Origin of the sequence: Burkholderia sp. Se-20373 (assembly GCF_017104705.1) — a bacterium.
Classification (GTDB): domain Bacteria; phylum Pseudomonadota; class Gammaproteobacteria; order Burkholderiales; family Burkholderiaceae; genus Burkholderia.
The window spans coordinates 1-56,822 of sequence record NZ_JAAGPH010000013.1 but is presented as its reverse complement, the minus strand read 5'-3'; the positions used below and the strand labels follow the sequence as shown (position 1 = coordinate 56,822).

Annotated in this window: 51 protein-coding genes and 1 pseudogene (1 of these 52 running past the window's edge); 24 read left to right on the top strand and 28 right to left on the bottom strand. The window is 65.2% G+C overall.

Annotated elements, in window-relative coordinates; all coding sequences use genetic code 11:
• Window positions 1-293, bottom strand: the beginning of a protein-coding gene (locus G3N96_RS07350; protein ID WP_206136799.1) for a chromate resistance protein ChrB domain-containing protein. 685 nt of this gene lie to the left of the window's left edge; only the first 293 of its 978 coding nucleotides appear in the window; its start codon is at window positions 291-293; its stop codon lies off the left edge, out of view.
• A gap of 373 nt (window positions 294-666) precedes the next feature.
• Here G3N96_RS07350 and uvrA point away from each other — a divergent pair, with 373 nt between their 5' ends.
• Complete coding sequence (uvrA, locus tag G3N96_RS07345) at window positions 667-6,549, top strand: excinuclease ABC subunit UvrA (protein ID WP_206136798.1); 5,883 nt, start codon at window positions 667-669, stop codon at window positions 6,547-6,549.
• Window positions 6,550-6,845: 296 nt separating this feature from the next.
• The gene (locus G3N96_RS07340; RefSeq protein WP_089429785.1) at window positions 6,846-7,133 is read left to right on the top strand and encodes a DUF1330 domain-containing protein; all 288 of its coding nucleotides are present in this window, start codon (window positions 6,846-6,848) and stop codon (window positions 7,131-7,133) included.
• A 274-nt stretch (window positions 7,134-7,407) separates the two neighbouring features.
• Here the strand turns inward: G3N96_RS07340 and G3N96_RS07335 are convergent, their stop codons facing one another.
• From G3N96_RS07335 to G3N96_RS07315, 5 genes and pseudogenes are all read right to left on the bottom strand, one after another.
• Window positions 7,408-8,259, bottom strand: a complete 852-nt coding sequence (locus G3N96_RS07335) for a CoA ester lyase (protein WP_206136797.1) — start codon at window positions 8,257-8,259, stop codon at window positions 7,408-7,410.
• A gap of 3 nt (window positions 8,260-8,262) precedes the next feature.
• Window positions 8,263-9,462 carry a CaiB/BaiF CoA-transferase family protein gene (locus G3N96_RS07330; protein ID WP_206136796.1) on the bottom strand — a complete coding sequence of 400 codons (1,200 nt, stop codon included), beginning with the start codon at window positions 9,460-9,462 and terminating at the stop codon, window positions 8,263-8,265.
• A gap of 10 nt (window positions 9,463-9,472) precedes the next feature.
• The gene (locus G3N96_RS07325) at window positions 9,473-10,330 is read right to left on the bottom strand and encodes a MaoC family dehydratase N-terminal domain-containing protein (RefSeq protein ID WP_206136795.1); all 858 of its coding nucleotides are present in this window, start codon (window positions 10,328-10,330) and stop codon (window positions 9,473-9,475) included.
• Between the two features lie 76 nt (window positions 10,331-10,406).
• Window positions 10,407-10,613: pseudogene (locus G3N96_RS07320) on the bottom strand (FAD-binding protein); the annotation flags it as partial.
• A 39-nt stretch (window positions 10,614-10,652) separates the two neighbouring features.
• Window positions 10,653-11,825: an acyl-CoA dehydrogenase family protein gene (locus G3N96_RS07315; RefSeq protein WP_047853245.1), complete on the bottom strand. Its 1,173-nt coding sequence runs from the start codon at window positions 11,823-11,825 to the stop codon at window positions 10,653-10,655.
• Window positions 11,826-11,937: 112 nt separating this feature from the next.
• On the opposite strand from G3N96_RS07315, the gene G3N96_RS07310 reads away from it, so the two are divergent.
• Window positions 11,938-12,867: a LysR substrate-binding domain-containing protein gene (locus G3N96_RS07310; RefSeq protein ID WP_206136794.1), complete on the top strand. Its 930-nt coding sequence runs from the start codon at window positions 11,938-11,940 to the stop codon at window positions 12,865-12,867.
• Window positions 12,868-13,270: 403 nt separating this feature from the next.
• Here the strand turns inward: G3N96_RS07310 and G3N96_RS07305 are convergent, their stop codons facing one another.
• Both G3N96_RS07305 and G3N96_RS07300 read right to left on the bottom strand, forming a co-directional pair.
• Window positions 13,271-14,104: an AraC family transcriptional regulator gene (locus G3N96_RS07305; RefSeq protein ID WP_206136793.1), complete on the bottom strand. Its 834-nt coding sequence runs from the start codon at window positions 14,102-14,104 to the stop codon at window positions 13,271-13,273.
• A 280-nt stretch (window positions 14,105-14,384) separates the two neighbouring features.
• A complete protein-coding gene (locus tag G3N96_RS07300) occupies window positions 14,385-15,176 on the bottom strand; it encodes an MHYT domain-containing protein (protein ID WP_124581043.1) in 792 nt (263 codons plus the stop codon).
• Between the two features lie 364 nt (window positions 15,177-15,540).
• Here G3N96_RS07300 and G3N96_RS07295 point away from each other — a divergent pair, with 364 nt between their 5' ends.
• Entirely contained in the window at window positions 15,541-16,185 is a 645-nt protein-coding gene (locus tag G3N96_RS07295; protein WP_206136792.1) for a carbonic anhydrase, read from the top strand.
• A gap of 227 nt (window positions 16,186-16,412) precedes the next feature.
• Here G3N96_RS07295 and G3N96_RS07290 read toward each other — a convergent pair whose 3' ends face one another.
• Window positions 16,413-17,147, bottom strand: a complete 735-nt coding sequence (locus G3N96_RS07290; RefSeq protein WP_206136791.1) for an ABC transporter substrate-binding protein — start codon at window positions 17,145-17,147, stop codon at window positions 16,413-16,415.
• A 378-nt stretch (window positions 17,148-17,525) separates the two neighbouring features.
• On the opposite strand from G3N96_RS07290, the gene G3N96_RS07285 reads away from it, so the two are divergent.
• The gene (locus G3N96_RS07285; protein WP_206136790.1) at window positions 17,526-18,971 is read left to right on the top strand and encodes a DEAD/DEAH box helicase; all 1,446 of its coding nucleotides are present in this window, start codon (window positions 17,526-17,528) and stop codon (window positions 18,969-18,971) included.
• Between the two features lie 154 nt (window positions 18,972-19,125).
• Here the strand turns inward: G3N96_RS07285 and G3N96_RS07280 are convergent, their stop codons facing one another.
• On the bottom strand, window positions 19,126-19,566 hold the full coding sequence (locus tag G3N96_RS07280) for a hypothetical protein (RefSeq protein WP_241022531.1): 441 nt from the start codon (window positions 19,564-19,566) through the stop codon (window positions 19,126-19,128).
• Between the two features lie 111 nt (window positions 19,567-19,677).
• On the opposite strand from G3N96_RS07280, the gene G3N96_RS07275 reads away from it, so the two are divergent.
• The 3 genes from G3N96_RS07275 (at window position 19,678) to G3N96_RS07265 (ending at window position 21,420) form a co-directional block, all read left to right on the top strand.
• Window positions 19,678-20,061, top strand: a complete 384-nt coding sequence (locus tag G3N96_RS07275; protein ID WP_124581051.1) for an ATP-dependent protease — start codon at window positions 19,678-19,680, stop codon at window positions 20,059-20,061.
• Window positions 20,062-20,189: 128 nt separating this feature from the next.
• A complete protein-coding gene (locus G3N96_RS07270; RefSeq protein ID WP_206136789.1) occupies window positions 20,190-20,603 on the top strand; it encodes a hypothetical protein in 414 nt (137 codons plus the stop codon).
• Between the two features lie 217 nt (window positions 20,604-20,820).
• Complete coding sequence (locus tag G3N96_RS07265; RefSeq protein ID WP_124581055.1) at window positions 20,821-21,420, top strand: DJ-1/PfpI family protein; 600 nt, start codon at window positions 20,821-20,823, stop codon at window positions 21,418-21,420.
• A gap of 564 nt (window positions 21,421-21,984) precedes the next feature.
• On the opposite strand, the gene pstS is transcribed toward G3N96_RS07265, so the two are convergent.
• From pstS to G3N96_RS07240, 5 genes are all read right to left on the bottom strand, one after another.
• Window positions 21,985-22,992: a phosphate ABC transporter substrate-binding protein PstS gene (pstS, locus tag G3N96_RS07260; RefSeq protein ID WP_206136788.1), complete on the bottom strand. Its 1,008-nt coding sequence runs from the start codon at window positions 22,990-22,992 to the stop codon at window positions 21,985-21,987.
• 430 nt (window positions 22,993-23,422) lie between these two features.
• On the bottom strand, window positions 23,423-24,019 hold the full coding sequence (locus G3N96_RS39140; RefSeq protein WP_241022530.1) for a hypothetical protein: 597 nt from the start codon (window positions 24,017-24,019) through the stop codon (window positions 23,423-23,425).
• Window positions 24,020-24,540: 521 nt separating this feature from the next.
• Window positions 24,541-24,945, bottom strand: a complete 405-nt coding sequence (locus G3N96_RS07250; RefSeq protein ID WP_124581067.1) for a hypothetical protein — start codon at window positions 24,943-24,945, stop codon at window positions 24,541-24,543.
• Window positions 24,946-25,119: 174 nt separating this feature from the next.
• Complete coding sequence (locus G3N96_RS07245) at window positions 25,120-26,361, bottom strand: dicarboxylate/amino acid:cation symporter (RefSeq protein ID WP_206136787.1); 1,242 nt, start codon at window positions 26,359-26,361, stop codon at window positions 25,120-25,122.
• The gene (locus tag G3N96_RS07240; RefSeq protein WP_124581071.1) at window positions 26,345-27,007 is read right to left on the bottom strand and encodes a GntR family transcriptional regulator; all 663 of its coding nucleotides are present in this window, start codon (window positions 27,005-27,007) and stop codon (window positions 26,345-26,347) included. The genes G3N96_RS07245 and G3N96_RS07240 overlap by 17 nt, the downstream gene beginning before the upstream one ends.
• A 150-nt stretch (window positions 27,008-27,157) precedes the next feature.
• Between G3N96_RS07240 and G3N96_RS07235 the strand changes: the two genes are divergently transcribed.
• From G3N96_RS07235 to G3N96_RS07215, 5 genes are all read left to right on the top strand, one after another.
• A complete protein-coding gene (locus tag G3N96_RS07235) occupies window positions 27,158-27,622 on the top strand; it encodes a GNAT family N-acetyltransferase (RefSeq protein WP_206136786.1) in 465 nt (154 codons plus the stop codon).
• 186 nt (window positions 27,623-27,808) lie between these two features.
• Window positions 27,809-28,813, top strand: coding sequence for a hypothetical protein (locus G3N96_RS39135; protein ID WP_241022529.1), 1,005 nt, complete (start codon window positions 27,809-27,811; stop codon window positions 28,811-28,813).
• 211 nt (window positions 28,814-29,024) lie between these two features.
• A complete protein-coding gene (locus G3N96_RS07225; RefSeq protein ID WP_206136785.1) occupies window positions 29,025-29,471 on the top strand; it encodes a lysozyme inhibitor LprI family protein in 447 nt (148 codons plus the stop codon).
• A gap of 258 nt (window positions 29,472-29,729) precedes the next feature.
• Window positions 29,730-30,056, top strand: coding sequence for an EthD family reductase (locus tag G3N96_RS07220; protein ID WP_089444557.1), 327 nt, complete (start codon window positions 29,730-29,732; stop codon window positions 30,054-30,056).
• Window positions 30,057-30,361: 305 nt separating this feature from the next.
• Window positions 30,362-30,910, top strand: a complete 549-nt coding sequence (locus G3N96_RS07215; protein WP_206136784.1) for a glutathione peroxidase — start codon at window positions 30,362-30,364, stop codon at window positions 30,908-30,910.
• Between the two features lie 238 nt (window positions 30,911-31,148).
• Here the strand turns inward: G3N96_RS07215 and G3N96_RS07210 are convergent, their stop codons facing one another.
• Window positions 31,149-31,985 carry an alpha/beta hydrolase gene (locus tag G3N96_RS07210; protein ID WP_206136783.1) on the bottom strand — a complete coding sequence of 279 codons (837 nt, stop codon included), beginning with the start codon at window positions 31,983-31,985 and terminating at the stop codon, window positions 31,149-31,151.
• 206 nt (window positions 31,986-32,191) lie between these two features.
• Between G3N96_RS07210 and G3N96_RS07205 the strand changes: the two genes are divergently transcribed.
• Window positions 32,192-33,175: an AraC family transcriptional regulator gene (locus G3N96_RS07205; RefSeq protein WP_089444354.1), complete on the top strand. Its 984-nt coding sequence runs from the start codon at window positions 32,192-32,194 to the stop codon at window positions 33,173-33,175.
• Between the two features lie 40 nt (window positions 33,176-33,215).
• On the opposite strand, the gene G3N96_RS07200 is transcribed toward G3N96_RS07205, so the two are convergent.
• Window positions 33,216-33,806, bottom strand: coding sequence for a GNAT family N-acetyltransferase (locus G3N96_RS07200; protein ID WP_206136782.1), 591 nt, complete (start codon window positions 33,804-33,806; stop codon window positions 33,216-33,218).
• Between the two features lie 278 nt (window positions 33,807-34,084).
• Here G3N96_RS07200 and G3N96_RS07195 point away from each other — a divergent pair, with 278 nt between their 5' ends.
• Window positions 34,085-35,032 (top strand): GlxA family transcriptional regulator, encoded by a 948-nt coding sequence (locus G3N96_RS07195; protein WP_206136781.1) that lies wholly within the window; start codon window positions 34,085-34,087, stop codon window positions 35,030-35,032.
• Between the two features lie 95 nt (window positions 35,033-35,127).
• Here the strand turns inward: G3N96_RS07195 and G3N96_RS07190 are convergent, their stop codons facing one another.
• The 6 genes from G3N96_RS07190 to G3N96_RS07165 all read right to left on the bottom strand — a co-directional run bounded on the left by G3N96_RS07190 (window position 35,128) and on the right by G3N96_RS07165 (window position 39,445).
• Complete coding sequence (locus G3N96_RS07190; RefSeq protein WP_206136780.1) at window positions 35,128-35,610, bottom strand: DUF4440 domain-containing protein; 483 nt, start codon at window positions 35,608-35,610, stop codon at window positions 35,128-35,130.
• A 125-nt stretch (window positions 35,611-35,735) separates the two neighbouring features.
• Window positions 35,736-36,590, bottom strand: coding sequence for a DJ-1/PfpI family protein (locus G3N96_RS07185; RefSeq protein WP_206136779.1), 855 nt, complete (start codon window positions 36,588-36,590; stop codon window positions 35,736-35,738).
• 153 nt (window positions 36,591-36,743) lie between these two features.
• Entirely contained in the window at window positions 36,744-37,490 is a 747-nt protein-coding gene (locus G3N96_RS07180; protein WP_206136778.1) for an SDR family oxidoreductase, read from the bottom strand.
• Between the two features lie 215 nt (window positions 37,491-37,705).
• Window positions 37,706-38,551 (bottom strand): MBL fold metallo-hydrolase, encoded by an 846-nt coding sequence (locus G3N96_RS07175; RefSeq protein ID WP_206136777.1) that lies wholly within the window; start codon window positions 38,549-38,551, stop codon window positions 37,706-37,708.
• Window positions 38,552-38,569: 18 nt separating this feature from the next.
• A complete protein-coding gene (locus tag G3N96_RS07170) occupies window positions 38,570-38,896 on the bottom strand; it encodes a hypothetical protein (protein WP_206136776.1) in 327 nt (108 codons plus the stop codon).
• Window positions 38,897-38,902: 6 nt separating this feature from the next.
• Window positions 38,903-39,445, bottom strand: coding sequence for a sugar ABC transporter (locus G3N96_RS07165; RefSeq protein ID WP_206136775.1), 543 nt, complete (start codon window positions 39,443-39,445; stop codon window positions 38,903-38,905).
• A gap of 166 nt (window positions 39,446-39,611) precedes the next feature.
• On the opposite strand from G3N96_RS07165, the gene G3N96_RS07160 reads away from it, so the two are divergent.
• From G3N96_RS07160 to pntB, 4 genes are all read left to right on the top strand, one after another.
• Window positions 39,612-40,517, top strand: a complete 906-nt coding sequence (locus tag G3N96_RS07160) for a LysR substrate-binding domain-containing protein (protein ID WP_206136774.1) — start codon at window positions 39,612-39,614, stop codon at window positions 40,515-40,517.
• A 99-nt stretch (window positions 40,518-40,616) separates the two neighbouring features.
• Entirely contained in the window at window positions 40,617-41,420 is an 804-nt protein-coding gene (locus G3N96_RS07155) for a lipid II flippase Amj family protein (protein ID WP_206136773.1), read from the top strand.
• A 632-nt stretch (window positions 41,421-42,052) separates the two neighbouring features.
• The gene (locus G3N96_RS07150; protein WP_206136772.1) at window positions 42,053-43,645 is read left to right on the top strand and encodes a Re/Si-specific NAD(P)(+) transhydrogenase subunit alpha; all 1,593 of its coding nucleotides are present in this window, start codon (window positions 42,053-42,055) and stop codon (window positions 43,643-43,645) included.
• Window positions 43,646-43,658: 13 nt separating this feature from the next.
• The gene (gene pntB / locus G3N96_RS07145) at window positions 43,659-45,071 is read left to right on the top strand and encodes a Re/Si-specific NAD(P)(+) transhydrogenase subunit beta (RefSeq protein WP_124581094.1); all 1,413 of its coding nucleotides are present in this window, start codon (window positions 43,659-43,661) and stop codon (window positions 45,069-45,071) included.
• Between the two features lie 245 nt (window positions 45,072-45,316).
• Here pntB and G3N96_RS07140 read toward each other — a convergent pair whose 3' ends face one another.
• On the bottom strand, window positions 45,317-45,940 hold the full coding sequence (locus G3N96_RS07140; RefSeq protein WP_206136771.1) for an ATP-binding cassette domain-containing protein: 624 nt from the start codon (window positions 45,938-45,940) through the stop codon (window positions 45,317-45,319).
• A 305-nt stretch (window positions 45,941-46,245) separates the two neighbouring features.
• On the opposite strand from G3N96_RS07140, the gene G3N96_RS07135 reads away from it, so the two are divergent.
• The 4 genes from G3N96_RS07135 (at window position 46,246) to G3N96_RS07120 (ending at window position 50,607) form a co-directional block, all read left to right on the top strand.
• Window positions 46,246-46,683: a hypothetical protein gene (locus G3N96_RS07135; protein WP_206136770.1), complete on the top strand. Its 438-nt coding sequence runs from the start codon at window positions 46,246-46,248 to the stop codon at window positions 46,681-46,683.
• 91 nt (window positions 46,684-46,774) lie between these two features.
• Window positions 46,775-47,224, top strand: a complete 450-nt coding sequence (locus tag G3N96_RS07130; RefSeq protein ID WP_206136769.1) for a GNAT family N-acetyltransferase — start codon at window positions 46,775-46,777, stop codon at window positions 47,222-47,224.
• Between the two features lie 111 nt (window positions 47,225-47,335).
• Entirely contained in the window at window positions 47,336-48,757 is a 1,422-nt protein-coding gene (locus G3N96_RS07125; protein WP_206136768.1) for an HD domain-containing phosphohydrolase, read from the top strand.
• A gap of 80 nt (window positions 48,758-48,837) precedes the next feature.
• Window positions 48,838-50,607 carry a histidine kinase gene (locus tag G3N96_RS07120; protein WP_206136767.1) on the top strand — a complete coding sequence of 590 codons (1,770 nt, stop codon included), beginning with the start codon at window positions 48,838-48,840 and terminating at the stop codon, window positions 50,605-50,607.
• A gap of 53 nt (window positions 50,608-50,660) precedes the next feature.
• Here the strand turns inward: G3N96_RS07120 and G3N96_RS07115 are convergent, their stop codons facing one another.
• From G3N96_RS07115 to G3N96_RS07105, 3 genes are all read right to left on the bottom strand, one after another.
• Window positions 50,661-51,764 (bottom strand): alpha/beta fold hydrolase, encoded by a 1,104-nt coding sequence (locus G3N96_RS07115; RefSeq protein WP_206136766.1) that lies wholly within the window; start codon window positions 51,762-51,764, stop codon window positions 50,661-50,663.
• A gap of 253 nt (window positions 51,765-52,017) precedes the next feature.
• A complete protein-coding gene (locus G3N96_RS07110; protein WP_206136765.1) occupies window positions 52,018-53,721 on the bottom strand; it encodes a cobalamin biosynthesis protein CobT in 1,704 nt (567 codons plus the stop codon).
• A gap of 4 nt (window positions 53,722-53,725) precedes the next feature.
• Window positions 53,726-54,928, bottom strand: a complete 1,203-nt coding sequence (locus G3N96_RS07105) for an AAA family ATPase (RefSeq protein ID WP_206136764.1) — start codon at window positions 54,926-54,928, stop codon at window positions 53,726-53,728.
• A 424-nt stretch (window positions 54,929-55,352) separates the two neighbouring features.
• Here G3N96_RS07105 and G3N96_RS07100 point away from each other — a divergent pair, with 424 nt between their 5' ends.
• Window positions 55,353-55,928 (top strand): GNAT family N-acetyltransferase, encoded by a 576-nt coding sequence (locus G3N96_RS07100; protein WP_241022528.1) that lies wholly within the window; start codon window positions 55,353-55,355, stop codon window positions 55,926-55,928.
• A 76-nt stretch (window positions 55,929-56,004) separates the two neighbouring features.
• Here the strand turns inward: G3N96_RS07100 and G3N96_RS07095 are convergent.
• Window positions 56,005-56,822 (bottom strand): ATP-grasp domain-containing protein (locus G3N96_RS07095; protein ID WP_206136763.1); only part of this gene is annotated, 818 nt, incomplete at its 5' end.

The following is a 56,822-nucleotide window of genomic DNA, read 5'->3' as shown; positions in this document are numbered from 1 at the left end:
GTGAAGGTCGCGTAGTCGGCGTCGCGGTCGAACAGCGCGCGGAATTCCTGTTCCTGTGGCGCGTCGAGACTGGGCGCGCGCAACAGGTGGGCCGTGCCGCCGCTGTCGGCGATCGCGTCCGCGAGCTCGCGCAGGGTCGCCTCATGCTCTGCGGTGTACGGCAGCAGGTAGATGCCGTCGCGCAGCACCGCGCACCCCTTCGCCTTCAGCGCACGCCAGAACCGCATGCGGGCCGTCGCGTTTTCTGTCGGAAGGGTCAGAACGAGGAGTGACCAGGTCGAAAAAGTGGTCATGTAGAAAATGCTACTAATACGTCACAACTTCTACAAGTCAACTTTTCGAGCGCTGCACGCAGGGGGCTGCACCGGTCATCAGTCAGCCGGAGACGGGGGGATTGGAAGGGTTGGCGGGACGCGCCCATGACCGCTGCGCACCGGCATGCAGCGGGTCGCCTGTTCGGCAAAGGCGTCTCGCTCCCCCGCCAGCCGCCTGCCCATGACGGCGCCAGGGTCGTCATGGAAAACTGTATGAATATACAGTATAGTGTCCGTCGCAATCGAGCCGCACACGTGTCACCGTTGCGGCCCGTGCGCCGCGCCTGCGGACATCCGCCGCAGCGTTCCGGCACCGAGCACTCTGGCTAACTCATTCAGACGGGCAGGCAAATTGTCATCCAGCAATCTGATCCGCATTCGCGGAGCACGTCAGCACAACCTCAAGAATCTCGATCTCGACCTGCGTACCGGCGAGATGACGGTCGTCACCGGCCCGTCGGGCTCGGGCAAGTCCAGCCTCGTGTTCGACACGCTGTACGCGGAAGGCCAGCGGCGCTACGTCGAGACGTTCAGCGCGTACGCGCGGCAGTTCCTCGACCGGATGGACCGCCCGCAGGTCGAACGTGTCGACGGCGTGCCGCCGGCCATCGCGATCGACCAGACCAACCCGGTGCGCAGCTCGCGCTCGACCGTCGGCACGATGACCGAGCTGAACGATCACCTGAAGCTGCTGTACGCGCGCGCGGCCGAGCTGTTCGACCGCAAGACCGCGCGGCAGGTGCGGCACGACACGCCGGAGACGATCTACGCGGAGCTCGTCGCGCGCACGCAGGCGAGCGATCCGCGCGTCGTCGTCACGTTCCCGGTCGAGCTGCCGGAAGCGGTGTCCGACGAAGAAATCGCGCAGTGGCTGTCGGCGAGCGGCTATACGCGCGTGCAGGCGCAGCGCGAGGTCGCGTCGCCCACCGGGCCGCGCAAGGTCCTCGACGTGGTGGCCGACCGCTTCCGCGTGCAGGGCGCCGACAAGGTGCGCGTGGTCGAGGCGATCGAGGCGTCGCTGAAGCGCGGCGGCGGGCGCGTGAACGTCTATGTGCTGCCGGCCGACGCCGAGCACGCGGTTGCCGAGCCGCAGGTTTGGCGCTTCTCCACCGGGCTCCACGATCCCGACAGCGACCTGCGCTACGCGGAGCCTCAGGCGGCGCTGTTCTCGTTCAATTCGGCATACGGTGCATGCGAAACCTGCCGCGGCTTCGGCCGCGTGATCGGCGTCGATCTCGGCCTCGTGATCCCCGACGCGCGCAAGACGTTGCGCGGCGGCGCGATCAAGCCGATGCAGACCCCGGCCTGGAAGGAGTGCCAGGACGACCTGATGCGCTACGCGGCGAAAGCCGGCATCCCGCGCGACACGCCGTGGTCCGAGCTGTCGGACGCCGAGCGCGACTGGGTCGTCAACGGGTCGCCGGACTGGAACGGCAAATGGCAGAGCCAGTGGTACGGCGTGAAGCGCTTCTTCGGCTATCTCGAGTCGAAAGCGTACAAGATGCATATCCGCGTGCTGCTGTCGAAGTACCGCAGCTACACGCCGTGCGACGTGTGCGGCGGCGCGCGCCTGAAGACGGAATCGCTGCAATGGCGGCTCGGCTCGAAGGAAAACGCCGATGGCGTGCTCGCGCCGGCCGGCCGTTTCATGCCGCGCGGCGTCGACTGGAGCCGCGCGCAGCTCGAAGCGCTGCCGGGCCTGACCGTGCACGACCTGATGCTGCTGCCGATCGAGCGCATTCGCCGTTTCTTCGATGACATCACCTTGCCGAGCGCGCTGCTCGACGACGCGCTGAAGCTGCTGCTCGCCGAGGTGCGCACGCGCCTGAAATACCTGTGCGACGTGGGGCTGGGCTACCTGACGCTCGACCGGCAGAGCCGCACGCTGTCGGGCGGCGAGGTGCAGCGGATCAACCTGACGACGGCGCTCGGCACGTCGCTCACGAAAACCCTGTTCGTGCTCGACGAACCGAGTATCGGCCTGCATCCGCGCGACCTCACGCGGATCGTCGAGGCGATGCAGCGGCTGCGCGACGCGGGCAACACGCTGGTCGTCGTCGAACACGATCCGTCGGTGATGCTCGCGGCCGACCGGCTGATCGACATGGGGCCCGGCCCGGGCGAGCGCGGCGGCACGATCGTCTATGACGGCACGCCGGGCGATATCCGCTCCGCGCACACGCTGACGGGCGAGTACCTCGGCGGCCGCAAGCATGTCGCGCATGCGTCGAACTGGGCGCGCCGGGTGGTCGACGCGAACACGCCGCGCATCGTGCTCGAAGGCGCGAGCGAACACAACCTGCGCGACGTGACCGTCGAGATCCCGTTGCAGCGGCTCGTCTGCGTGACGGGCGTGTCGGGGTCCGGCAAATCCACGCTGCTGCAGGACGTGCTCTATCCGGCGATGGCGCGGCACCACGGCAAGGCGACCGAGTCGCCGGGCGCGTACCGCAGCCTCACGGGCGCCGACCAGGTCGGCGATGTCGTGTTCGTCGACCAGTCGCCGATCGGCAAGACCACGCGGTCGAACCCGGCGAGCTACGTCGGCGCGTTCGACGAGATCCGCAAGCTGTTCGCGAAGGCGCCGCTCGCGCTGCAACGCGGCTATGGCGCCGGCACGTTCAGCTTCAACTCGGGCGACGGCCGGTGCCCGACCTGCGGCGGCTCCGGCTTCGAGCACATCGAGATGCAGTTCCTGAGCGACGTCTACCTGCGTTGCCCGGATTGCGACGGCAGCCGCTACCGCGCCGAGATTCTCGAAGTGCGCATCGAGCGCAACGGCCGTGCGCTGAGCATCGCCGACGTGCTCGATCTCACCGTCAGCGAAGCGGCCGCGTTCTTCGCGACCGACGCCGAGGTGCTCCGCGTGCTCCAACCGATCGTCGACGTCGGCCTCGAATACGTGAAGCTCGGCCAGCCGGTGCCGACGCTGTCGGGCGGCGAAGCGCAGCGGCTGAAGCTGGCCGGCTTCCTCGCCGAATCGGCGGCGGCCGTCAACGGGCGCCGGGTCGTCACGGAAGAAGCGCGCATCGCGCGCGCGAAGCTGTTCATGTTCGACGAGCCGACCACCGGGCTGCACTTCGACGACATCGCGAAACTGATGCAGGCGTTCGGCAAGCTGCTCGCGGCCGGCCATTCGCTGATCGTGATCGAGCACAACCTCGACGTGATCCGTGCGGCCGACTGGCTGATCGACCTCGGCCCGGAGGGCGGCGACGGCGGCGGCCTCGTGCTGTGCGCGGGTACGCCCGACGACGTGAAGGCCTGCGCCGAATCGCATACCGGCGTGGCGCTGCTGCAGTACGACCGCGCAATGGATGCCGAGCTGGCGCTCGCCGACGAAGGCAAGCCGCTGCAGGCCGTGCTGAACGCGGCGCGCGAGCGGCGTGCGATCGAAGGCGAAGACGTCGTGCGGATCGTCAATGCGCGCGAACACAACCTGAAGGCGCTCGACGTCGACATCCCGCACGGCAAGTTCAACGTGATCACCGGCGTATCGGGTTCCGGCAAGTCGACGCTCGCGTTCGACATCCTGTTCCACGAAGGGCAGCGCCGCTACCTCGAATCGCTGAATGCGTATGCGCGCTCGATCGTGCAGCCGGCCGGCCGCCCTGAAGTCGATGCGGTGTACGGCATTCCGCCGACCGTCGCGATCGAGCAGCGGCTGTCGCGCGGCGGGCGCAAGAGCACGGTCGCGACCACGTCCGAGGTCTGGCACTTCCTGCGGCTGCTGTACGTGAAGCTCGGCCTGCAGCATTGCATCCACGACGGCACGCCCGTCACGTCGCAGTCCGTCGAATCGATCGCCGCGCAGTTGCTGCGCGATCATCGCGGCGAGCACGTCGGGCTGCTCGCGCCGCTCGTCGTCAACCGCAAGGGCGTGTATACCGATCTCGCGAAGTGGGCGAAGGCGCGCGGCAGCACGCATCTGCGCGTCGACGGCGAGTTCGTGCCGGTCGATCCGTGGCCGAAGCTCGACCGCTTCCGCGAGCATACGATCGAGCTGCCGGTGGCCGACATCGTCGTGTCGCCGGACAACGAGGCCGAACTGCGGCGCGTGCTCGACGAGACGCTCGAGCTCGGCAAGGGCGTGATGCATCTGCTCGCGCCGCTCGACGGGCTGCACGCTGCGATGCAGAACGCGCATTCGACCGCACGCGTCGGCACGGTCAAGGTGCTGTCGGTCAAGCGCGCGTGCCCGGTGTGCGGCACGAGCTACCCGGAGCTGGACCCGCGGATGTTCTCGTACAACAGCAAGCATGGCTGGTGCACGACCTGCGTCGGCACCGGCGTCACGCTCACGCGCGAACAGCGCGCCGCGTACGACGACACGGTGCTCGCCGGCGATGACCGTGGCCGCGAGCAGACGCTGCCGTCCGACGAGCAGGAGCCGGACGGCGTCGGCAACGAGCCGTGCCCGGATTGCCACGGCACGCGGCTGAACCCGTCCGCGCGCGCGGTCACGTTCGACGCGCATCCGATCGTCGAGGTCGCGCAATGGACGGTGTCCGACACGCGGCGCTGGATCGACGGGCTGGAACTGACGGGGCGCGACGCGCAGATCGCACGCGACATCGTCAGCGAGATCGGCAGCCGCCTCGCGTTTCTCGAGGAAGTCGGGCTGGGTTACCTGAGCCTCGATCGCGCGGCGCCGAGCCTGTCGGGTGGCGAAGCGCAGCGCATCCGGCTCGCCGCGCAGCTCGGCAGCAACCTGCAGGGTGTTTGCTACGTGCTCGACGAACCGACGATCGGCCTGCATCCGCGCGACAACCAGATCCTGCTGGACGCGCTGCGCAAGCTCGGCGACAAGGGCAATACGCTCGTCGTCGTCGAGCATGACGAGGACACGATCCGCCGCGCCGATCACATCATCGACGTCGGCCCGGGCGCCGGCAAGCGCGGCGGCACGCTGGTCGCGCAGGGCGCGGTCGCGGATCTGGCCGCGCAGTCCGATTCGGTCACGGGGCGCCTGCTCGCGCAGCCGATGACGCACCCGCTGCAGCCGCGCCGCAGCGTGAGCCTGCCGGGCAAGCAAGGTGGCGCCGCCGTGCCGGATGCCTGGCTGACCGTGCACGGCGCGCGGCTGCACAACCTGCGTGACGTCACGGTCGGCATTCCGCTTGCGCGGCTCGTCGCGGTGACGGGCGTGAGCGGCTCGGGCAAGTCGACGCTCGCGCGCGACGTGCTGATGACGAACCTGCTCGACGCGGTGGGCCGCTCCGTGCTGTCGTCGCCGGCCACGCGCCGCGCACGCAAGGCCGCGCAGCAGGACGCGCCGGCCGCCAACCGTCGTTCGAGCGTGCTGGCGCGCAGCGCGCCGCGGCCGTCGCTGAACGTCACGCATGCGTGGCAGGGCTGCGATTCGCTGAGCGGCTGGGAGCGGATCGATCGCGTGCTGGAAGTCGACCAGACGCCGATCGGCAAGACGCCGCGCTCGTGCCCGGCCACCTATATCGGCGTGTGGGACACGATCCGCAAGCTGTTCGCCGATACGCTGGAAGCGCGGGCGCGCGGCTACACGGCATCGCGCTTCTCGTTCAATACCGGCGACGGGCGCTGCCCCGCATGCGAAGGGCAGGGCGTGCGCACGATCGGGATGAGCTTCCTGCCCGACGTGAAGGTGCCGTGCGACGTGTGCCACGGGCAGCGCTTCAACCCGGAGACGCTCGCCGTCACGTGGCGCGGCCGGAACATCGGCGACGTACTGACGATGGAGATCGACGAGGCGGTGGAATTCTTCGCGCCGATTTCGAACATCGCGCATCCGCTGCAGCTGATGAAGGATGTCGGGCTCGGCTACCTGACGCTCGGCCAGCCGTCGCCGACGCTGTCGGGCGGCGAGGCGCAGCGCATCAAGCTCGTCACCGAGCTGACGAAGGTGCGCGACGACATCACGCGGCGCGGCCAGAAGGCGCCGCACACGCTGTACGTGCTCGACGAACCGACGGTCGGCCTGCACATGGCCGACGTCGCGAAGCTGATTCGCGTGCTGCACCGGCTCGTCGATGCGGGGCACAGCGTCGTCGTGATCGAGCATGACCTCGACGTGATCGCGGAAGCCGACTGGATCATCGATCTCGGGCCGGAAGGCGGCGTGGGCGGCGGTACGATCGTCGCGGCGGCGCCGCCGGAAGCGCTCGCGCAGGTGAGCGCAAGCCACACCGGGCAGGCGCTCAAGCCGGTGCTGGCGCGAACGGGGTCGCGCGAAGGCGAAGCCGAAGCGCGGGTAGGGTGAGCGCGACGCTGCGTCTCGACGGCCCCGGCGCCGGGCGATGATTTCCCCCAGCTGACTTGCCAGCGGCTGGGGGCGCCCGCGTTCCGGCTCATGCACCCCTCGTCGAGGGGTGTTTTCTTTTGGGGCTGCGACACGCGCTCGGCCGACCGGGTGCGTCCATTGTTAATCCGGCTCGAATAGAGAGTTGGAGGCAGGGGGATAAGAGAAAGCGCGCGCGATGGTTAGGATGAGTGCCGTTATCCGGCGGACGATCTCCGGATCGGCCCATCATTCTCGAACGCATCAGGAGCGCAATCTTGGCGACCTATATCGTCTTCACGCATGAAAGCACGCAGGATCAGCAGGAACTCGATCTCTACCAGGACAAGGTCGGCGCGACGACCGCCGGCCACCCGTTGAAGGTGCTGGCCGCGTATGGCCCGCAGGAAACGCTCGAGGGCGACGGCCCGGAAGGGGTGGTGATCGTCGAGTTTCCGTCCAGGGACGCCGCGCACGCGTGGTATGGCAGCCCGGCATACCAGGCCATCGTTCCGCATCGCTTCAAGGGCGCACGCTTTCGGGCCGTGCTGGTCGAAGGCGTTTGACCGGGGCGTGAGTCTCGTGGAAACGGCTCCCGTGCGGAGCCATTTCCACGCTTGCGCAGCAACACATCCGTTCTCAAACTGGCGATGAAGTGGAAAGCGGCAATCGACCTGCCCGCCGCGCCGAACTCATCCGCCGCAGGTTTCCGGACAGTCGCTTCTTTTCCGTGATCGAATGCGAATGCGCATCGAACCGTCCCGCACCCATCGCGAATTCCATTGTTGATGCACGCGCTATCTGTCTCGATGCGCGTGTCATATCCATCGTCGCGATCGATTATTTCCGCGTACCGGCGATGATCGCCTCGGCCGCGCGAATCACCGGTAGATCGACCATGCGGCCGTCCAGGCTGAACGCGGCGCCGCCGTGTTTCGCGGCTGCGTCGACCACGCGGCGCGCCCACGCCTGCTCGTCTTCCGAATAGCCCATCGCTTCGTTCACGCCGGCGACCTGCGCCGGGTGGATGCACAGCTTGCCGCCGAAACCGAACGCGCGCGCGCGTCGGGCATCGGCCGTCAGACGCTCGGCATCGTCGGTGCGCGTGGTCACGCCGTCGATCGGCGCGGGCAACTGCGCGCGCCGCGACGCGGCCACGATCGCATTGCGCGCAAAGGCCAGCTCCGGCTCGTCGGGCGTCGCGCGCATGCCGAGGTCGAGCTGGAAATCCAGATGCCCGAACGCGACACGCACGACCCGCGGGTCGCGCGCCAGCGCGTCGGCCGCATCGAGCCCGGCCAGCGATTCGATCAGCGCGACGAGTTGCGCGTACTCACCGAGCTGCGCCGCGACGTGGCGCAGCGCGCCCGCATCTTCGGACTTCGGCAGCATCACGACCACGCGTTGCGCGGCCCAGTCGCGCAGCAGCGCGATGTCCGCGTCGTGCCACGGCGTGCCGACTGCGTTCACGCGCACGACGGTGCGCGCACGCTGCTCGACCGTCAGCAGCGGCAGGTGCTGCGCGAGTTGCGCGCGTGCGTCGTCCTTGCTGTCGGGGCTGACGGCATCCTCGAGGTCGACGATGATGCAGTCGGCGCCCGAAGCGAGCGCCTTCGCGAAGCGCTCGGGGCGGGTGGCCGGCACGAACAGCAGACTGCGCGCGTGATGGACGGGGGAGCGGGGCTTGGACATGGCTCAGATCACGCCGGCGGCGCGCAGTTGTTCGATATCGGCGTCGGTGCGCCCGAGTTCGTGCAGGATGGCCGCGCTGTGCTCGCCCAGCGCGGGCACCGCATCCATGCGCATGTCGAAGCTGTCGATCGTGGCGGGCGGCAGCAGCGCTTGCAGTTCGCCGGCCGGCGAGTCGATCGTGCGAAAGCGCTCGCGCGCGTGCAGTTGCGGATGCGTCCAGAGATCGCCGATCTGGTTCACGGCGGCGTTCGCGATCTGCGCTTCGTCGAGGCGTGCGATTACGTCCTGCGCGGTGAGTGCGGAAAACGCCTGTTCGATCACGGCCTTCAGTTCCGCGCGGTGTTCCGAGCGGTGCACGTTGGCATCGAAGCGCGGATCGGTCGCGAGCGCCGGGTCGCGCAGCACGACGTCGCAGAACGCCTTCCATTCGCGCTCGTTCTGCAGGCCGAGCATCACGACGCGGCCGTCGCCGGCCTTGAACGGGCCATACGGATAGATGGTCGCGTGCGCGGCGCCGTTGCGGCCCGGCTGCTGCTGGTCGTCGTACGCGTAGTACATCGGGAAGCCCATCCACTCGGCCAGCGCCTCGAGCATCGAAATTTCCACGTGCGAGCCGATGCCCGTGACGCCGCGCTGCAGGAGCGCGCTGAGGATGCCCGTGTACGCATACATGCCCGCCGCGATGTCGGCGATCGAGTTGCCGGCCTTGCAGGGTTCATCGGCCGTGCCCGTGATCGACAGGAATGCCGCCTCGCTCTGGATCAGCAGGTCGTAGGCTTTCTTGTCGCGGTAGGGGCCGTCGGCGCCATAGCCCGAGATGTCGCAGACGATCAGCCGCGGGTGCTTCGCGTGCAGCGCATCGAACGACAGGCCCATGCGCGCGGCCGCGCCGGGCGCGAGGTTCTGCACCAGCACGTCGGCCCGGGCGACGAGTTCGCCCAGCACCGCCTGCGCGGCCGGTTGCTTCAGGTCCAGCGTGAGGCTTTCCTTCGACCGGTTGGTCCACACGAAATGCGACGCGAGACCGCGGGTGCGGTGATCGTACGCCCGCGCGAAATCGCCCACGCCGGGGCGCTCCACCTTGATGACGCGGGCGCCGAGGTCGGCGAGCTGGCGCGTGCAGAACGGCGCGGCAATCGCGTGTTCGAGTGTGACGACGGTCATCCCGCTCAGCGGGCCGGGTTGAGCTTTGCGAGCTTGCATGGTCGGATCGTTATTCCAGTTCGGCGCTGGCCTGCATGGCCAGCTGCCCTTGCGGGCCGCGCGCCCACAGGCGGGCGGCATGTCCTTCGAGCTTGCCGTTCACCGTGAACGGCGTGGTGTCGAACAGCGGGCTCACGGCCTTGAACTCGAAGCGGTGAATCGTCCTGCCGGGGTACGTGCGGCGCAGTTCCTCCAGCAGCAGCATCGCGATCAGCGGGCCGTGCACCACGAGGCCCGGATAGCCTTCTTCCTGCATCGCGTAGGGCCGGTCGTAGTGAATCCGGTGGCCGTTGAAGGTGAGGGCGGAGAAGCGCATCAGCAGCACCGGATCGGGCGTGACGATGCGCGAATACTGTTCGTCGGTCGGCGCCGGTGCCGGCTGCAGTGCTGGCGCACCGGTCGTGGCAGGAGGCGGCGCGTCGCGATACACGATGTCCTGTTCCTCGCGGATCGCCGCGCCCTCGGCGTCGCTCGTTTCATGCCGCACGGTGACGAACACCAGCCGGCCGCTGCGGCCGGACTTGCTCTGCACGCTCAGGATCGTCGACCGGCGCTGCACGGGCGCATCGACGGCCAGCGGCCGCAGGAACTGCAGCCGTCCACCGGCCCACATGCGGCGCGGCAGCGCGACCGGCGGCAGGAAGCCGCCGCGCCGCGGGTGGCCGTCGATGCCGATGTTCGACTGTCGCTCGCCCGGCAGGAAGTACAGCCAGTGCCACAGCGGCGGCAGCGTCGCGGGGAGTTCGGATGGGTTCGCGTAGTCCAGTGCCGCCTGCAGCAGACGGATGGGGGCCCGGGTAATCCGGTCCGCGCTGTCTTCGCGGCGACCGACCCACGCGTCGAAGGATTCGGAAGGCTCGACACTCATGGTGTTTCGTGCTTGATGATGGAAGTGTCCGGCAGGCAGCCGGGGCCTGTATTTCAGGTGCCGGCTACCGTGGCCGTCAGCGCGCGTTGACCCGTTCGGGCGCGGCCGCGAACAGGTCGGCTTCGAGGCTGTAGTCGGTCACGATGAAGAACGGTGCTTCGGGGTCCTTGGTGATCACGACGAATATCGTCGAATCGTTCATGCCGGTCAAAAACTGGATCGCTCCCGAGATACCGACCGCGATGTACAACTGCGGCGCGACGATCTTGCCGGTCCGTCCGACCGGGTACGAGCATCTTCATGGAGAGGAATCCTTCCGGAATCAATAGGAACGGGGGAGCTGCAGCACATGCTCGGCCACATGCCCCAGGATCATGTTGGTGGAAATCGGCGCAACCTGGTACAGGCGCGTTTCGCGGAACTTGCGCTCCACGTCGTATTCGCACGCGAAGCCGAAGCCGCCGTGCGTCTGCAGGCACGCATTGGCCGCTTCCCAACTGGCCTTCGCGGCCAGGTACTTGGCCATGTTGGCCTCGACGCCGGCGTTCTGGCGCGCGTCGATCTTCTCGCACGCGCGCCAGCGCATCAGGTTCGCGGCCTCCAGCTCGATGAACGATTCGGCGAGCGGAAACTGGATGCCCTGGTTCTGCCCGATCGGGCGGCCGAACACCTTGCGCTCGCTCGCGTAGTCGCGCGCTTTCTCGAGGAACCAGTAACCGTCGCCGATGCACTCGGCCGCGATCAGCGTGCGCTCGGCGTTCAGGCCGTCGAAGATCACCTTCAACCCCTTGCCTTCGGTGCCGAGCAGTGCGTCTTCCGGCAGCTCCAGGTTGTCGAAGAACAGCTCGTTGGTCTCGTGGTTGACCATGTTGAGGATGGGGCGAACCGTGAGGCCGTTGCCGATCGCCTTGTCCAGCTCGACGATGAAGCACGACAGCCCATCGCTCTTCTTCTGCACCTGGTCGAGCGGCGTCGTGCGCGCGAGCAGGATCAGCAGGTCGCTGTGCTGGACCCGCGAGATCCACACCTTCTGGCCGTTGATGACCCAGCGGCCGTCCTTTTTCACGGCCGTGGTCTTGAGCTTGGTGGTGTCGCTGCCGGTGGTCGGCTCGGTCACGCCCATCGACTGCACGCGCAGTTCGCCTGCCGCGATGCGCGGCAGGTAGCGCTGCTTCTGTGCTTCGGTGCCGCTGAACACGATGGTGTTCATCACGTACATCTGTCCGTGGCACGCGCCCGAATTGCCGCCGGAGCGGTTGATCTCTTCCATGATCACCGACGCCTCGGCCATCGACAGCCCCGGGCCACCGTATTCCTGCGGAATCAGCGCGGCCAGCCAGCCGGCCTGCGTGAGGGCCGTGACGAACGCTTCGGGATAGCCGCGCGCCTCGTCGATCTTGCGGTGGTAGTCGGCCGGAAACTGATTGCACAGGCCGCGTACCGCGTCGCGGATTGCCTGGTACTGGTCGGGGGCGGAGAAAACGGAGGCGCTCATGAATCGTGTCTCGTCATTGGCATGGGTCGAGTCCATAATAAGTTTTGATGGATTTCTTAAACAATAGAATTTCCTGATCGTCGAATCAGTTTTTGGTATCGAGGTATCCGCGATGGATCTCAAGCAATTGCGTGCGTTCGTCACCGTAGCCGAAACGGGCAACGTCACCCGGGCATCGAGCCTGTTGAATCTCGTGCAACCGGCCGTGTCGCGGCAGCTGCGCCTGCTCGAGGAGGACATGGGGACGGAACTGTTCGACCGCAGCCGGCACGGCATGCAGCTCACGCCGTCGGGCAAGACGATGCTCGAATACGCGCGCCGTATCCTCAACGAGGTGGCGCGCGCCAAGGCCGAGATCCAGCCGACCGACGGGCCGGTGGCGGGCATCGTGAGCATCGGGCTGCTGGCGAGCACGTCGGACCTGCTGGCCACGCGGCTGGCGGGCGAGGTGGCGCGGCGCTACCCGCACATCCGCCTGCGGCTCACGATCGGCTACGCGGGCCATCTGCAGGACTGGCTCGAAGCGGGCGATGTCGATGCGGCGCTGCTGTACGGGCAGAAGGGGACCCCCGCGCTGCACGTCAAGGCGTTGATCGACGAAAGTCTGTGGGCCGTCGCGGCGCCGTCGGCCAAGCTGTCGCACAAGCGGCCGGTGTCGCTGGATCGGGTCGCGCGCGAGCCGTTCATCCTGCCTTCCGCGCCACAGGGCCTGCGCGCGGCGATCGAGCACGCGGCGGCCGAGGCGGGCGTGACGTTGCAGGTGTTCGCCGAAACCAATGCGCTGAGCGTGCAGAAGGAACTGGTCGCGCAAGGCCACGGCTGGACGATCCTGCCGGCCGTCGGCGTGACGCAGGAGGTCGAGCGCGGGATCCTGAGCGCGGCGCCGCTCGCGTCGCCGGGTGTCCGGCGCACGATCGTGCTCGCGGCGCCCAGCAGCCGGCAGGCGACCGCACCGGTTCGCTGCGTGGTCGGTGTGCTGCTCGATTGCGTGAAGGCGACGTTCGACCAGGGCGACTGGCCGGATGCGCGCTGGCTGGGTTAGGGCCTGTTCACGCTAATAACGGGCTTGCGCTGGCCCCCAGAAGGGCCGAGCGCAAGGAATGCGACGAAGCGAATACTCAACGTATTCGCAAGGAGCATGACGCGGCGGTCGGCCCTTCTGGGGGCCAGCCCCACGAGAGAATTTTTCCAAACAGGGGAACGTGCCTTTCCGCCCGCATTGCGGCGTCGTTCGTCGTTGCAATAGCTACGGCTATTACGCCTCCTCTCTCCTTGCACTGCGCGCGGAAAGGCACGTTCGCAAGCCCGTTATTAGCGTGAACAGGCCCTAAGGCGAGCGTGATGTCGGCGTGAGCCGCCTCACGTGCGGTCTTACCCCGGCGGGACAGGCCGGGGCAGGCGATCGCCGGCAGGCCCCGGCGTGCTTCCGCCGGGGCGCGCGGCGCTTACTTCAACGGCATGCAGATGCGCGTCTGCAACTGCGCGGGCGGCGTGCTGCGCGGGTCGTTCAGGTACTGCTCGAACATCGGGAAGTCGGCCGGCACCACCCCGCTCGCGGGCAGCCATTCGGAGAACATCCAGTTATACGGCTGGTCCATTTCGTTGTACGGCCCGGTGTAGGTCAGGATCGCGCAGCGGCCGGCGGGAATCTCGAAGCGTTCCAGCTCGTCGCCCACTTCGGCGTCGGGCGCGACGGACATCCCGGCCATCGAGCGCAAGCGGTCGGCCGGCACCTGTTCGGGATCGTCGAAATACACGCCGAAGCCGATCGCCTCGGGGCGCGCCAGGCCGCGGGCGGCGGCCAGCATGAAGGCACGGGTGAAGACCGGGCCGATGTCCTGATAGCTGCCGTGGTGCGGCAGTGCGGCCAGTACGGTGCCAGGGAAGGTTTCGATGGTAACGGGATACATGCCGAGCTCCTGTGGATTGAACGGAACGGAGCGGGCCGCGCGGTAGCGCCCCGGCGCCAGGCCGAAGGTCGCGCCGAACGCACGGCTGAAGGCAGCATCCGACGCATAGCCGGCTTGCTGCGCAACATCGCGCAATGGCATCCCGGTCCCACCCAATGCGACCGCCGCGCGGTGCATGCGAATGCGCTGCACGGTGGCGTTCACCGTCTCGCCGATCATCGCGCGGTAGACGCGATGAAAGTGATACGGCGACAGACACGCGAGGTCGGCCAGCCGATACAGATCCGGGTCGGCGTCGGGGTGGCTTGCCAGCCAGCGCAGGACGGGGTCCATGCGCCGGGCGTATCGGGTCAGGGTTCGGGTTTTCAATTGCGGGCTCCTGGAGGAGCAATGTAGGGTCGGCGGGTTTGCAGATTTTGCGGTTTTTTGGAACGGGAACCCGCGCCCGCACGCCTTCAGCCGCTTCAGCCGCTACAGCCGCTACAGCCGCGCCAGCCATGCCCGCCGCCTGAGCTTGCCGTTGAACGGCGGTGCGTCGATCGGGATGATGCGCGCCGAAGCGGCCGTCCACCCGGGCACCTGGTGCGCCGGGCCGGGAAGGCGGGGAAAGGCCCGTTTGACTGGCCCGGATGAAGTCGAGCGTGCGCTGTCAGCGAGTCGGATTCCGTCGATCGAGATGGGTGCTCAACGTTGTCTGAACGCGTTCTCGCGCCTGGGTGTTGATCCTGGCATCCAGCAGCATGATCACGGCGGCGACCAGGAAAATCACCAGGCTGACGGTCACGACGATACCGGCCAGCCACGGTGCGGGTAGATTGGCGAGGGTTGCGGTCGCGTCGCTGCCTCGTTCGAAACTGGCCGCTGCCATGCCGCAATAGTGCATCCCGCACACGGCCACGCCCATGACGATGGCCGAACCGATCTGGCGTGTCCTGCCGAATGTGCTCGGCCTGCGCAGGTCGAAGGCCAGCAACAAGGCGGCGCCGCTTGCCAGGATCGCGATGATGACGGACAGCACGACCAACCAGGGCTGGTATCGAATACCGGAGCAGATGCTCATTGCCTGCATGCCGAGATAGTGCATGCCGGCGACGCCCAGCCCCATGACGATTGCGCTGACGATGAGTTGCGGCCAGTGCAGGGCGAAGCGGGCGAGCGGGACGAAGCCGACTGTCGAAGCCGCAATCGCAATCAGCAAGGAAGCGACGGTGGTGGGAATGTCGTATCCGACAGCGACCGGCAGGTGAAATGCCAGCATCGCGACGAAATGCATCGACCAGATGCCGAGCCCCATGATGCACCCGCCGAATGCGATCCAGGGCCAGATCGAACGATTCCCGATGAGATTCAGGCGATCGGAGATATTGAGTGCCGTGAACGATGCGAGGATCGAAAGCAGGCAGGAAAGTACGACGAGCGTAAGGTCGTAGGTGCCGGACATGATCGTTATTCTCGGTTATAGGCTTTTTGGTCGTTTGAGGGCGCCCTATTTTTGCGAGTGCGCCATCCCCTCGTGTGTCCCGCAAATATACCGAAACCCGGAATCGAATCAAGGGCGCCGCTGCCCACTTAGGGTGGTGCGTCGGTGCGGCGGACGTCCCCGGATCGTGCCGGGTTTTCGGTTCCGGGAGGACCGGACCGGATGCGCCGTGCGCGCAGGGGGCGCGTCGAGGAAGTCCGGTTGACCGACGTCCGCGCCAGCCTCATCACGACGTCGCCGATCTGCGATAATGTCGGCCGCCCTGGCGGACGGCAGCGTACGATCGCGTTGCCCGCCCGCCGTGAATTCGTATCAGGAGAGTCCCGTGCGCGACATCATCGACGGCTTCCTGCGCTTTCAGCGCGAGGTCTATCCGCAACGTGTCGAGCTGTTCAAGCAGCTCGCCACCGCCCAAAATCCCAAGGCGCTGTTCGTGACGTGCTCGGACAGCCGCGTGGTGCCCGAGCTGCTGACGCAGCGCGAGCCCGGCGAACTGTTCGTGATTCGCAACGCGGGCAACATCGTCCCGTCGTACGGACCGGAACCGGGCGGCGTGTCGGCTACCGTCGAGTATGCGGTCGCCGTGCTCGGCGTGCGGGATATCGTCATTTGCGGGCACTCGGATTGCGGCGCGATGGGCGCGATCTCACGGTGTACGTGTCTCGACCATATGCCGGCTGTCGCGAACTGGTTGCGCCATTCCGATGCCGCGAAAGCCATCAATGCCGCGCATCAGTTCGACTCCCCTCGGGACAAGCTGGACGGTCTGGTGCGCGAGAACGTGATCGCCCAGCTCGCCAACCTGCGCACGCATCCGTCGGTTGCGCTCGCGCTCGAGCAAGGACGCATGAATCTGCACGGTTGGGTCTACGACATCGAGATGGGGCGCATCGACGCACTCGACGGCACGACGCGCCATTTTGTTCCGTTGAGCGAGTCGCCGGCCACGGTGGCGGTCAAGTCGTACTGAGCGCCGGCGCTTCGTTCCGGCCGGTCGCATCCACCCTGCCGAGTCGGACAATCGAAAGCGCCGATCTGCGGTCCGATCTGTATCGGCGGTCGCGAAGGTCGGTTCCGCCCATGCCCGATGACTTCATCTCGATCACGGCTTCCTGCACCCGACGCGGCCGCGCGAAGTCGTGCGGCCGTAAAGCGGGGCGATCGCAGCTGTAGATCGCTGCGTAACGCCCCGTGCCGTCACGCTTGCGGCGCGACGGATGCGCCGGTGATGCCATGCCGCCGCAGCGAATCCGCGACGAAGCCCGACGCCTTCATTTCCTCGACGAACGCATTCAATGCCGCCGCGGCCGCTTCGCCGCGGCTCTTCGGCACGCCCATGGCCTGCCGGATCACCATGAACCGCTCGTCGAGCAGGCGCAGGCCGGGCGTTTTGGCGGCGTCGGCCTCGAGCTGCTGCTTCACGCCCGCGGCCACTTCCAGTTGCTGTTCGACGAAGGTTTGCACGACCGCTTGCGACGTCGGCGCACGCACGATCTGCGCGGCCTTCAGTTCGCGCGTGAGGAACAGGTCGTAGGCGCTGCCCTTGCCGACGGTCACGCGGTTGTCGGGCTGGTCGACGTCCGCGTTCGTGCGGATCGGCGAAGCGTCGCGCACCAGATAGAACCCCTCGATCAGCACGTACGGCGCCGTGAACGCGACCGTTTCGCCGCGCAGCGGATCGACTGCGAAGAAGCCGAAATCGGCGCGCTCGTCGGTCAGCGCCTGCACCGACTTGCCGGCAGTGTCGAACACGACCAGTTCCAGCTCGGCCGACAGGCGCCCGGCGAACGCGCGCGCAAGGTCGATCGACACGCCGAACGGTTCGCCCGTCGCCGGGTCGCGGTTCGCGAGGATCGGGTTGCCGAGGTTGATCGACGCGCGCAGCGTGCCGGTCGGCGTGAACGCGGAGAGGACGGAAGGGGCGAGGGGCATGGGAGGCTCGTGGCGGTCGTAGGGGCAGGGTGTGGCGCGCGTCGATGTGCGACCGCGCGTCGGCATCGAGCTTATCACCTGGCTTTCGTCATCGAGCGGCGTCGAGCGGCGCAAGGCTGCCTTCGGCGCCAATCGGGAGGCGCGAGACAGGTGTGTTCCCCTCATCGTGTGGCCGCAACAGTGATGGACGGGCAAAGGGATTGCGTGGCTGCGACAGGCGATTTGGTGCGGAAAGAGGGCGCGATTTGCTTGCTTCGCGCCAGCGGCGGCTGTCGGTTGGCCGTGGCGTCGCTCCCCATCGGCGCCGCCCAGCCGGCGCAGTGGGCCTTGATTCGCCCGGCAACCGCTAGAATTGCGGTTTTAGTCCGGAATACGTCCATGTCTTTTGCCTCGCTCGGCCTGATCGATCCCTTGCTGCGTAACCTGCAGGACCTCAATTACCAGGCCCCCACGCCGGTACAGGCCAAGGCGATTCCCGTCGTGCTCGGTGGCAAGGACGTGATGGCGGGCGCCCAGACCGGCACGGGCAAGACGGCGGGTTTTGCGCTGCCGCTGTTGCAGCGGCTGGTGCAACACGGCCCGGCGGTGTCCAGCAACCGCGCACGTGTGCTGGTGCTGGTGCCCACGCGTGAATTGGCTGAACAGGTGCTGCAAAGCTTCATCGCCTACGGCAAGGGCCTCGATTTGCGGTTTCTGGCCGCTTACGGCGGCGTGAGCATCAATCCGCAGATGATGAAGTTGCGCAAGGGCGTGGATGTGCTCGTGGCCACGCCGGGCCGATTGCTGGACCTCAATCGCCAGAACGCGGTGCAGTTCGATCAGGTGCAGACGCTGGTGCTGGACGAAGCCGACCGCATGCTGGATCTCGGCTTTGCACGCGAGCTCAACGCCGTCTTTGCCGCGCTGCCCGTGCAGCGCCAGACGCTGCTGTTCTCGGCCACGTTTACCGACGATATCCGCGCGATGGCGGCGACCATCCTGCGCAGTCCGGTCAACATCAGCGTCAGCCCGCCCAATGCCACGGCCAGCAAGATCAAGCAGTGGGTGGTGACGGTCGACAAACGGAACAAGCCCGACCTGTTCATGCACCTCGTGGCCGAGAACAAGTGGGAGCATGCGCTGGTATTCGTCAAGACGCGCAATGGCGTGGATTACCTGGCGGCGATGCTGGACGAAGCGGGCTATGCCGTCGACACCATCCACGGCGACAAGCCGCAACCGGCGCGCCTGCGTGCGCTGGAGCGCTTCAAGACGGGTGAAGTCCAGATGCTGGTGGCCACCGATGTGGCGGCGCGCGGGCTGGATATCGACGACCTGCCGCTGGTGATCAACGTCGACCTGCCGATCGTGGCGCAAGACTATGTGCACCGCATCGGCCGTACCGGCCGCGCGGGCGCCAGCGGTGTGGCGGTGTCCCTGGTGTGTGCGGACGAAGCGCCGCAACTGGCCGCGATCGAAGCGCTGATCAAGCAAACGCTGCGCCGTGAAGAAGAGCCGGGTTTCGAGGCCGAACACCGCGTGCCGGAAACCAGCGCGACGGGCGAGATCATCAAGAAACCCAAAAAGCCCAAGAAGCCGAAAGTGCCGCACGCTGCGTCGGCTGCCGTGCCGGTGTCGGGTAAAAAGCCGCGTCCGCAAGGTGGCGAGAACAAGCGCAAGGCTGCCGCGCCACACGGGAAGCCGGCCGGTAACGGACCGGACTACACCATCGGCAGCCCGTTCAGCGTGCAAAAGCCGCGTGGCAAATCTGCCGGCAAGCCGGCGGCGGGCGCACGCAAGCCGGCTGGCAAACCGGCGGGTGGCCGTGGGAAACGTCCGTCCTGATTGCAAAGGCAGATCGAGAGACTGGACGCATGGCCGGGAAACCTGTTCGACTGCTTGCTGCGGTAACAGCGGGTGCGCGCGTCGCCGGCGAAGGCTGGGACCTGCAATCCGCCGCGGCAGCCTTGCGGAATGCTGTCCCGCTATGGGTGCGGCCTTACTGCCATTCACCGGGATGACAGATCACCCAACCCGGAAGGTAGCTATCCATATCCGTATGGCCCCAGCACCAGTTGTGCTGGCGAAGGGTTTTCATCAGCTGTTCGCGTTGTGCGCAGGCGCTTCCCGGCGCATATTGCCCGTCGGGCAATAATTTCGGTGCCGGGCCGTTCCGGCATTGGTCGTTGGCGACTTCTTCCTGACGCATCAGTGCCTGGACGGCAGAGGGAACGGTGCGGGCCAACGTGGCCTTGTATTCGATGCAGGCTGGCGCCTTGGGATCGTTGGACTTGCGGGCACATTGGGACTGAAGCTTGTCGATGCTTCGCGATACTTCGGGTGGATACGCCTCGGCGTGCGCTGCAGCAAGACATCCAGCCATCAACAGACAGGCGGCAACTGATCTGATCAAAATCATTTCGCGTATGACACGATGCATCCGGTAGCTCGGGAACGGGCGAATTATGGCATGTGCGCGCGGTCCGGAATCGACGCACCTGCCCGGGTGCGGCCCGTGCGATGATGTGCGATGACCGACTTGAGAGATGAAATGACGACACCATTCGACGAGGCGACAACGGCGGCGATCGCCGCGTTTGCCCAACTGGATTTCTACACGGCTTTGCAGGCGATGCGTGCCGAGGCGGATTACGACCGCGAACGAGACCAGTGGATCTCGCGCTATATCGACGAGCACGGCGGCGGCGCGGACGATGCCGAATACGACGCGTTGCACGCGCGGGCGCAGGCAACCCCGGAATACGCGCAGTTCATCGACGCGGCTCGACGGGAAATCCTGGAATACTTCGACGTGACCGACGATCAACTGGACTGGATGGTCGTGCTGCGCGACGACGACAGCGATGAGCTTTGGGCGGAAGTCAACCGGCAGCGGAGCGCGCTGGGAACCGGTGAAGTGCGCGGGGATCTTTGATCACGGCTTGCCATTGGGGGCGCAAAGCGTACCGCGTGCGGGGGCTGGGAGCCAGGTCAATCGCGAGACTGTTTCAACGATACGTGTGGCGGCTCCGGCCGTGGCGAAGGCATGGATGGGAATGCATCATGTCAACCGAGTGGAATCACCGCGTCAGACTGTTCGTCCAGCGTTTCTGGCAGCCGACCAGTGCGTGCATGACGTGCATGCCGGGGAGCTGGGGAAATATCATGAGCCTCGCCCACTGGACTATCGCATTTCATACGGGGCTGCTTACCGGGCTCCTGGCGGTCCTTCTGACGTTCACGCCTGTGGCAAAACTCTACGCGAATCGATACGGCAATGCGCTGGTCGTTGGCGTCCTGACCACGTTGGGCGACGTCTACTCGCACACGAGTCACTACCGCATCCCCTATGTCGAGCACATCGTGACGGGTGCCATTTCAGGTGTCTTGACGCTTGCGGCGTCATATCTCTTCGAAGACCGCGCGCGACGCGTTCGGGCGGTGTGGGCTCGGATTGTCGGACAGCCCGTCCGCTGACTTTCCGAACCCACCGGACCAAACGGAAAGCGATTCCCCGGTGAAGCTACGCTTCATGAACTGCCGGCCCGGAAAGCCGCGCTGATGCGAGAACGCGACGTGCGCCTGCCGACCAGGCCCCCGTGGCCGAAACAGCAACCGTCAGTTTTCGCCGACGTCAATCCGTACATCGCGCCGATCTGGCAATATGCATCGACGGACCTCAGCAGGGCACCCCATGCACATCGCGATTCTGACCTTCCAGGGCTTCAACGAACTCGATTCCCTCATCGCGCTGGGCGTACTCAATCGAATCAAGAAGCCCGACTGGCGGGTGACGCTGTCATGCCCGGAGCATTTCGTCACATCGATGAACGGTGTGACCGTGCAGGCGCAGTCGACGTTGGCGGACGCACGCGCGGCGGATGCCGTCATCGTCGGGAGCGGTATTCAAACCCGGGAGGTCGTCAACGACGCGACGCTGATGGAGCAGCTCAATCTCGATCCGACCCGGCAACTGATTGGCGCCCAATGTTCGGGCACGCTGGTGCTGGCAAAGCTGGGCCTCCTCGACAACATCCCGGCATGCACGGACCTCACCACCAAGCCGTGGGTCGTCGAAGCGGGCGTCGAAGTCCTCAATCAGCCATTCTTCGCACAAGGGAATGTCGCAACGGCAGGTGGCTGCTTTGCTTCGCAGTATCTGGCCGCGTGGATCATTGCGCGCCTGGAGGGCGAGGAAGCCGCACGGAGCGCACTGCACTACGTGGCGCCGGTGGGGGAGAAGGAGGAGTACGTGTCTCGTGCATTGACGAACATCACGCCTTACCTGCCGTAGTGCGATAAAAAATGGCGTTCCCTCCGTCGCAAGGCGCCGGGTTCAGCCGTAACGTCGTGTTCCCGATAGCGGCTTCTTCGGCGTGCCCGGTTGCCATGTCGTTCGGCCGCGGTGTGGAAGAGGGCGCGAGAATGTTCGCCGTCTCGTTCAGGCAGAGCCATTCAGTGACGCCGGCTCGCAACGGATCGGACTCCACCAGCCAGTTCGTATGACAAAGACGGCAGCGATACTGTCGCACGACGACTGCGGGCCGTCCTAGCGGCCGCAATTTCGTTGGCTTGTGCAATTCCACCAGTTCCCGATGGGCGACAGGATCGGCAGTCGCGTGCAGGGTCGTGCAGGCTTCGCAAGGCATGGGGGGCAGCCTTTCAGGAACGCGTAGGATCGGTGAAGCGCTTCTTCGCACATGGCTCAAATCGTCCGCTGATTGCAACGTGATCGGCAGTGCGTCCGTCTCATGCTTCAATCAGGCCGCGCTCGCCATCGCGGAGTGCGTCGATCGGCGGTTGCGTCCTCCTGCGCTGCGAGGCGAATGCGGGCGATTGCGCGTCTCATCCGGATTCCTCAGTTTGCAATCGGCTTACCGGACGCATCCTTGATTTTCGCTTTCCATTGCGTGCGGATTTCGGACACCACCGATTCGGGAAGCGAGATGTAGTCCAACTCCGTGGCGGCCTGGCTGCCGTTGTGGAATGCCCAGTCGAAGAACTTCAGCGTTTCCGCACCTTGTGCCGGCTTCTCTTGCGTTGCGTGCAGCAGCACGAACGTCGCGCCGACGACCGGCCACGCGTCCTTGCCCGGCTGGTTCGTGAGGATCTGATAGAACGACTTCGACCAGTTCGCGCCTGCAGCAGCGGCCTTGAACGTTTCCGTCTTCGGCTCGACCACCGTGCCCGTCGAATTCTTCAGGGCCGTGTAGACCATGTTGTTCTTCTTCGCATACGCCCATTCGACGTAGCCGACTGCGCCCGGCAGGCGCTGCACGAACGCTGCGACGCCGTCGTTGCCCTTGCCGCCCGTGCCCGTCGGCCAGTTGACCGTCGTGCCTTCGCCGACCTTCGACTTCCACTCGTCGTTGACCTTCGACAGGTAGTTCGTCCAGATGAAGCTCGTGCCCGAGCCGTCAGCGCGGCGAACCACGGCGATGTCCGTGTCCGGCAGCTTGACCTTCGGGTTCAGCGCGGCGATCGCCGGGTCGTTCCACTTCTTGATCTTGCCGAGATAGATGTCGCCGAGCACCGGGCCCGACAGCGTCAGTTCACCCGGCTTCACGCCCGGCACGTTGACGACCGGCACCACGCCGCCGACCACCGTCGGGAACTGGAACAGGCCTTCCTTCGCGAGCTCGTCATCCTTCAGCGGAGCGTCCGAACCGGCAAAATCGACCGTCTTCGCGTTGATTTGCTTCAGGCCGCCCGACGAGCCGATGCCTTGATAGTTGACCTTGCCGCCGCCCGCCTTCTTGTACGCATCGGCCCACTTTGCGTAGATCGGTGCTGCAAACGTGCTGCCTGCGCCGGTGATATCTGCCGCGTGAGCATGGAGGGCAACAAGAACCAGGGTGCAGGGCATCAAGATCCGGCTGTTCACGTAACGCCTCCTGTCTGATATCGGCATGCCGGCCCGTACGCAGGCCTCGGTTGAGCAGTCTGACTGGTTGGGTGGGGGCTGTCGGCCGCCTTTCGGCAACGTCTGTCGATTGACCGCGGCAATGATCGTCTCACGATTGCTTTCGAGCACGATGCGCCGTTGCATGGGTGGAGCAGCCTCGGTGCCGCATTTTTCTCGTATGACGTTCGCCGGAGGCTTGATTGCAACGTACCGCAACCGGGGCCGCAGGCAGCGACCGGTTGGCCTGGATCGTCACCGACGATCGGATAGGTCGGACAAGGGGCGAAGTTCGTCATCGTGCGCGGTAAAGGGTCCCGCAACGAAGGGTGATAGGAGTATTGCAGTTGGCTGTGAAAATTCAAGGTAGGCGCAATTGCTCGATCCGCCAGATTCAATGCACGTCACGGGCGACGATGGAGGCCAACGCCCGATCGCCGTCGCGTTGTGCCGTGTCTTCCGTGGAAAAGATGTCGGTACTGAATGCGATCAGTTTGAAGCCGGATCCCGCGGAGCGAGGAACCGTGATGCCCCAGTGCCAGCCGCCATCTTGCTGGAACACGTGGAGCGCAGGGGGGGCTGGGTTCAGTGCTGGTGAAGAAGTCGTCATCGCGTGCTCTCCCGTCATGGGACGACTGCGGGCAACTACATCGGACGCGCAAACCCAGTCTACGAGCACTTTTGCTGCGGCGCAATATTCGAGTTTTACGAAAATGCCCATGTGTGAAACGCCACAATTTTGAAATACAAATATGCAACGTCGGAGATGGCTGGCATATTGATGTGACGATTGGGATTTTCCGGAGGCTTTATGGATCGCAGTTCGCTTGTGTGGGCGGGGGTGCCGCATAGTAGCGATGGCGTCGTGTTTCAGGTTCGGGTCGGTCAAGGCCTTCAGCGTTTTCATATTGCTCGATTGATTCTCGAGAAGGCGTGCGATCTTGAGCGACTCGCGTCTGACGCCCGACAGCTCGAATGCTTTTACGAGCACTTGACGCCGATCCTGGCAGTCGCGCGGAAGACGCGCTCAAAGGCGAAGGCCGATACGGTGTCGCTGAATGTTTCGGATTTTGTTCGAACCGGGAGTGCTCGGGGCGAGCAGGGGGCTTGGGCGGCGATGCGGTGAGCGCCACAGGGCGGTTGAAGAGAGCGGAGTTTTCGGTCTTGGCGCGGGCGGGCGTGGGGCTTGGCGAGCTTCACGCATTGCGTCTCGTCACGTGCGGCGCAGGGATTGCCGCAGTGTTGGCGGGATGGTTTTGCAGGCTTCCGCGTAGTCTCGAGCTTGAGCTTCGCGATGAAATGGTGTCGTCGCTAGATGACTGCATGCCCATGAATGAAAAGTGCTGGCCGGTGAACTGGCCAGCAAAGTGGTTCTGGCGATCCGAGGTTGAGTGTGCCAGAACCAAAGACACTGAACGGCGTGCGCGTGCAGCCGGACGAACATGTCAAACGATCGGCCCCGAAAGTGGGGCTTCTCCGGCTCGATCTCGCGCAGTAATCTGTGATCGCAGTTTAGGCTGGGCTAACGGATGCGACCAGACGTGCATTCACGCTCGGAAACTTGAAGGCATCGCAGGGTTTCTTCGGTACTGTCCAGGTTGCGACCATCGCGGCGGTCGGCAGATAGTCGGGATCGGCCGACGCGACCCCGGCCCACACGCCGCGAGACACCTGTCTGCCATGGAGATAAAAGTGCAGCGCCCGGCCAGCGCGATCGCAGACACACCTGATTCTCTCCACCGATTGGCCCAAACCTCTGATCCGTGCGATTTGGTCGCGATCCAGCTCGAACAGCGCGCTCACCACGCCGTCACGGTTGCCAATGCCAATCATGTTGCTGTCATCAGTCAACGCCCATGTCGGGTGCGGCGTGCCTAGGCGCAGCATAAAATAATCTGCGGACTCTGAACCAACCATACCGTTTCTCCTGCAAAAGATCCGTCGTTCTGCTAACCGAATGTCAATGGCAATGAACGTTCACCCAAGCCTGTTCTCGTCGCCGTTCCTGGATGCTCGAGTGGATGTGCCCCGGCGCGTTGCAATCGGCGGCCGCAACGGTGAAGCGCCCTGCGCCGGTCGCTTCCGAAGCACTTACACGCTCGCCTGACGCGTCGCGGTTTCGGCGGCGATACTGTCCTCCGAACCGGAAAGTTTCACCGCGACAGCCGCTGCCGCCGTGCTCCCGTAGACGTTGAGGGCGGTTCTCCCCATGTCGAAAAAGGCGTCGACGCCCAACAGCAGCAGCACCGCATCGGCAGGCAACCCGATCGACGTCAGCACGATGGTGATGGCGACGATCGCTCCGGAGGGCACGTTGGCTGCGCCGTCGATGGTGATGATCGTCAAAATCAAGATCGTGATCACCAGCGGCCAGGACCAGGCGAGATGATAGGCGTCGGCCAGATAGCCGACCGCGAGGGCCGTGTAGAGGACCGCGCCGTCGCGATTGAAAATATAGGCGAGCGGCAAGATCGTGGACGCCACGCCGTGGGGAACGCCGAATTCAACCAGCTTCTTCAGGTGCAACGGGTAGGTAATTTCGGACGACCGCGTCGTGAAACCCAGGATCAGCGGTTCCTTCACCTTCCTGAGAACGGCGAGAGGCGACTGACCGGCGACGCGAATGACGAGGGTGAGTACCACCGCCAGCACCGCCATGCCGAGATAGGCCACGCCGAGCAGCTCGACGAGCGAGTGCACGCCGGCAAAGCCCTTGGCCGACAGCAGCTGCGCGATCGCGGCGAAGATCGCGAGCGGCGACCAGGCGATCACCCACTGGGTCATCTTGAACAGTCCCGACAGCAGCGCCTCGAAAACGGCAATCGCGGGCTCGGTACGCTCCGGGGCAGCCGCCAATGCCGCACCGAAAATGACACCGAAAACGAGTACCGGGAGCGAATTTCCTGCAGCGAGCGCAGCGACGATGTTCGCGGGGATCAAATCAACGAGAAATTTCGTCCAGTCGATGCTGGATGCGAGTGCTGCGGGCATCGATCCGGAATGAGTGAGGCTTGCACCAAGACCCGGTCGAAATACAAAGTTGAGCAGCAGGCCGAGTGACGCAGCCAGGCCCGTCATCAAAACGAAGAAGACGATGCTGGCGAGTGCGACCTTTCCGAGCCGTTCGCGCAGTCGGCCCGCACGAAAGACACCGACCGTGACCGACAGGAAGATCAACGGCATGACGACCATCTTGATCGCGTGGCCGAACATGGCACTGAGAAAGCCCAGCTTCCCGGCAAAGCCAGGAGCAAATACGCCGCAAGCGGCGCCCAGGACGAGCCCGCCAAGCATTTGCAGCGGGAGGGAAAGTCCTTTATTTTTCGTGTTCATGCCGCGCCTTGAGTAGTTTTATCCGTGCGGGCGTACCGTCAACGATGTGATTCCACATATGCTGACGCGCAAGCTCGCCGTCGTTTGCTTCGATTGCGTGAAAGATGTGCAGGTGCTCGATCGTGCCGCGTCGAACGGTTTCGGCGTCGCTACGCGGGAGTTCGTTTAGCGCCAAGGTTTGGGCTCGCAATAGACCATACGCCGATGAGATTCGGATGTTCCTTGCTGCAGCAAACAACGCTTGATGAAACACCCAACCAACACGTTGCTCGAGCATGATGTCCGCGACGTCCCGGTCAATCAGGTCCTGCATTTTCTCTGCCGCGTCGCGGAGGTCTGCCGTTACGCCCGACCTGGCTGCAAGAAACGCAGCTGTACTCTCGAGGGCCAACCGCATTTCAAAAATTTCGCGGAGATCACTCGTAGTCGGCGAAGCGACATAGGTTCCACTCTTTTCGATCACGACGACCAGCCCTTCGGACTCGAGCAAATGCAATGCGCTGCGCACAGGCATTTGGCCGAAACCGAGTTCATCCGACAGGCCTCGATGGGATACTTTCTGCCCAGGCGCAAGGCGGCCGTCAAAGATCCTCGATCGGATCTCGTCGTAAGCAAGCTCTGCATCTGTCGAGACTTTCGACGTCATCTGTGATCGCAGTTAGCGTATGATTGAAAAAGAGATAACTGATAGGAAATTACCCTTACTGGTAACGCCCGGCAACTGATAATTTTGCGAGTGGGCATGCTGAAAGCGAACCGGAAGACTATTTGCGTCATGAAGCGAGCCGACAATTAGATGACTTCACAAGATGTGCGCTTTACCATCTGCGCCGTTCGTGCGGAAGAAACCTATCCCCTTAGGGCCGCAATCTTGATGGCCGGAGATGAAGAAGGGAGTGCGCTACCCGGAGACCTCGCCCCGACGACGATACACTTCGCCGTTCGTGATAACGATGGCATTGTGGCAGTGGCGTCGGTATGTCAAGAAGGACAATCCGGTGTTTTGAACGCTGAAGCGTGGCGCCTTCGCGGCATGGCCGTCCATCCATCGGTGCGTGGTCTGGGATTCGGACGCCTTCTGGTCAATCTATCCATTCGTTATGTTCGCGATCAGCGTGGATTATTGCTCTGGTGTACGGCGCGCGAATCAGCATACCCATTTTATGAAATGCTCGGCTTTAATCGCGATCCGAAACCGATTTCAATGCAGGGGCGTGATGATATGAGGTTCTTTCTCATGCAGCGCCAGATCGGGGGCTGATTTTCGTTGGGTGCGGACATCAGACGACTAGATCGTTTATGCGTGGTCTAGTCCGGCGTTTCTGCGCCGAGCCATCTCCGATTGCGTGTGATGTCCGTGGATTTCTGCAATCAACCGGGAAACGTCAGCGATCGAAGGTGACCTGGCGTATGTCGATGTCTTCAAACTGACGGACCGGAAACTGCCATGACCTATCCGAGCACCCCGTTCATTTTGTCGGCGATCGATCCGGATCTTCTGTATCCGTGCCTGGAGGTTCGATTCGAAACCGACGACCTGGATACGCTGCGGCGGCTGGTCGACCCGGACGCACCCGAGGATGCGGGCCTCGACGACTACTATCTGCTGTCGCCGGCACAGGTCGCCGCCGTATGCGACGCCTTTGCGATCGAGTTTGACCATGGTTCGCGCGATGCCGTTATCTCGAAGTATGTCGATACTGGTGTTCGTATCCCTTACCTTGTCCATACCGGTTACGAGCTGGCTTTGATGGTGCAAGGGCGCAAACCATTCGGGTTCATCGAATTCAACAGCGAATGGCGGCCGTCGGTCCTACTCAAGGCGCGCTTCGACGAGTACGTGGCACAAGGCGTCTTGCACTCGCACGAAATCATCGTTGATGCACCGGCCCGACCAGGCCGTCCAGCGCGTCGAATCGGGCAAATCCTGTATACGCTCAAAGGCGAGGAGTGGCGCATCCCGGCTCTGGAATTTTTCCGTCAGAACGTCAACTTGCACGGCGACGGCTGCGAGAACATGGTGCGCCTGGAAGGTGCGTTGCTCGGTTACGAGCGATGGCAAAACGACTGGTGGATCGAACATCTCGCGCGCAGTGGTAGCGGTCTTTACGGCGCGTCCAGTATCGTCAAGGTGGACCGGGCGCAATTCGACTGGCTCGTTCACGCAGGTTTCCGGGCGCTTCCGCCAGTCGATACACCGACATTCACCCTCTATTCGTCAAACCGGTTCGATGAAGATGCCATGAAAGCAGCTATACGGGATGACCCGACGATCGAAGCGTTCGTGCAATTCAACGACGGACAGGCTCACATCCTGCACGCAGCCGATTTCCGCACCGCAGGCCCTTACGAGATTCCGGCAACACTGATTCCGACGATAAACCAACATCTGTTGCGCGCGATAAGGGTCTTGATTCGTCGCAGTGATTGCGTTGCATCGCCCGCTTCGTGAAGACGAATCCGACGAGTTGTCGCAGTGGATGGGCGGCTGCGATCGGCCATTTTCAGTCGCCCGACATGGCCGTGCCGTTCGTTGACAATCGCGTTTTCAACGTTGGTCGCGCTTGTTGAAAGCAAGTCGGCGGTATCTACTTCGGTCGGCGCTGTTGACCGCGATCGATGCGAGAATGACCCAGATCGCAATTTGAACGGGAAAGACAGGAATGGGAGCAAGCGTGCATACTCGCGCATCGGCATTCAGCCGTCGTCGTGCAGCGCTCGGCGTCGCCATGGCGCTGACATGTTCGTGGTTCAATGCTGCGCAAGCGCGGAATTGCACACCTGATAGCGTGGCGCCCGAGTGCTTGCTGCAGCGTAGTCAAGATGAATATCAGCAAGCAGACGACGAATTGAACCGCACGTACCAAAAGGTTTTGAAGTCGATGTCTCGCCCACGTGACGAGTACGTCGACTATCCGGCACTCAAGGTGAAATTTGTCCAGGCTCAGCGGCAATGGGTCCGTTTTCTCGACAACGAGTGTGCCGCCTGGTATCTGATAAACGAGGCAGGCGCAGATCGTAATCTTGATCTACTGACTTGCGAAATCGACAGAACACGTGATCGTACGCGCGAATTAAGCGCGTGGCTCAAGCAAGTGAGCCATGATTAGCGCAGCGCTAGATAAAGCCAGCATTGCAGGGTTGACGGATACCGGCGAGAGGCTGGTGTGCCCAGCGGAAAAAGAAGCGCTGACCGCGGCGATCTGAAAGCGATACAACTGCCGTCTTCGCCTCACATTGATCGGATAGGGTCGTTAATTCGATGAGTTTTTTGCAAAATCGAGAACCGCCGCGCGCTGTATCAGCGGCCTCGACGCCATCTCGCGAGCGTTGGCGCCTCGATTCCCGTGCAGCAACAGGAGAACCCGATGATCAAAGTCAGTGTCATGTACCCGTACGCCGCCGGCGCGCGATTCGATCATGCTTACTACCGCGACAAGCACATGCCGATGGTGAAGCAGCGGCTCGGTGCGGCATGTCTGTACTACACGGTCGACAAGGGCATCGCAGGCGGCGCTCCGGGCACTGAGCCTGTCTACGTGGCCAAGTGCGACTTCGTCTGCACGTCTGTCGAAGCCTTCCAGGCGGCGCGCGACCCGCACGCGCAGGAGATCATGGCCGACATCGCCAATTACACGGATATACAACCCGTGCTTCAAATCAGTGAGGTGGTCGTAGAGCGTTCGGAAGTCTGACCAAGGCTCGGATGTCGCCACGCACCGCATCCGCTGATGGCGTACCCCCGCAACGGGGCGATGCTTATGCGGCCATTCCGCCGTTGTGTCGAAGCCTGGGCCTTTCCAGGTCGCCTGTCGGATCCCACGGTCCGCGCCTGCAAGCAGGAAGTTGACCGTTCGCAGTAGGATAGGGCTCTGCTATGCGCAGATCACGAGCGTCGACAACGCGCCTTTGCCGACCGACGTCCAGGGTTTTCCAATGAACGCGATACACCGCGATTCCTGCGGCTCGCCATCAATTTGATCCATTGAAGGATGAAGACATGAGCACGATTTACGATATTCCCGTCAACGCCATCGACGGCGCGCAAACAACCCTGCGCGCGTACGAAGGCAAAGTGCTGCTGGTGGTGAACGTGGCGTCCAAATGCGGGCTGACGCCGCAATACGAAGGTCTGGAGGCGCTCTACGAAGGCAAGCGCGCGGAAGGTCTCGAAGTGCTGGCGTTCCCCGCCAACAACTTCAAGGGCCAGGAGCCGGGCACCGATGCGGAAATCCAGTCGTTTTGCACCGGCACCTTCGGCGTGAAGTTTCCGTTGTTCTCGAAAATCTCCGTGATCGGCGACGACAAGCATCCGCTCTATCGCTCGCTCACCCAGGCGCAGCCGCAGGCGACCGGTGACGGCCCGTTCCGTGCGCGCCTCGAAGGCTACGGCATCCAACCGAACCCGGCGCCCGAGGTGCTGTGGAACTTCGAGAAGTTTCTCGTGAGCCGCACGGGCGAAGTGGTCGCGCGTTTCTCGCCCGATACGACCGCGGACGACCCGAAGCTGGTCGCCGCCATCGACGCGGAGCTGGCCAAGGCCGCGTAAGCCGGCGCGCGTAACGCGTGCGAGGACGGATTGCCTGACCTGCACCCGTGGTCGAGGGTGCCAGGACGGGGCAATCCAACACCATGTCTGCCGACTTGCCACTCGCACATTAAAAACGGAACGCGACGGAGTGCCTGCCTCGACTGGCGAACCGGAGAATGCGTCAGACCGACAAGTCGTTCAACGGCCTGTTGACGTTGCACGACACCGTTCGGGAATTGGGCCATTGACCGGCAACTCAACCCTTGCCGAGATCCCCCGCCGCAGGGGCCAGCGCCCAGTCGAGCGCGAAGTCGGCAACCTCCTCCCAGCCTTTCTCGCCACAGGTGTAGTGGCTGCGGCCGTCGAACAGCTTGTACGCCGAGATCGCCCGCGAACCATTCGCATTCCTTTCGAAATTCTCGCGCTGAACAGCAGGCGGCAGGATGTTGTCGTTGCCGCCGGCGATAAAGAGCAGCGGTGCGCGCTCGTCGTTCGCGAAGTTGTAGCGCGTCGGGGCATTCGGGTTGACGTTCGCGAACGCGCCTTGAAACAGGATCCGCCCCGACACGGGCACCGCGTAGCGGTCATAGACCTTCTTCGATTCCTCGAGGCTCAGGTTGTTCGTGAACGCGTAGTGAAACGCTTGCTCGGTGATGGGCACCGCGCGATGCACGTTGGCCGGGTTGCGCAGGACCGGGAACGCCGCCTTGATCTGGCTGAACGGCAGCGCCCATACACCTTTCACCCCGGCGCCGTCGATCGAGACGCCGGCCGAGCCGTAGCCCGCGTCGAGAAGAAGCTGGGCGAACGCGCCGCCGAACGAATGCCCCATGATGATCGGCTTGGTGTCGAGTGCGGCGATGGTTCGGGCCAGGTGGTCGAAGATCTCGCGCACGCCCAGATTCACCAGCGGCGACGGGTCGCGACGGAGCGCCTCGACGCCGGCCGTGCCCGGCTGGACGCCCGGATACCCCGGCGTGATGACGCGCATGCCGCGCTGCTCGTAGCGCGTGACCCAATGTTCCCACGACAACGGTGTCATCCACAGACCGTGAATCAGTACAACCGTGTCGGTACGCGTTTCCGGATTCATATCCCTGCTCCTTTGATCGCCGAATGACGAACATCACGCCCACGACACCTCGGTATTTCCGGAGCCGTCTGCCCCGTGCTTGCCAGCAGCGAAACAAGGGGTACTACGCGATTGCCGAATGCCACGCACCTCGAGAATAGTCTTTGACACCGGCGTCATTCAGCGTGAATGATGTGCCCATCATAAAGACCATCCGGGTACGCGACATGGCCAAAAAGCCGGGATTCTTTGCTCAAACGCCGACGACGCTGGACGATGGGGCAGATCCGTTCGCCTTCAAGCGGGATGCGTTTTCCGACGTGCTGGAGCTGATCCGCATCCGCGGCAATACGGTCTTCACGTGCGCAGCCTCGGCGCCTTTCGGATTGCGCTTTCCTGCCGGCAAGTATCGTCTGCACATCATCCGTAGCGGCAGCGTGGCGATCGAAGTGGAGGGGCTCGACGAGCGCTATCACGCGTCGCAGGGAGACCTGGTCATGCTGATGCATGGCCACGGCCATGTCATTTCAGACCGGCCGGGCCGCTCCGCGAGTCTCGTCACGGATCTCGCGCCAAAGTACTACGATCGCGAGCGCCTGACGATCGGGAGCGGCGACACCACGTGGCTGTGCGGCGATTTCGGATTCGACGGCGTGCTGTCGCAACGGTTGCTGTCCGTGCTGCCGCCGGTGCTGGTGCTCAAAGGGTTGCGGGAACGGCCGTTCGAGTGGCTGGAGCTGAGCTGCCATTTCATCCTCGACGAGGCGTTGAGCCCGCGCGCGGGCGCCGCCGCGATGATCTCCCGATTGCTGGACGTCATCTTCGTCCAGTTGCTGCGCACCTGGGCGACGGAGGGCTCGGCAGGGCACGGGTGGCTGTCCGGCGCGATCGACAGCCGGATCAACCCGGCGATGTCGGCCATTCATGCCGATCCCGGGCGGGCGTGGAGCGTGAGTGATCTTGCCGAGTTGTCGAATCTGTCGCGGTCGGCTTTTGCGGACCGGTTCCAGCGTGTCGTGGGGCAGGCGCCGTTGAGCTATCTCACGACCTGGCGCCTGGATCGGGCGGCGGAGTTGTTGCGGTACAGCCGTGCGCCGATCTCGGATATTGCCGGTCGGGTTGGGTACACGTCGGAAGCGGCGTTCAGTCGCGCGTTTCGAGGGCGGTACGAGATGTCGCCGATGCAGTGGCGGAAGGTGAATGCGGAGTAAGGTGGTCTGATTGCCGCCTTGGCCCGGCAGATGTCGGCGGTTAGATGGTCTCCAACCTGTATTGCGTCAGTCCGGCATATTCCCTGCATTCCATGACCGAAAACCCGTGACGTTCATAGAACGGGATGTTGCGCGGCTCTCCCGTTTCCAGCGATATGTTCCCCGACGGATCGATGTCTCGAAGATGTGACAACGTCGCACTCAGAAGCGCCGATCCGATTCCCTCGCCTTGCCGGCCCGGGGATACACCGATGAATTCAATCCGGCTGCAATCGGTGTCCGGGGAATTGGCGGGCGGAGTCTCGCGAAGCAGATCAATCCTGCTCAACGATGATGCGCCGCAACCGATCGCGATGTCGCGTCCCAGCGCAGCAAGCATGCGGGGCGATTCGCGGCAGGAGGCCGGCGCAAAGTAGCTGACCGCCACCAGGTCGCCGTTGCGCCAGGCGCCCAAGGCCGGCATGCGAGCGTCGTAGTGATACTTCAGGTAGCACTCGAGATAGTGTGCCCGCCGCTCGTCGAATCCCGGGCTTTCGGCGAACAGGCACCAGCCAAGCGTAGGGTCTTGCTCGAATGCCGAATAGAGCAAAGCCAGCGCTGCGTCGAGAAACGGATGTGGCAGCGAGGTCACCTTCAATTCTGTACCGTGCATGTTGAGGGAGCTTAGAGGGAACGTGGTTGATGGAGTGGGTTGGTGTCACTCGCAGCGTAGCGCATGACTCGATTCCTCAGCAGGGGAGATGGGGATGCTGCTGAAAAAGTCGCGCTGCCTGCTTCGGATCTCAGCGTCCATACGGACAATCGATCACGACGTAAACGACCTTTTTCCCTCATTTCAGGCTGAATGGCGCCATTTGAGGGTTCCTCGTAAAATGCGACTTTACGGGATTTTCAGTTAACGACTTCGTCATGCATCGAATCGGATTCTTCGTTTGCCGTGGCTACGATGCGCTCGATCTGGGTGGGCCACTGTCGGCCTTCAACCAGGTCGCCACGGCGGCGGGCCACGCGCCCTATGATCTCCACGTCATCTCGCAGTCCGGCGGCCCGGTGCCGGGCAATACGGGCCTGTCGGTCGACACGAAGCCGATCGGAAGGCGCACGTTCGACACCGTCATTTTCGTGGGCGGTGACATCGAGCCGATGCAGACGCCGGAGAACATCGCCGCCGCCAGAAAACTGGGCGCCAGGGCTGCGCGGGTGGCAAGCGTGTGTACCGGGGCGTTTCTGCTTGCGGAAACCGGCTTGCTGGACGGCGTGAGCGTGACGACGCACTGGCGATACGCGGCCCAATTGCAGTCGCGCTTTCCGCGCGCGAAGGTCGAGGGCGATAGCATTTATATCGAGGAGGGGCGCATCTGGACGTCGGCGGGCATCGCATCCGGCATCGACCTGGCACTCGGCTTGATTGAAAAAGATATGGGCGCGGAGGTTGCGCGCGCTGTCTCCCGGCTTTTGGTGGTTCCGTATCGCCGGCCGGGCGGCCAGTCCCAATTCTCGGCGATGTCGCAGATGGAACCGGAATCGGATCGCATCCGCATCGCGCTGAATTTTGCGCGGGAACATCTGGCGGAAGCGTTGCCTGTCGAGCGGCTCGCCGAAGCCGCAAGTTTGAGTCCGCGGCAGTTCGGGCGCGCATTTCGCCGGGAAACCGGAGAGACACCAGCGAAGGCGGTCGAGCGCTTGCGTGTCGAAGCGGCACGGCTGCGCCTGCAGGGGGGCAGCGAACCGATCGAACAGATTGCGCTGGCGGTCGGGTTCACCGACCCGGAGCGGATGCGGCGGGCCTTCATCAAACTGCATGGGCACCCGCCGCAAGCGATTCGACGCGAGAGCCGAGCGAACGGCGCGCGCTGATCGACCGCCGGCTGATCCGCGCGCGCGCCGTGGCCAACGTCCTTCAAATGGACTAGCGGCGCTTTGGATAGGTCACGCCGCGTTTCATCAGACGCTCAATGGCCATCCGCCGTCAGCGGGCCGTCATCGTTCCACATGTCGCGATGCAACTTCCACGCGCCGCCCTCTTTCAGAAAGACGAGCGTCTGCTTGCCGCGGAATTTGAGTTGTCCATCGTGATCGTGGACCTCGACATCCGACACCTCTGTCACGACCCGGTCGTTACCGTAGAACTCGTCATTGCTGAACGATACGGTGGCGGGCTTTGATCCGGCATACCCCTTGGTGAAGTACCCGACGATCGCGCTGCGTCCCGTGATCTTGTCGCCTCCGGGCGGCAAGAGCGTGCCGTCGCGGGTGTAGAGGCGGCCGATCGCCTCGTAATCCCCTCGCGCAAAGGCATCCGCCCAGCGCGCATTCTCGGCCTTGATGGCCGCTTCGGGCGGACGTGGCGAACCAGCGGCAGTCGCGGGCGCGGCGAACGCGAAGAAAGTGACGCAGGCCGCAAGGGCAGCAGTGAAAATACGAGTCTGTTGCATCGAGTGATTTCCGTGCATGGATTACATTGATAGGATTACGAAGGGTAAAAGATTGAGCACACAATGTCGTTCGCGGTGTTCATCGCAGTCTGTCGATGGATTGGCCCACCTTGCCTGCAAGCGATTCAACGAACGCCTGGGACGCGGGCGAGCCCCCTGGATGCACCGGGCAGTTTCTTGTCGACCATCGCGACGACGTCCGGCCGTGCGTCTCTCGGATGGCCGGAGTGGAACGGCGGCGCGGGATCATATTCGATCACGAGCTGCGTGAGTTCGGCGGCCTGTTGACCGCGCAGCTTCGCCGCCACGCGAAGAGCGAAGTCGATGCCCGCCGTCACGCCGCCGCCGCTCATGAACCGGCCGTTGTCGTCTTCGACGAAGCGATCGGGCACGGGAATGGCGCCGTATTCGGCCAGCTTGTTGACGAAGGCCCAGTGGCAGGTGCTTCGCTTGCCGTTGAGAATGCCCGTTGCGGCCAGCACGAGCGATCCGTTGCAGACGGACGTCACGTGCTTGGCGCTTTCCGCCAGGCGCCGGATCTGCGCTTGATACGCGGGGCGCATCGGCGCCGACAGGTCGGACCCGCCGGGGACCAGCAGCACGTCCGTCTTGTCGATATCGGCCAGCCGCTCGGTCTTGCCGTACACGACGCCGAATTCGAGCGTCACGTTGCCGCCATCGAGGCTCGCGTAGCGAACGTTCGTATTCGGTAGCCGATGGAAGACCTCGCTGGGGCCGGCGAAGTCGAGCAGCGTGCCGCCGTCGTAATTGACGATCAGGATATCGAGCGGATCGTTCGGGGCAAGTGCGCCGTCGTTGCCGGGCTGTGCAAGCGCAGAGGGGGCGTTTCCAAGCAGGGCGCCGCCGCCGAGGACGGCGCCGAGCGTCGCGATGCTGCCGAACTTGAGCACATCGCGGCGTGATTGGCCGGCTCGGGTGAGTGGCGATCCGGAAGTATTGTTTTCACTACTGTCGGTCAAGATCAATTCTCCTTGCGGGTCGGCCCTGCTGCGCGTGCTACCAGGCTGGGCCGCATGAAATGGCCGCCGCGACTCAAAGCGTGGCGGACGTGAGGTCAGACAGGTGGATGAGCCGCGATGACACGCAGGGCGCCGGAATCGGGCGCCGCAGGCTCAAAGCTGCGAGGCGCCGCCGTCGACGACCAGTTCGGTGCCGACGACGTACGCGGATTCGTCGCTGGCGAGATAGAGCGCGGCGTTGGCGATGTCCTCGACGTTGCCCATGCGGCCCACTGGAATGGCGTCGGCGAACTCGGCCTTGCGGTCGCGCACCCATTCGTCCGACATGCCCCACTTGGTCAGCAGCGGCGTGTCGATCGCACCGGGCGCGATCGCGTTGAAGCGGATTTTTCGGTCGAGAAACTCGTAGGACCAACTGCGGGCGAGCGATCGCACGGCGGCCTTCGCGGCTGCGGTCAACGAGATGCCATGCTTGCCGGTCTGCGCGACGAACGAGGTGTTGAGAATGAAGGACGAACCCGCTCGCAAGTGCGGCAGCACCGCCTGAAGCGTGAACACCACGCCTTTGACGTTGATGTCCATGATCTCGTCGTAGAGCGCGTCGTCGATATCGTTGACTGCGGACGGGAACGCCCAGCCGGCGTTCGCGAACACGATATCCAGGCCGCCGAACTGCTCGCCGACTTCGGCGGCAATCGCCCGCATGTCCTTGATCGAACGCACGTCGCCCTTGAGAACGAGCGCATGCTCGCCGAGTTCGGCCCTCACGCGCTCGAACACCGCCTCGTCGCGACCCGTCACCGCGACGCGGGCGCCTTCCGCAATGAAACGCTTCGCGGTGGCAAGACCGATGCCACTGGTACCACCGGTGATTAACGCCGACTTGTCTTTAAGCCTCATCTTCTGCTCCTTTCTACGTCGTGATTGATCGGGCCGAAAGCGCAAGACGCGATGGCGTTTGTGCTTTTCCCTGCTCGATCTTCACGTGCAGTATGGAACGCGAAGCGGATGGCGCAAAGGTCGTATAACCCTCAAAAAACGACACTTGGATTGGATGGGTGACTCATGCCAGTCGGCGTGAGGTGGCGGCATCGCACATCAGTACACGTGTGGCTTCAGCCTGCGTTCTCGTAAAGCAACCCATACCCGCTGCTCGTCCGCTTGATGCGTGCGAACCCGAGTTCCCCCAGATGCATGCCGGCGATCAGAAGGCCGTCCGCGCTGACCTGATCGAGAAGGCGTGCCCGTGTAGTAGCCGCCAGCGACGCATCGTGATCGAACGCAATCGAGACGTCCGGCCGCTGAATCTGGATATGCGGGAAATGCACCACGTCCCCCCATACAAGCAGGCCTTGATCGCGGGATTCGAGAACATATCCGGTGTGTCCATCGGTGTGTCCCGGCAGCGGCAGCGCGCTGATGCCGGGGAGCACGTGTCCGTCGTCGAACAGGCGAAGTCGGTCGTCATAGGCATCGAACACCTGACGCGCCTTCGCAAAGTTGCCGCGAGCCCGCTCACTGGCGCGACTGAGATTTCCGTCGTCCTGCCAGAACTGGATCTCTCGCTGATGCACGACCAGTTCCGCATGTGGAAACGCGGCTTGTCCCGCAGCATTGACCAGCCCACCGACGTGATCGGGATGCGCATGGGTAAGCAGGATGGTGTCGATCGCAGCGGGTTCGATGCCGGCAAGCACCAGGTTCGTTTTGAGCTGGCCGCCCCATTGCTTGAACCCGCCCGCTCCACCGTCGATGAGAACGGTGCGGCCCGCTCCGCGTACGACATAGCAATTGATATGAACGGCCGTCGGCTCTTTCTGTCCGGCATCACGCTGCATTTTTGATGCGTCATCCGAATCGATATTCGACAGGACGTCGAAACTGGCAGTGAGATATCCATCGCTGATCGCGGTAATCGTGAAATCCCCGACTGGCTGGACAGGAAAGGTAAGGGTGGACATCGTGTTGCTCCGAATCGGCTAGTGGCGAGCGTGAATGCTCGACGCGGTGTAACCAAAGCACCGGATGCGGGCGGTCAGGCCGGTGTGGCGAACGATCGCCCGATCCAGCGCGTCCATGAATCGGTTCATGACCTCCGGCGTGCGAGGCGTCCCGACGCGATACCGGATGTCGGCGAAGACGGGATGTCCATGCCCGTGCCGGGCCGCGAGGAAAATGACATGGACGTTCTTGAGTTCAGCCTCGAGCACCTGCGTGCAGAGTTCGACGCAATCGCGCGACAGCTCGGCAAGGCTTTCGTCAGCCGGCATCCGCGTCGCATCGATCGAGAAGGTGACGTTCGGCATCGCGGTTTACGCCTGTGCAATCGAAAGGGCGCGTGTGCTCGTCAACTGCTCCGTCAGCGGCGCGTAAAGGTGAATGCCTTCCGGGGGCGCCTCGACAAGCCGCGCGCTGTTCCGTGGCACGACGGCGAGCCAACGGCGTGCCGGACACTTCTCGAGCGCAACGGCCTGCATGGCCAGCGGTTCGAGGCCTGACCGAATCAGCGAGTCAGGGCCGCCGGCGCTCAGTGCGAGATGCTCACCGTCCTTTACCGCCGGCGCGAAGCCGATATCGCTGTAGAGATTCCGGTGCCAGTCGGTGATGTGCCGCTGCCACTTCGCGAAATTGCCGCCGCCTTTGCGGCGATATTCGTCGCCGGTCAGGACATCGAGGCCGTCGATCGTGTGGATCGCCAGATAAACCGGGCAACCGCCGGTGATCGCCTTGAACCGCTGCGACGTGTGAAACCCCGTGACCGAGATCAGCGCGGGCAGCTTTTCAAGGCTGTAGAAGTCGTTCCATTCGGCTTCGCTGTCGAGGTCGGCGAAGCTGCATTCCACGGTGTAGATCATGGGATTGTCCTTTGGGCAGGCTGCACATTCATCTGGCGACGTGTGATGTTCAGTGCGGTAACGTAATGCTAAGCTCGCCATTCCGCGCCATAAAACGAAATAAAGTCAGCCTTCAGTGATATTTGCTCAAGCTGACCGTGAACGCACTTCGACCAACGAGACGTCCATGTCCCGCAAGATCCCAAGCAATTCCGCGCTCCAGGCGTTTGAAGCCGCGGCCCGACACGGCAGCTTTGCCCGCGCCGCCGAGGAGCTGGCTCGGACCGAGGGTGCCGTCAGTCGCCAGATCGGCCGGCTGGAGGCGTTCCTGGGCGTCACGCTGTTCGAGCGGATCGGCAATCGGGTGCGGCTGGCGCCGAACGGTGCGCGCTATGCGGTGCAGGTTCGCGAGAGTCTGGATCGGCTCGAACGGGACAGCCTGTACCTGATGGGGCAGCCGATCGAAGGCGCGAGCCTCGATATCGCCGCCATCCCAACCTTCGCCACCCGCTGGCTGATCCCCCGGCTGAAACACTTTCAGGACCGGCATCCGAACATCACCGTGCATATCGCCGAGCGGATGGAGCCGTTCCTGCTGGCCGGGAGCGGTTTCGACGCAGCGATTCATTTCGAGCATCCGGCATGGGCGGGGATGCATCGGCATCCGCTGCTGGAGGAAGTGCTGGTGCCCGTCTGCAGTCCGGCGCTGCTCGCCGGCGCCGGGGCGAACCCGTCGCTGGACGCACTGCCGCGTCTTCATCGGCGACAGAATCCCGACGCGTGGCAAGCCTATGCACAGGCGGCCGGCATCGTGCTGACCAATTCGGCGGTGGGCGCGCGCTTCGACCTCCATTCGATGCTGATCGAAGCGGCGCTGGCCGGCCTGGGTGTCGCGCTGGTGCCGCGCCTGTACATCGACGCGGAGCTCGAGCAGGGGCGGCTGGTTGCGCCTTGGCCGGAGGGCAAGGCGGTGACGAAAAACTTTTGCCTCGTCCTGCCCGAACCGATCGAGCTGGCCGACGGGCCGTTGCGGGCCTTCGCGACCTGGATGCTGGATGAAGCGCGGGGATGGGCGCCGCGCGGTGGTGCGTGACGCTCATCGTCCAATCGTTACGCCTGCGAAGGCGACCTCGCCGGGCTTAGGCGCCGTGCTCGGGTACACTCGTGATCCCGTCACGCACGCGGCACCAGCATGGACAGTCAGCTTTGGATCATCTGCGGGCTCACCTTCGTCATCCATGTGATCGCGACGCTGGCTTATGCCGTGCGGATCGCCGGCGTGCGCACCCGTCGCATCGCGTTGTCGTTTTCGTTGTTCGGGATCATCGCGCTCGTGTCCCGCACGGCCAATTCCTTTCAGGGGCCGTTCATCGCGAAACGCGTTGAAATGGATATCGCGCACCGGATGGGGAGCGGCTTGCTGGCCGACTTCCGGTGGTTCCTGTTGTCCGCCACCGTGGCGACCATCGTCGGGTCGTTCCTGATCCCGACGTTCCAGCGTTATTTCAGTCGCGCCGTCGAACACTTCCAGGTGAACCGCTCGATTCCCCGCTTGCTGCTGGATGCGTGCAGTCGCGCCGGGATCAACTATCTGCGCGTCGGCGCACGACTGCCTTCCAGCCAGAACGTCACGCAACTGACCGCGAACACCGGTGTGTCATGGGGCGTCATTGCGCTGAACGTCGCCGCGATGGCGATCTGGACGGTCGGCGTATTCGCGTCGCTGTACGCGGGCTACCTGAAGCCCGACCTGCGAGTGACGTGCGCGAACCTGTCGTCCGTCATCAACGGTTTCGCGACCGTCGTGCTGGCGGTCGTCATCGACCCGCAGGTTTCCGTCATGACCGACGACGTCATCGAAGGGCGGATCTCGGAGAACAGCTTTCGGCGCGCCATCACGACACTCGCGGGTGCGCGCGTGCTCGGCACGTTGTGCGCGCAGGCGGTGCTCGTGCCGGCCGCGCTCGTCATCGTGCGCGTCGCCGAACTGATCTAGCGCGGCAACGAGAGAATCGGGTACCGGCGCCGCATTCGTGCCCACGTCGACGCGCAGCGTGAATCATCGTCGCCGGATGGGGCCCGGCAGCCAGTCAGCGTTCTCCATTAAACTCGCCGGCACTGAAGCGCGTCGGCCACTCGGATTATGTCGTTGGCGCGCGACAAATGGCATTGTTCCGGCAAGCGAGGAAATTCTCGATGAAACCGATTCCGGTGCTCGTGTGCCGATCGCCGATTATTCACGTTTCAAACGGATTCACGTGCCGGCGGCCCGTGCGGCGCGGTTCCGGCCGGTGAGCGGGAGGGTGCCAGCCCCGTCGTGTCCAGACAGGGGATTCATGGATTGAATGCGCGCCGATTCAAAAGATAAATTTTGGAAAGACTCTGGCACGGGATATGCTTGACGGGTTTTGTCCGATCGGAACCTGCGCCGGATATTCGTCGGCATAATCAGGCAAAAGCATGAACCGGTTTGCCCTGACAAGACAATCGATTAGAGGATCGATCGTTTGTGAAATCCGCGCGGGAGTGCCAAGCTGCGCGCGGAGCAAAGTCGTACACGGATTGAGTTGGGTGACGTGAAACGCAGGCCGTAATTCCTCGCGACGGCCACTACTGACAGTTCAGGATATGACATTACTGATTGGGGTCCCTCTGGAGACGGCCCACAAGGAGCGGCGCGTAGCGACCGTTCCCGACGTGGTCGAAAAGCTGATCAAGCTCGGGTTCTCGGTGGCCGTGCAAAGCGGTGCCGGCACCGGCGCGAACTTCAGCGACGACGACTACCGCACGGCCGGCGCCGACGTCGTGGCCACGGCCGCCGATCTATGGGGCCGCAGCGACATCGTCCTCAAGGTGCGCCCGCCGAGCAGCGACGAAGTCGCGCTGATGCGCGAGGGCGGCACGCTGATCGGCTTCGTCTGGCCGGCCCAGAACCCTGAACTGATGCAGCAGCTGGCCGCGAAGCGGGCCACGGTGCTGGCGATCGATTCGCTGCCGCGCACGCTGTCGCGCGCGCAGAAGATGGATGCCCTCACGTCGATGGCCGGCGTGAGCGGCTACCGCGCCGTCATCGAGGCGGCCCATGCGTTCGGCCGTTACTTCAACGGGCAGATCACGGCCGCGGGCAAGGTGCCGCCGGCGAAGGTGTTCATCGCCGGCGCGGGTGTGGCCGGCCTCGCGGCGATCGGCACGGCCGCGGGCCTCGGCGCGATCGTGCGCGCCAACGACACGCGCGCGGAAGTGGCCGACCAGGTCAAGTCGCTGGGCGGCGAATTCGTCAAGGTCGACTACGAGGAAGAAGGCTCGGGCGGCGGCGGCTACGCGAAGGTGATGAGCGAAGGCTTCCAGCGGGCGCAGCGCGCGATGTACGCGCAGCAGGCCAAGGAGGCGGACATCATCATTACCACCGCGCTGATTCCCGGCAAGCCGGCGCCGAAGCTGATCACGGCCGAGATGGTGCAGTCGATGAAGCCGGGCAGCGTGATCGTCGACATGGCCGGCGAGCAAGGCGGCAACTGCGAACTGACGGTGCCGGGCGAAGCGGTGGTGCGTCATGGCGTGACCATCGTCGGCTACACGGATCTCGCGTCGCGCCTGGCACGACAGTCGTCGACGCTGTATGCGACCAACCTGCTGCGCGTGGTCGAGGAGCTGTGCAAGGGCAAGGACGGCACGATCAACGTCGACTTCAGCGACGACGCGATCCGTGGCCTCACGGTCGTCAAGGAAGGCAACGTCACCTGGCCGCCGCCGCCGATCCAGCAGCCGGCCGCCGCCCCGAAACCCGCCACGCCGCCGGTCGCGGCAACCGCGTCCAAGGGCCACGGCCACGGCAGCGGCGCGCCGATGTCGGCGAAGTCGCTCGCCATCACGTTCGCGGTCGGCGCACTGGTGTTCCTGCTGGTCGGCCAGTTCGCGCCGGCCACGTTCCTTGCGCACTTCACGGTATTCGTGCTGGCCTGCTTCGTCGGCTACATGGTGATCTGGAACGTCACGCCGTCGCTGCATACGCCGTTGATGAGCGTCACCAACGCGATCTCGTCGATCATCGCGATCGGCGCGCTGGTGCAGGTCGCGCCGCCGTTGGGCGACGCGGCGGCGGAGGGCCGTCCGTCCGGGCTGATCCTGGGCCTGGCGGTGGGCGCGCTGACGCTCACGGCCGTCAACATGTTCGGCGGCTTCGCGGTGACGCGTCGCATGCTGGCGATGTTCCGCAAGTAAGGAGACGACCACAATGACTTCCAATCTGACTACCGTCTCCTATATCGGCGCGGCCATCCTTTTCATCCTCAGCCTCGGCGGGCTGGCGAACCCCGAAACCGCACGGCGCGGCAACCTGCTCGGCATGATCGGCATGCTGATCGCCGTGCTCGCCACGGTGCTCGGCCCGCGCGTGTCGGCCGAGGGCATTCCGTACATCGTGGCGGCGCTGGTCGTCGGCGGCGCGGTCGGCCTCTACGCCGCGAAGAAGGTGCAGATGACGCAGATGCCCGAGCTGGTCGCGCTGATGCACAGCCTGGTCGGCCTGGCGGCGTGCCTGGTGGGCTTCGCGAGCTACATCGATACGTCGGTGCAGTACACGGGCGCCGAGCACGCGATCCACGAAGTGGAAATTTATGTCGGCATCCTGATCGGTGCGGTGACCTTCGCGGGCTCGGTGATCGCATTCGGCAAGCTCTCCGGCAAGATCGGCGGCAAGCCGCTGCTGCTGCCGGCCCGGCACTGGCTCAACCTGGCCGCGCTGGTGGTGGTGATCGTGTTCGGCCGCGCGTTTCTGCATGCGGAGACGGTCCAGGACGGCATGACGCCGCTCATCGTGATGACGGTGGTGTCGCTGCTGTTCGGCGTGCACATGGTGATGGCGATCGGCGGTGCGGACATGCCCGTCGTGGTGTCGATGCTCAACAGCTACTCGGGCTGGGCGGCGGCCGCCACCGGCTTCATGCTCGGCAACGACCTGCTGATCGTGATCGGCGCGCTGGTGGGCTCGTCGGGTGCGATCCTGTCGTACATCATGTGCCGCGCGATGAACCGCAACTTCATCAGCGTGATCGCCGGCGGCTTCGGCACCGGCAGCGGGGCGCCCGCGGCGGCGGGCGGCAGTGCGCAGCCGGCCGGCGAAGTGGTGGCGGTGAGCGCGCTGGAGACGGCCGAGCTGCTGCGCGAGGCCAAGAGCGTGATCATCGTGCCCGGGTACGGGATGGCCGTGGCGCAAGCCCAGCACACCGTGCATGAGCTTACGAAGGTGTTGCGCGAGAAGGGCGTCGACGTGCGTTTCGCGATCCATCCGGTGGCCGGCCGCATGCCGGGGCACATGAACGTGCTGCTCGCCGAGGCGAAGGTGCCTTACGACATCGTGATGGAGATGGACGAGATCAACGGCGATTTCCCCGAAGCCGACGTGTCGATGGTGATCGGCGCGAACGACATCGTGAACCCGGCGGCGCAGGAAGATCCGGCCAGCCCGATCGCCGGCATGCCGGTGCTCGAGGTGTGGAAGGCGAAGACCTCGATCGTGATGAAGCGCAGCATGGCGTCCGGCTATGCGGGCGTCGACAATCCGCTGTTCTACAAGGACAACAACCGGATGCTGTTCGGCGACGCGAAGAAGATGCTGGACGAGGTGTTCGGGGCGTTGAAGGCCTGACGGCGCGCATGGCCCGGCGCGTGCGCGGGGCGAACGATCGCCGGCTGGGGGTGTTGGACAGTCGGTTGATCGGGGCCCGTCGCGCCGGGTAGGCGCATCGCGACGGTCACGGAAGTGCGGGGCGGGTGGGTCCGTTTCGCACTTCCTTCCATAAAATGACGGCGATCGATTGTCGATGCGCCGACCTCCCTCCGCCAGCCACCACACTGGATCCTTCCCCGCGACTGCTCCGGCGACGACGCCGTCTAGCCAGCGAATCCAAGCTCCGCAAAAGTGGTGACCCTTGCGTCACAGGCGCGCGCCAACGCCGGATCGTACGTCGAAAAAAAGACGGCACGGTCTGCGGCCAGTGTCTTAAAGAGATCGATCAGCACCGCGCGCGACGCGGCATCGAGCCCGCTGTCCGGATCGTCGGCGATCACGACGGCGGGCGCGCCGAGCGTCGTCGCCGTCAGGAACAGTTTCTTGCGCGTGCCGAACGACATCTGCTCGAAGCGCTTCTCAAGATGCGGGCCGAGCCCGAATCGATCGGCCAGCTCGAGCGTGCGGGTGTCGACGACGGTCTTCCTGCCGGCCGCCACGAGATCGAGAAACGCGCGGCCCGTCTGGAGCGGATACGCCAGGCAATCGTCAGGCACGTACGCCAGCGCGGATTTCGCATCGTGCGGCGCGGTGCGCAGCGAATGGCCGCCGATCCACACCTCGCCCTCGTCCGCGTCGAGCGTGCCGGCGAGAATCGCGAGCAACGTCGATTTGCCACTGCCGGTTTCGTCGCACAGCGCCACGCATCCGGCGCCGGATGCGTAGTGAAGTCCCTTGAAGATGACGCGCTTGTCGTAGCGCTTGCCGAGATTGTCGAAGCGGAGCATGGGTCGATAGTCAAACGAAAATTCGCCAGGTGTGCGCGACCGACATCACGGTCGGCAGCAGGCCCAGCAACACGGATTGTCGGGACGCGTAGCATTGCGGCAGATAGTGTAATGCGACAAGCGACGCGCCCGGGCAGACGACGGTGCGCCGAAAGTCGAGGCACGCGCGTCATATGGCTCGGGTATGCTGGATGAATGCCGTCCGGATGACCGACCCGCACGGCAAAACCGCACGCAATCACCGCGATCGTATCGCAACCACCGGCCGCACCGGGCCGACTTCAACTCCGGAACAGGGATTCGACATGGCAGAACTGGACAACGCGCTGTACGAACGGATCGGCGCGCTGAGCGACGCGGGCGATGCATTGATGGAAGCCGGCGACTACGCAGGCGCGCTCGAGAAATTCTGGGCGGGATTCGACCTGCTTCCCGAACCCAAGACCAACTGGGAAGCCGGCACCTGGTTGATGGCCGCCATCGGCGACGTGAATTTCCATCAAGAGAACTACGCGGCCGGACGCGACAATCTCGCCCAGTCGATGCATTTCCCCAACGCGATCGGCAACCCGTTCCTGCACCTGAGGCTCGGTCAGTGCCAGTTCGAGCTGGGCGATCTCGACCGCGCGGCCGACGAGCTGATGCGCGCGTACATGGGGGGCGGGCCGGAGCTGTTCGAGGACGAGGACGGCAAGTACCTGCGATTCCTGGCCACGCGGGCGGAAGGCATCGAGACGCCCTGACGCGCGTGGTTCGTGCCGGCCGGTGTCGCGAGTGGGTATCGACGCCCACGCCGGGATGCCGGGCGTTTCTTCGCATGAGCGCAACCAGCCAATGAACCTGACCTTTCCCGTCGCCACCCGATCCGACGCCGAGACGCTGGTCGCGATCCGCATCGCCGCGATGCGCGACAGCCTCGAGCGCATCGGCCGTTTCGATCCGCAGCGTGCGCGCGACCGGTTTCTCGCGTCGTTCGATCCGGCGCTGTGCCGCTTCATCGAAGCCGACGGCGTGAACGCGGGCTTTTTCGTGGTGCGGCCGCAGGACGATCACTGGCTGCTCGACCATCTGTACATCGTGCCCGAGCATCAGGGAAAGGGGATCGGCGCGGCCGTGCTGCGCAGGATTCTTGCCGACGCCGACGCGCAGCGCGTACCCGTTCGCGTCGGCGCGCTGCGCGCCAGCGATTCGAATCGTTTCTATGCCCGGCACGGCTTCGTGCAGGCCGACGAAGCGGAGTGGGACATCTACTACGTGCGCGAACCGGGCTCGGCGGCGGGGTAGATCGCATCCGCGGCGTGATCCGGGCGAGCGCATCAGCGTTTTCCCGGATACGGAATGCGCGGCGCATGCCGATGATGCAGAGAGACTATAAATACATGATCCGAGGCCATCATGACGACATCTGCAACAAACGGACTGAATGCGGTATCGCCTGAAACGACCGGGGCGGCAGCGGCATCCGACGATGCGGGTGGCGTACCGTCGATCCTGCTGGTCGACGACGAGCCGAGCGTGCTGTCGGCGCTCAGGCGCGTGTTCCGTCCTGCCGGCTACGCGATCCTGACCGCGGAAAGCGGCGAGGCGGCCCTCGAGGTCCTGGCGTCGACCGAAGTCGACCTGATCGTGTCCGACATGCGGATGCCGGGCATGAGCGGCGCGGAGTTCCTGGCCCGCGCACGGTCGCTCTATCCGGACACGATGCGCATCCTGCTGACCGGCTATGCGGAAATCGCGTCGGTCGTGCAGGCCGTCAACGACGGCGGCGTCTATCGCTACCTGAACAAGCCATGGGACGATCACGACCTGCTGCTGACCCTCGAACAGGCGCTGGAGCAACGGCGCCTGCGGCGTGAAGCGGCCCGGCTGGCCGCGCTGACGGAAGCGCAGAACGACGCGCTGCGCCGGTTCAACACGGAGCTCGAAACGCAGGTGCGCGCACGCACGGAGGAACTCGGCCAGACCGTGATGTTCCTCGAAGCCGCGGAACGCGACCTGAAAAGCAGTTTCACCGCGATGGTCCAGGTCTGCGCGAGCATGATCGAGATACGCTGCGGGTCGGCCAGCGGTCACGCGATGCGGGTCGGCGAGATCGCGCGGCGGCTGGCGCTGACCTCCGGGATGAGCGAGCTGCATGCGCAGGACGTTTATTTCGCGGGGCTGCTGCACGGCATCGGCAAGTTGTCGCTGCCGGACGAATTGCTGCGCAAGCCGCTCGCGAAGATGACGGCGGAAGAGCACGGCCTGTTTCTGCAGCATCCGCTGCGCGCGCAGATGGTGCTGACACCGGTCGCGCAACTGCACAAGGTCGCGTCGATCGTGCTGCATCAGTACGAGCGTTTCAACGGACGCGGCACGCCGGACGGCCTGGCGGGCGACACGATCCCGCTCGGCTCGCGAATCCTGGCGATCGCGCGCGATTTCGAAGGGCTGCGCAATGGCGACATCGGCGCCCCGCATTCGGTCGAGCAGGCGCTCGACGCGTTGCGCTCGCAGGCCGGCGTGCGTTATGACCCGCGGATCGTCGACGGCCTGACCGAGCTGATGCGGGACCCGGCGAGCCTCGGTATCGCAGCGTCGGTCGCGGAGGTCAAGTCCGCGCAGCTGCGCGAAGGGATGCAGCTCGCCGACGATCTGCGCACGCATCGCGGCGTGCTGCTGATGACCAAGGGCAGCGTGATGTCGGCGCACCAGATCGAGCTCGTGCGCCGCTTCGAGACGCGCGAGGGGACGTCGTTCGACATCCTCGTGCTGGCCGGCCAGGCCGCGGCGAAGCCGGCGCGGGGCGCGCCGAATGCGGGCGCGGCGCCGGCCTGAGGCCGCCCGCGCGGCCTGATGGCCGCGGTGCACGACGGCGCGCCGCGGCAACGCACTCACCTCGATCCGGGCGCTCGATCATGCACGGCACCTACCATCTCCCGCTCGTCCTGCTGTCGCTCGCGATCGCGACGCTGGCCTCCTATACGACACTCGACCTGGCCGCCTTCATTGCGCTGCTCGACAATCCGAAGCTCAAGCGTGCGTGGCTGGGCGGCGGCGCGGTGGCCATGGGCACCGGCATCTGGTCGATGCATTTCGTCGGCATGCTCGCGTTTTCACTGCCGATTCCGCTCGGCTACGCATGGCCGGATACGGGCGCGTCGCTGGCGATTGCCGTGCTCGTGTCGTACTTCGCGCTGACCGTCGTCACGCGCGCACGGCTGGGCTGGCGGCGGCTGCTCGTCGGCGGCGTACTGATGGGCGCGGGGATCGCCGGCATGCATTACGCGGGGATGGCCGCGATGCACATGCAGCCCGGCATCCGCTACGATGCCGTGCTGTTCGCCGCGTCGATCGGCATCGCGGTGATCGCGTCGACGGCCGCGTTGTGGATCGCACAGGCGTTGCGCGCGCAGCAGGCGCGCCATGCGACCGCCCAGCGGGTCGGTGCGGCCTTCATCATGGGTGTCGGCATCACCGGCATGCACTACACGGCGATGGCGGCCGCGCATTTCGCGCCGGACGCGCGGTGCGGGGCCGCGAACGGGGTCGATACGCCCTGGCTCGCGACGACGGTCACGCTGTTCACGACGGGAACCCTGGTCGTCACGCTGTTGTTGACCCGCTTCGATGCGCGCACAACCTTCCTGCGCGGGATGACCGATACGCTCGAGCGGCTCGTGCGCTTGCGCACCGTCGAGCTGGAACGCGCGCTGCACCGCTACGAGCAGACGACGGCGATGCTGCAGCGCACGCGCGAGAACATGGCGACCGAGATCGACGAACGCAAGGCCGCGCAGGCGCGGCTCGAACAGGAGAAGGACGAGCAACGGCGCCTGCTGCACGCGCTCGAGGAAACCCACGTGCAACTGCTGCAGTCGGAAAAGCTCGCGTCGATCGGTCAGCTCGCGGCCGGTGTCGCGCACGAGATCAACAATCCGATCGGCTTCGTCAGTGCGAACCTCAACACGTTGAAGACATGGGTGCGCAGCCTGCTCGACGTGATCGCCGCGCATGAAGCCGCGCTGCCGCAGCTCGACCCGGCCGCGCGCGACGCGCTGGCGGCGACGGGCCGCGCGGCGGACCTGGACTACGTGCGCGGCGAGATCGAGACGCTGATCGACGAATCGATCGACGGCGCGCTGCGCGTACGGCGCATCGTGCAGGACCTGCGCGATTTCTCGCGTCCGGCCAGCGACGCGTGGAGCGTGGTCGATCTCCGCGCGGGGCTGGAAAGCACGCTCAACGTCGTCCACAACGAACTCAAGTACAAGGCCGACATCGTGCGCGATTACGGCGACGTGCCGCAGGTCGAATGCCTGCCGTCGCAGTTGAACCAGGTCTTCATGAACCTGCTGGTGAACGCGGCGCACGCGATTCCCGAGCGCGGCGTGATCACGATCCGTACGTCGAGCGACGGCGAGCAGGTGTCGATCGCGATCAGCGACACCGGGACGGGGATGACGCCCGACGTCGTCCGGCGGATCTTCGATCCGTTCTTCACGACGAAGCCGGTCGGGCAGGGCACGGGGCTGGGCTTGTCGGTATCGCACGGCATCGTCAAGCGCCATCGCGGCACCATCGACGTGACAAGCGAGCCCGGGCGGGGCACGACGTTCTGCGTCCGGATACCGATCCGGCGCGCCGGCGATCGCGCGAACACGGCGGAACTGGCGCACCGGGCGTGATCGCATGACGGCGTCGCGCGCCGCGGGCCGCGGGCCGGGGCAGCGGCCGCACGTCATCGCAGCCGCTTGCGGCGTTGCCGACGAAAGAAATGCCAGAACATCGCGGTGGCGTCCGGCCCCGTGGCGGAATGAAACGGCTCGCTCGGGTCGCCGCCGCTCCACGCATGCGGCAGCCGGCGGACGATGCAGACCCTGACGACGAGACGCCCGGCCTTGAGATAGTCGATGGTGTCGGCATCGTCGCGCGCATAGGTGCGCTGCTCGCCCACCCGCATCGCGCCGTGCTCGTCGACGAGCCGGTTGAGCCGCGCGAACGCGATGCCGAGCTGCGTCGCGTTCCGGTCGGTCACGACCGTATCGAGTGCGCCGTGCATGACGAGGGCCGGCATGCCGGGATAGGACGCGACGTCGGCGCAGGCATCGACCGCGCGTATCGGGTCGTCGCGCAGGCCGCGACGCATCAGGTTCATCGCCGCCAACGTCGACGACGGCGGGGCGATCGCCGGGCCGGAGTGCAGGCCGACGGCCGCGAAGCGGTCGGGATACCGGATCGCCAGTGCCGCGGCAAGCCCGGCTCCGGCGGACATGCCGGCCAGGTAGATCCGGTCGCGGTCGAAGCCGTGCCGTCGCACGATGGCGTCGACCAGCGACGTGACGGCCGCGGCTTCCGACTCCGTCGCGTCGCCATGCCAGTGCCAGCAGCGGTGCGCATGCACGGTCTTGGCTTGCTCGGGAAACAGCACGGCGAACCCCGAGCGCTCGGCGAGACGGCACATGCGCGTGCCCGCGGCAAACGATTCGGCACTCTGCTTGCAGCCGTGCAGCATGACGACGACCGGCATGCCGGCCGTCGTCGCCGGTGCGGCGGGGAGATACAACGCGTAGGCGAGATGATTCACGTAGCGGCCGGCACTCGGGCCGGCGGAATGAAACGAGCGGAGCCACGTGCCGGGCGCCTTGTCCGCCGGGGGGCGGGCCGGATGCACGGTGCCGGTGCGTCTGGCGGGACGCACGGTGGCGGCCGGCCGGGCGACCGGCTTGACCGTCCGCTTGGCGGCCGGTCGCGGCTTGCTCGTGCGCTTCGTCGGGCGCGCGCCGGCGGCGACGGAGAGCAGTTCGAGGGGCCGCAACCAGAGGTTGGTTTTTTTCCTGGGCATGTGCAGTTTCGTGCCGGCGGCCGACCGTGGCAGGAAGATGCGGCCGACTCCGCCGTCGCGTTGACAATCGAAAGGAGGCGCGGAGCAAGGATCGTGCTGCCGGCCGCGTGCACATCGAAACCGGTCGGCCGAACGCCCCGGAACGCGGGATCCTGCGTCATCGCGGCGAGTCGAGTCGGCCATCGGCGATGCTAACCGTCCGATGTGACGCGCCGGCGAATCGAAGTGTGCTTCGACCCTGTCGCGCGAGCGGCTAGCGCCGATCCAGCAGTGTATCGCTCAATACACTGAACGCCGCGCCCGGCAGCTCGTGCAGATGCTCGACCACGCTGCTGACCGGATAGAAGGTTTCCACTGCGTCGTCGAGTATCCCGACACCGATCAGTTCGACGTGCCGCTCGCGCAGCGCATCGACGCGGGCACGCAGGTCGGTGCGCAGGATCGCCGGGTTGCCGTCGCCGGTGGCCGGATAGCCGTCCGACAGCACCATCAGGATTCGCCGCCGCGCCCGCTTCGCCAGCAGCCGCTCGGCGGCCCAGCTCAACGCCTCGCCGTCGGGATTCTCGTGGCCGCATTCGATGCACGCGAGGCCGCTCGGGTTGTCGGAATCGAAGCGCTTGTAGACGCGCAGGTCGAGCCGTTCGACGAACCGGTTGTAGCCGAACGTGTCGCGGCCAGCGTCGATCCAGCGCTGGTAGTGCGCACGCATCGCGGCATCCTCGACCGAGCTGTAGCCGAGCACTTCGCATGCGAAGCCGAGCTGCGTCAGCGCATCGCACAGTGCGGCCGCGCACAGTCTGGCGAGTTCGATCTTCCTGCCGGCCATCGACCCGCTGCAGTCGATCAGCAGGCTGACGGCCGCGTCGCGCCCGGGTGCGGCGCGCCGGACGCGGAATGGCGTGCGATAGCCGGGCGACGTGATGAGGCGGGCGAGCGACATCCGGTCGAGCTCGCCGCGTTCCTGTTCGCGTTTCCAGCGTGTCTGCTCGTCCACTTTCAATGCCCGTTCGAGTCGTCGCTTGAGCGGCTCGGTCTGCGCGCGGGCCGCGCTTCGCAGGCGGTGCCAGCGCGCCGGTTCGCCGTTGCCGGTGAAGTCCGTCACCGTGTCGAACGCGGTGGTCAGCGGGACCGACAGCAGCGGCCGGTTGTCCGCGGACAGGCGGATCGCGCCGGGCGGCATCGCGTCGCCCGGCGTCGGTGCTTCGGCGGACGATGCCGCGTCGGCGATCGCCCCGGCGCGCGATTCGGCCGAAACCGGCGCATGGGAGTCGTCCGGCGCGCCCAGTCCGTCCGACTCGAATTCGGCGGCGATGCTGTCGCTGTCGATCGTGCTGCCCGGATCGGCCGTGAACATCATGTTGTTCGCACCGGCCGACGCCAGCGCACGCACGCGTTCGACGATCCGGTGCGCGGCGCGGATGCTGTCGGCGGTCGATGTGGCTGCGCGCGCTGCGTCGACGAGATCGCCCGCTGCAGCCATCGTCGCGTCGAGCGACGGCACGCGCTCGATGGCAGGCAGCGGTTCGTCCCAGAGCGCACGTTCGATGCGCCACACCAGCTTGTCGCGCCATGCCATGCGCGGCCACCGATGGAGCGTGTCGGCGGCCGTCGTCGCACGCATCCGCCGCAGGAACGTCATCGCGCCGGGATAGATCGCGGCGAGGCGGCCGGCCGCGCGCCGGTCGTCGATCGCTTGCGCGATGGCCCGCACCGAGGGCGACGACAGTGCGGCAAGGTCATCGATCGCACCGAAGCGGATGCGCGCCGCGTAGAGGTCGACGAGGCCGGTGATCGCATCGTCGTCGACGCCGGCGAGCAGCGTGTCGGGCAGCACCAGCAGGTCGTGCTGCGCGACGGGCCCGTGGCGCGCGAACCGCACCTCGATGCCGTGCCGTTGCGCGAGCGTGCGGGCCAGCCGGGTCAGGTGGAGCGACCGCGCGTCGTCGTCCCGGTCCATCGCGTCAGGCCTCGACGTCGATGTAGTGGCGAATGATGCTGCGGATCAGGTCGGCGTCTTCCGCGCCGACCTTCGCATAGATCGTCGGGCCGGCGGCCGATTCGGGATCGCCGGTGCGCAGCATCAGCTCGGCCCAGTCGATCAGGCGCCGCGTCGAGAACGCGCTGGCCAGATCCTCGCGGACGAACGCGGCGCGGCAGTCCGCCGCGATCGCCGCGAGCGTGTCGGCCATCGCCGCGGTCATGGCCGGGCCGAACGTGCGCTGCAGCACGCGCGCCTCGTCGGGCGGCGGCAGGTAGTCGAGGCGGTAGACGCGCCAGCGGTCGAGAAACGCCTCGTTCATCACGTTGGCGCCCTGGTACAGATGGCGGAACTGCCCCATCGCGCCCACCGCATTGGCGGTCGCGAACAGCCGGAACGACGGATGCGGGACGACGATCTCGTTGCCTTTCTCCTTCAGCAACAAGCGGCCGGCCGGTTCGAGCACGGCGGTCAGCACCGCGAGGATCGCCGGTTCCGCGAAGTCGATCTCGTCGACGATGAGCCACAGCCCTTCACGCATCGCGGTCGGCAGCACGCCGTCGACCCAGATCGTCTCGCCGCCCTTGACGGTCCAGAACCCGACGAAGTCGCCGACCGTCGTCTGCCCGTTCATGTTCGAGCGCAGCACGCCGTGGCCGGCCAGCGCGGCGGCCTGCTCGATGAGGCTCGTCTTGCCCGTGCCGGTGTGGCCGATCAGCAGGATGCGCCGGTTCTCGACGATGTCTTCCAGCACGTTCGACACGCGCGCGGTGAACAGGTAGGCCGGGTTCAGCGGCGGCACGAGCGGCCCGCCCGGGCCGCGCGGCATCGGCACGCCACCCACCTGCGCGACGTGCGCCGTAGCGCCGGTTGCCGCCGGTCGCGACGCATGCGCGCTTCGCAGCGCCTGCATGAACGCGCCGCGATGAGCGGGCGCCGCGCGATCGCCGGCTTCACGCCGGACGAAGCCCTCCTGGATCCACTTGTGCAGCTTCGCATCGAGGTTGTCCGCATCGACGACCGTATCGACCGAGGTGCTGCCGTCGGGCCGGTGATGCTGGATGCGGTACAGGTCCGCGCGTTCGGAGCGGCTGACGATCCATTGCCCGGCGGACGGGGCCGCCGGTTGACGATAGACGCCGAGTACCGACGCGGCGGAGGAGGGGGAATCAGTGGGTGCGTTCATGGTGGCGAGCGAGAGTGGGCGGCTGGCGCTTCATGCCTGCGATGCATCGCGTCGATTGTATATTTTTGCCGTGAACGGCGACATGCGCGCGGGAATCGATCCGCTGCGATCCGGGGCGGCGCAGGCGGCGGGGCGGCGCGCGGGATCGGGCGAGCGCCGCGGGCGATGCGCTGCAGCATGATCTTTCGGCTTCCTTGCTACGCCTCGAACCACGTTTGCCGTGCCGATCCGCCGGCAACGTGGCGGACGCCCATGCATGCGAAGGCCGATTGCCCCCGCCTTTCGCCGATCTCCCGTTTTTTTCACGAAGACTACCCGCCATGTCGAATCGCGGGCCGTCACACCTTGATCAATCGGGTGGAATGTCAGTACCGTAGCAGGCTTGATCGTCGGGCTACCATCGCGTGTCGCTGGGCAGCCCGGCATGACATCCCATTGCGCGCCGGTCGATGACGCAGGCGAAGGCGTGTTGAACGTGACGGTGACAGGCGTGGACAAAGTGACGATTCGTCGTGCCAGCGCACGCGATGCCCCGGCCGTGCTGGGGATCTTCGACGACGTGATTGCATGGTTCGTCTCCATCGGCAACGACGGGCAATGGGGCCGCGAGCCCTGGTCGACGCATCCCCGGCGGATCGCGCTCGTAACCGACGCCTGCGCGCTGCCCGACGCGTGGGTGGCAGAAGATCAGGACGGCCGCGTCGTCGGCGCATTGATCCTTGGCGATTCGATGCCCTACGTGCCACCCGCGACCGAGCCGGAAATCTATGTGCGCGTGCTGGTGGCGTCGCGCGATGCGCGGGCGCGGGGTGTCGGCCGGCGCCTGATGGCCTTCGCGGACGAGCGCGCCCGCGCGGCCGGGGTGGCGCGCTTGCGGGTGGACTGCTACGGCGGCGGGACCGGCGCGCTGGTGCGATTCTACGAGTCGTGCGGCTATGAGCGCATTTCACCCTTCGACGTGGAAGGGTGGCCGGGGCAGTTGCTGGGGCGTCGTTTGTGACGATGCCCGACCGCAGCCACGCGGAACGACGACTTTCGGCCGAGCCCGGGATGGCGTGCAGTCGGTCGTTTCACCGCTAGCCGGAAAAGGTGGGTTGCCCGACGGGATGCCCGTGGGCTGACGAACCGGGATGCGCGGGCGCACCGTCCACACCGTGTGCGACCGGCAGCGCCACCCGCACATAAAGAAACGCGCGCCGCTCGCGATCGGGCAGCACCTGCGGCCCGTAACTGATCGTGACCGTGCCGTCGTGAATCTCACCCGCCTGCGCGAAACGCCACGCGCGGGGATCGCTGTCGAGCAGGAATTCGGCGCGCGCATACGCATGCGGTTCGAACCGCTCGGGAATCTCCACCGGGCGGCCGTCGAGCTTGTCGAGCAACGCTTCGACCACGTTGAAGCCATAGCCGTCGCGCACGATGTCGCAGATGAAGCTGCCCGCGATGCGCGGATTCAGTTCGATCACGTGCGGCACGCCGTCGTGCACGATGCAGTCCAGGTGCACGGGCCCCCAGGTCAGCCCGGCCGCCGCCGTGGCGCGCGACCCGACGTCGATCAGTGCGCGCAGCGTGCCCGCGTCGAGGTCGAGTTCGGACGTATAGCCGCGCTCGAGAAAGCCCGCCCCGTGCCGTTTCAGCTTGCGCAGCGCGCCGACGTACCGGCCGTCGAAATACTCGACGCAGTATTCGCTGCCGCTCAGGAATTCCTCGATCACGACGCGCTCGGTCGCGCGCGCTTGCGCGTCGGCTTGCCCGGCGGCGAGGGCGTCGAGCTGCGCACGGACCTCGGCGATGCTCTCGCAGCGCCGCACGCCGTCGCTCGCCGAGCCTTCCGACGGCTTGACGACGACCGGGAAACGCAGCGGGTCGGCCGCGGCCGCGAGCGCCGCCGGCG

Bases quoted from the DNA above. Each gene is read 5' to 3' on its own strand.
- G3N96_RS39135 (WP_241022529.1), top strand. From the start codon at position 27,809: ATGACCTATCCGAGCACCCCGTTCATTTTGTCGGCGATCGATCCGGAT.
- G3N96_RS07270 (WP_206136789.1), top strand. From the start codon at position 20,190: ATGTCAACCGAGTGGAATCACCGCGTCAGACTGTTCGTCCAGCGTTTC.
- G3N96_RS07280 (WP_241022531.1), bottom strand. From the start codon at position 19,566: ATGCATCGTGTCATACGCGAAATGATTTTGATCAGATCAGTTGCCGCC.
- G3N96_RS07160 (WP_206136774.1), top strand. From the start codon at position 39,612: ATGTCCCGCAAGATCCCAAGCAATTCCGCGCTCCAGGCGTTTGAAGCC.
- G3N96_RS07100 (WP_241022528.1), top strand. From the start codon at position 55,353: ATGACATCCCATTGCGCGCCGGTCGATGACGCAGGCGAAGGCGTGTTG.
- G3N96_RS07275 (WP_124581051.1), top strand. From the start codon at position 19,678: ATGACGACACCATTCGACGAGGCGACAACGGCGGCGATCGCCGCGTTT.
- G3N96_RS07180 (WP_206136778.1), bottom strand. From the start codon at position 37,490: ATGAGGCTTAAAGACAAGTCGGCGTTAATCACCGGTGGTACCAGTGGC.
- G3N96_RS07215 (WP_206136784.1), top strand. From the start codon at position 30,362: ATGAGCACGATTTACGATATTCCCGTCAACGCCATCGACGGCGCGCAA.
- G3N96_RS07265 (WP_124581055.1), top strand. From the start codon at position 20,821: ATGCACATCGCGATTCTGACCTTCCAGGGCTTCAACGAACTCGATTCC.
- G3N96_RS07250 (WP_124581067.1), bottom strand. From the start codon at position 24,945: ATGGTTGGTTCAGAGTCCGCAGATTATTTTATGCTGCGCCTAGGCACG.
- G3N96_RS07135 (WP_206136770.1), top strand. From the start codon at position 46,246: ATGGCAGAACTGGACAACGCGCTGTACGAACGGATCGGCGCGCTGAGC.
- G3N96_RS07240 (WP_124581071.1), bottom strand. From the start codon at position 27,007: ATGACGTCGAAAGTCTCGACAGATGCAGAGCTTGCTTACGACGAGATC.
- G3N96_RS07140 (WP_206136771.1), bottom strand. From the start codon at position 45,940: ATGCTCCGCTTCGACAATCTCGGCAAGCGCTACGACAAGCGCGTCATC.
- G3N96_RS07190 (WP_206136780.1), bottom strand. From the start codon at position 35,610: ATGCAACAGACTCGTATTTTCACTGCTGCCCTTGCGGCCTGCGTCACT.
- G3N96_RS07220 (WP_089444557.1), top strand. From the start codon at position 29,730: ATGATCAAAGTCAGTGTCATGTACCCGTACGCCGCCGGCGCGCGATTC.
- G3N96_RS07175 (WP_206136777.1), bottom strand. From the start codon at position 38,551: ATGTCCACCCTTACCTTTCCTGTCCAGCCAGTCGGGGATTTCACGATT.
- G3N96_RS07325 (WP_206136795.1), bottom strand. From the start codon at position 10,330: ATGAGTGTCGAGCCTTCCGAATCCTTCGACGCGTGGGTCGGTCGCCGC.
- G3N96_RS07330 (WP_206136796.1), bottom strand. From the start codon at position 9,462: ATGCAAGCTCGCAAAGCTCAACCCGGCCCGCTGAGCGGGATGACCGTC.
- G3N96_RS07170 (WP_206136776.1), bottom strand. From the start codon at position 38,896: ATGCCGAACGTCACCTTCTCGATCGATGCGACGCGGATGCCGGCTGAC.
- G3N96_RS07195 (WP_206136781.1), top strand. From the start codon at position 34,085: ATGCATCGAATCGGATTCTTCGTTTGCCGTGGCTACGATGCGCTCGAT.
- G3N96_RS07315 (WP_047853245.1), bottom strand. From the start codon at position 11,825: ATGAGCGCCTCCGTTTTCTCCGCCCCCGACCAGTACCAGGCAATCCGC.
- G3N96_RS07150 (WP_206136772.1), top strand. From the start codon at position 42,053: ATGACATTACTGATTGGGGTCCCTCTGGAGACGGCCCACAAGGAGCGG.
- G3N96_RS07210 (WP_206136783.1), bottom strand. From the start codon at position 31,985: ATGAATCCGGAAACGCGTACCGACACGGTTGTACTGATTCACGGTCTG.
- pntB (WP_124581094.1), top strand. From the start codon at position 43,659: ATGACTTCCAATCTGACTACCGTCTCCTATATCGGCGCGGCCATCCTT.
- G3N96_RS07205 (WP_089444354.1), top strand. From the start codon at position 32,192: ATGGCCAAAAAGCCGGGATTCTTTGCTCAAACGCCGACGACGCTGGAC.
- G3N96_RS07235 (WP_206136786.1), top strand. From the start codon at position 27,158: ATGACTTCACAAGATGTGCGCTTTACCATCTGCGCCGTTCGTGCGGAA.
- G3N96_RS07245 (WP_206136787.1), bottom strand. From the start codon at position 26,361: ATGAACACGAAAAATAAAGGACTTTCCCTCCCGCTGCAAATGCTTGGC.
- G3N96_RS07165 (WP_206136775.1), bottom strand. From the start codon at position 39,445: ATGATCTACACCGTGGAATGCAGCTTCGCCGACCTCGACAGCGAAGCC.
- G3N96_RS07115 (WP_206136766.1), bottom strand. From the start codon at position 51,764: ATGCCCAGGAAAAAAACCAACCTCTGGTTGCGGCCCCTCGAACTGCTC.
- G3N96_RS07110 (WP_206136765.1), bottom strand. From the start codon at position 53,721: ATGGACCGGGACGACGACGCGCGGTCGCTCCACCTGACCCGGCTGGCC.
- G3N96_RS07155 (WP_206136773.1), top strand. From the start codon at position 40,617: ATGGACAGTCAGCTTTGGATCATCTGCGGGCTCACCTTCGTCATCCAT.
- pstS (WP_206136788.1), bottom strand. From the start codon at position 22,992: ATGCCCTGCACCCTGGTTCTTGTTGCCCTCCATGCTCACGCGGCAGAT.
- G3N96_RS07120 (WP_206136767.1), top strand. From the start codon at position 48,838: ATGCACGGCACCTACCATCTCCCGCTCGTCCTGCTGTCGCTCGCGATC.
- G3N96_RS07225 (WP_206136785.1), top strand. From the start codon at position 29,025: ATGGGAGCAAGCGTGCATACTCGCGCATCGGCATTCAGCCGTCGTCGT.
- G3N96_RS07125 (WP_206136768.1), top strand. From the start codon at position 47,336: ATGACGACATCTGCAACAAACGGACTGAATGCGGTATCGCCTGAAACG.
- G3N96_RS07285 (WP_206136790.1), top strand. From the start codon at position 17,526: ATGTCTTTTGCCTCGCTCGGCCTGATCGATCCCTTGCTGCGTAACCTG.
- G3N96_RS07105 (WP_206136764.1), bottom strand. From the start codon at position 54,928: ATGAACGCACCCACTGATTCCCCCTCCTCCGCCGCGTCGGTACTCGGC.
- G3N96_RS07130 (WP_206136769.1), top strand. From the start codon at position 46,775: ATGAACCTGACCTTTCCCGTCGCCACCCGATCCGACGCCGAGACGCTG.
- G3N96_RS07290 (WP_206136791.1), bottom strand. From the start codon at position 17,147: ATGCCCCTCGCCCCTTCCGTCCTCTCCGCGTTCACGCCGACCGGCACG.
- G3N96_RS07300 (WP_124581043.1), bottom strand. From the start codon at position 15,176: ATGTCCGGCACCTACGACCTTACGCTCGTCGTACTTTCCTGCCTGCTT.
- G3N96_RS07335 (WP_206136797.1), bottom strand. From the start codon at position 8,259: ATGTCCAAGCCCCGCTCCCCCGTCCATCACGCGCGCAGTCTGCTGTTC.
- G3N96_RS07310 (WP_206136794.1), top strand. From the start codon at position 11,938: ATGGATCTCAAGCAATTGCGTGCGTTCGTCACCGTAGCCGAAACGGGC.